Below are 57,671 nucleotides of genomic sequence, written 5' to 3'. Positions count from 1 at the left end.
CATTCCAGACGAAATGCAGACCATTCCTCCAGAATTTCTCGCACGCCCATAACGCGGGGTGCTCCGCCGACCAGAATATTGAAGTTGCAGGAGTAGTTGTCTTGCAGCGGTGTCATGCGGAACAGCTTCTGCATGACCTTTTCCGGATCAGAGCCTCGCTTTAAGTCAATGGCGATCTTCAAGCCGTCAATGTCGGTTTCGTCGCGGACGTAAGAAACTTCCCGTAGTTTGCCCTGTTTGATGCAGTCCACGATCTTGTCTTTGATTGCTTCAATGGTGGTGCTGTACGGGATCTCTGTGACTTCCAGACAGTTGTCCTGTTTGTTGTAGTTCCATTTTGCACGGACAGTTACGCTGCCGCGACCGGTATCATAAATTTTTTGCAGTTCTGTTTCATTGTAGAACAGAAAGCCGCCGCCGGGAAAATCCGGTCCTTTCAGTGTAGACAGAATATCATGCTCCGGATTTTTCAGCACGGCAATGGTTGTTTCGCAGACTTCTGCCAGATTGAACGGGCAGACGCTGCTTGCCATGGAAACGGCAATACCTACATTGGCATTAACCAGTACGGTGGGAAATGTTGCCGGAAACAGTGTCGGCTCCTGCATGGTATTGTCGTAGTTCGGAACAAAGTCTACTGTGTCTTTGTCAATGTCCCGAAACAGTTCGTTACAAATCGGTTCCAGTTTGACTTCCGTATAACGGGAGGCGGCGTATGCCATATCTTTTGAATATGCCTTACCAAAGTTTCCCTTGGATTGCACGTAGGGGTGCAGCAGTGCCTCGTTGCCTCTTGCCAGACGCACCATGGTTTCATAGATAGCACTGTCACCGTGGGGATTCAGCCGCATGGTCTGCCCTACAACGTTTGCCGATTTGGTCAGCCCGCCGGTGAGCAGTCCCATTTTATACATGGTGTACAGCAGTTTCCGGTGAGAAGGCTTGAAGCCGTCGATCTCCGGCAGTGCACGGGAAATGATAACGCTCATGGCGTAGGGCATATAGTTTTTTTCCAGTGTATCTGTAATTTTTTCTTCTTCCACAATGCCGGCACCGGCAATATAGGCATTGGGAATTGCATTTTTCTTTGGTTTTTCAGATTGCTTTTTTCGTGCCATTTTTGCCCTCGCTTTTATGAAATGTCCGCCAGTTCCAGATACTCGCTGCCGTATTCTGCAATGAAGTCTTTTCGACCTTGCAGGTCATCGCCCAGCAGAATGTCGAACATCTTTGCTGTTTCTTCGATGCCTGCCGCAGTCACCTGAATCAGCCGGCGGGTTTCCGGATTCATGGTTGTCAGAGCCATCATGTCTGCTTCGTTTTCGCCCAGACCTTTTGAACGCTGGAGGGTGTACTTCTCCCCTTCCAGTGTTGCCAGAATCTCTGCTTTTTCCTTTTCGGTATAGGCAAAGTATGTCCGCTTTTTGGTTGTGATTTCAAACAGCGGAGATTCTGCGATATACACATAGCCTTTGTCGATCAGTGTCGGTGTCAGACGATACAGCATAGTGAGAATCAGTGTTCGAATCTGGAAACCGTCTACATCGGCATCGGTACAGATGACAATTTTATTCCAACGAAGACCTTCCAGATGGAAAGAGGAAATATCCTTGTTTGCCTTGGTAGTAACTTCTACCCCGCAGCCCAGCAGCTTGACAATATCAGTAATGATCTCGTTTTTGAAGATCTTGTTGTAGTCTGCTTTCAGGCAGTTCAGGATTTTGCCACGAACCGGAATGACTGCCTGAAATTCTGCATCTCGTGCCATTTTTACGGAACCCAATGCAGAGTCACCCTCTACGATGTACAATTCCCGACGGGACAGGTCTTTGCTCCGGCAGTCTACAAATTTCGGGATCATGTTGGTGACGTCAATGCTGCCGGTCAGCTTTTTCTTGAGGTTCAGACGGGTCTTTTCGGCATTTTCACGGCTGCGTTTATTGATCAGCACCTGTGCTGCAATTTTTTCTGCTTCGTCCGGATTTTCAATGAAGTAGATCTCCAGCTGATGCTTGAGGAATTCCGTCATGGCTTCGTAGATAAATTTGTTGGTGATCGCCTTTTTGGTTTGGTTCTCATAGCTGGTTTCTGTGGAAAAACTGGAAGAAATCAGCACCAGGCTGGATTCCACGTCCTCAAATTTCAGTTTGGCTTCACTTTTCAGGTATTTGTTATTCTGCCGCAGATAGGTATCGATCTGGGATACCAGTGCCTGCCGCACAGCTTTATCCGGCGAGCCGCCGTGTTCCAGCCAGCTGGAATTGTGATAGTATTCCAGTCGCTGCACCTGATTGGAAAAGGTCAGAGCCACATTCAGCTTCACCTTATAGGTCGGCTTATCCTCACGGTCACGGCCCTCTCGCTGGCAGCTCCAGTTCTGTACGGAAGTCAGTGTGTTTTCTCCGGCGATTTCCCGCACATAGTCTGCAATACCATTTTCGTAGAGATACTGCCGTTCGGTAAAAGTGCCGTCAGCTTCTTCTTTTCGGTAGAGGAACAACAGGTTCGGGTTGACAACTGCCTGCCGCCGCAGAGTGTCACAGAAATAATCATCTGGTATTTCGATCTCTGTAAAAACGTCCAGATCCGGCAGCCAGTGAGTTCGTGTGCCAGTCTGCTTCTTCTTGGTCGGCTTCTTTTGCAGTCCGCCTACATTGACACCCTTTTCGAAATGCAGGTTGTACTGAAAGCCGTCACGAATGATCTCTACGTCCATGTAAGAGGAAGCGAACTGTGTGGCACAAAGTCCCAGACCGTTCAGTCCCAGAGAATACGCGTAGTTGTCATCATTGGAGTTGTATTTACCGCCTGCATAGAGTTCACAGTAGACCAGTTCCCAGTTATAGCGGTTTTCGTTTTTATTGAAATCTACCGGACAGCCTCTGCCGAAGTCTTCCACTTCAATGGAATTGTCCTGATAGCGTGTCACGACGATCTTGCTGCCGTATCCGGCACGTGCTTCATCGATAGAGTTGGAAATGATTTCAAAAACCGAATGGGCACAGCCGTCCAGTCCGTCAGAGCCAAAAATGACACCGGGGCGTTTTCGTACCTTGTCTGGTCCTTTGAGCATCGTGATACTTTCATTATCATAAGATTGCTTTTTCGCCATGTTCGTTCCTTTCTACCGGAAAAGTTCCGGCTTTTTCAGCGGTTTTTCTGCATGAAAAAGTTTCCGCTTGTAGTGCATTATTCCTATCATACCACAAAACTAACGGAAAATCAAGCTTTTTCTGAAATTTTGAAAGAATCAGCATAAGAGCTCTCACAGAATTGCCGGATTTTTTTGTGGTTCTGCCTAGGAATTTCATTTGGACAGTATTCTGTCAGCTTTATGTGCAGTTGTCATGGGAATTCAAAGAAATGCGTTGATTTTTGCATGGATTTCTGCTATAATAGCAGAGAATAAGAACACTGAAAAAGAGAGGCTATGCAACTATGATATTGTTATCTGCACAAAATATTGCCAAGACATATATGGAACGAAAAGTACTGGACGACGTTTCCTTCTTTTTGAATGAGGGTGATAAGGTGGGGATTATCGGCATCAATGGTACCGGAAAGTCTACACTTTTGCGAATCCTTGCCGGAGCCGAGGAGCCGGACAGCGGTAATGTCATTCGCACTAACGGAATCCGCATCTCATACCTGCCGCAAATTCCGGAGTTTGAACCGCATGGCAGCGTATTGGAACAAGTCATGCTGCATCTGCCGGCAGACCTCAAAGAGGCGAAGACGTTTGAAGCAAAGTCGATTCTGGGAAAACTGGGCATTACAGACGAAACCAGAGATATTAGTACATTGTCCGGCGGCGAAAAGCGGCGTGCCGGCATTGCTGCTGCTCTGATTCAGCCCAGCGATGTTTTGCTGCTGGACGAACCGACCAACCATATTGACAACGAAACGGTTCGATTGCTGGAAGAACAGTTATTGAAATATCGGGGTGCCATTGTTATGGTAACCCACGACCGGTACTTTCTGAACCGCATTACCCGAAAAATTGTTGAAGTAGACAGAGGAAAGATTTTCGAATATGAGGGAAATTACAGTACGTATCTGGAACAGAAAGCACAGCGGGAAGTTGACGCAGAAGCAAAGGAACGAAAAAATCGTTCTTTGTATCGGCAGGAGTTGGAATGGATTCGCCGCGGCGTTCGTGCAAGAGGCACCAAGTCTAAGGATCGGATCGCACGGTTTCACGAATTGGAAAATCGTGAGAAGCCAGCAGAAGCAGAAAAAATGCAGCTGCAATCGGTTTCCTCTCGACTGGGAAAGAAAACTGTGGAAATTCATGCAATCACCAAGGCTGTGAATGGCAGAATGCTGATTCATGATTTTTCCTACCAACTTCCACGCGATGCCAGAATCGGCATTGTTGGGCAAAATGGTGCCGGAAAGTCCACGCTGATCAAGATGCTCTGCGGACAAATCTCGCCGGACAATGGTTCTATTGAACTCGGTGATACAGTACGCATTGGCTATTTTTCTCAAGAGTGTGAAAGCATGGATCCCAACCAGCGAGTCATTGATTACATTCGGGAAACTGCAGAGCGAATTCAAACACCGGACGGCACGGTTACTGCGGCGACAATGCTGGAGCGATTCCTTTTTACTTCAGAATTACAGTGGAATCGAATTGAAAAGTTGTCTGGCGGTGAACGGAAACGGCTTTATCTTTTGAAAGTGCTGATGACTGCCCCAAATGTGTTGCTGCTGGACGAGCCGACCAATGATCTGGACATTGCAACACTTACTATTTTGGAGGACTATCTCCGCAGTTTTCAAGGGGCTGTTCTTGCGATTTCTCATGACCGGTATTTCTTAGACAAAATGGCTTCAGAAATCTGGGAACTGACGGGAAATGGCGAGGTTCGTCGCTATAATGGCAATTATCAGGATTACATGGAAAAGGCTCTGCCGGAAAATGCGACAGAAAAGCCCAAAAAGCAAACGGAAAAGAAAGAACGCGTTTTCAACGGCAGGAAAAAGCTGAAGTTTTCTTTCAAGGAGCAGCGGGAATACGATACCATTGATGATGAAATTGCCGATTTGGAAGAACAGATTCGGCTGACAGAAACGGAGATTACTGCGAGTGTGTCGGATTATGTGAAGCTGCAGGAATTGTCTGACCGGAAAGAAGAACTGGAAGTGCTTCTGGCAGAGAAAATGGAGCGTTGGGTGTATTTGAATGATCTGGCGGAACGGATTGCGAATGGGGAAATGGAGTAAAATGTGATAGAATAAGAGCGTGTTCTGTTTTTCGCAGGGCCGAAGAATTCTGGATTTGTATGTTGTACGTTGGGAGATTGAAGTCTATTTCCGTGATTGCAAGATGAAGCTTGCTGTTGATAAGTATCAGATTCGATCCGCAAATGGAATCAAACACTTCTGGCTCATTGCATCTCTTGCTTACATGATCGCTTGCTTTGAATCAAAACGGTACAATTTCTCGGAAGGATATCATTTGCTGTCCCAAATGATTCGAAGAGAGCAGATCTCTTTCGTTTTTGACTATGCTCAAAACGGTGGGGATAAGTCTGCCCTTTTGGAGAATATTGCTTAACCACTTTTGTGCATTTTCACGAAAACGGTGTTGGGATGCTCATTTATAGTATAGATTATACCTCATCTTCCTTTCCCAGATCACAAATAACACTTACCGCTTCGTTATTTTCCTCTGGCCATCCTGTCGTATTATACACTTTAAACGCTGCTACTAGGGAATTAATCAATTTATGATCTTCTACTATCATGTTTACTGAAATATCAATACGACTGATTTCCCAAATGACATTCTTGCCATTAATTCTTTTTTTAGCTTGAACAGGAATTGGTTGTCCATTATACATAAATATAAATTCTTCAATACATTCTAAAGTTTCTTTGTGTGTATAACAATGAGCTAACCACATATTACTGCTATTGTCTATTGTGATATATGAAGGTGTGATTCCTTCCATTATATCCCTATAGTTTCCGTAGGGATTTTTTATCTTCATATCTGATATCTTTTTCTTCTCAGAAATTGATAACTTTTTGTTTACAAACGCCATAATAAAGACCTCCAATGTACTGAACTCAATCGTACATATATTTTTTCAACTATAAATGAGCATCCCTAAGGCAACACCGCACAATTGCCAAACAAGCAAAAATATGATATAATAGATATATGGAAAGACAAATGACTATATGGAAAGACAAATGACGCTGGCAGAAATCAACGATGAACTTGGTGCAGCCAGAACCAATAAAAAAGAATTTTTAGAAAAGCTTGAAACAATCATACCATGGGAAACATTTTTTGAACTGATACAGCCGAGTTGTTACAAAGGAGAACTTGGCAATAAACCATACCCATTGGAATTGATGCTGAGAATATTCATATTGCAGAATGTCTACAATCTCGCAGACATGGCAGTCATGAACGAAGTGATCGACAGCCGTGCATTCTCCAATTTTTGTGGAATCAACTCACCGAGCGAAGTCCCAAACGGTGATACGAGATGTAGATTTATCAATTTTTTCCTCGTTTGCGTTTTGATATTTTGTTTTACGATATTCGTTCACTTTACTTTTCGCAGTTTCCAGATTTTCAAAATCCTTTCTAATTTCACCTACTGTTGTATTTTTATTATATCCACAAAATGAAATTTTTATATCTTTTTTGTCTTCGGCCATTATTTTCTCTCCTTAAAATTTGTGCAGTATTGCCTTGAATCTCATCTGCCCTCTTGCTTGTTCTTCAAAAAAGCCAGACAGGCATTTGCAGTTCCGTGGGTGAAGCCTTGCTTGTCGATCAACATGGTGAAATCCTGACGGGCAAAATATAGCACGATCCACCGTTTATCGCATCGAATCCATGTCAGGTTCTCATATTCCAGCTGGTATTTTTCCAAGGAGGAAGTGCTCATCATGCGGATACATTCCGGTAAAAAAGTGTATTGGTTGACCGCCTGTAGATCCAGTTTCCCCCTTGTGCGGCGAATGCGGTCTTGTATCTGTTTTTTCGGCAGATGCCATATCCAAAAGGCAGCAGCCAGCAGCAGCAAAAAAAAGAAATCCAAAAATCCAAGGTGAAAATCTGCCGTATCGCCAATTCCCAACAAAATGCCCCGATAGATCAGCCGTTCCAAAAACGGTATTGCCAGCAGAATTCCAATGGCACGGCAGATAATGCAGTGCTGTTTCTTCTGCATCTGTAAAATTGCAGCGTATCCGTCTTCTGTAATGCGTGTTGTGTTCTCAAAGTAGTCCAAAACGGCACCTCCTGTTTCTGCGATATTTTTATTATACCATGCGGGAAACGGTTTGTAAAGTTGTTTCGGAAAAAAGTCGAATTATGTCTTGACGAAACTGGGGCTTCTATGGTACAATAAAATATATACAAAACTGAATTTTTATATCGGAGGAAAACTATATGAAGTTCACAAAAATCATAGCTGCTGCACTGGCACTGCTCTGCGGTTCTGCCATGCTGCCGAAAGCCACTGTCGGTGCGGAAGAAGTACTCTTGGATTCTGGCATTGATTATACGGAATCTACGGAAACACTTGGAAATCCGGGAGCCGGATACAGTTCCGGTGTTGCGGTCAACTGCAAGCCTAACGACACCAAGGTGTACAACCCGACTGCTAGTCTGGTGGTGCTCTTTGTGGACATTGGCGGCTTTTCCAGCGGAGCAAACGGAACGACTGACGACAGCGGCAATTATACCGCTGGTACGGACTATGATCTGGACGAAACGTTCTTTACAAACTTCCGAAAAACATTGGAAAACTGCCGCAAAAACGGCTGTACAATTGGTATTCGTTTTCGGTATGATGCGAATGGTGTCCGCAATCCCGAACCGGCTACTTTTGAGCAGATGTGCAAGCATATCGAACAAATACGGAAAGACGGTTTTCTGGAAGATTACAAGGACGTTATTGCCTATGTAGAAAGCGGCTTTGTGGGTTGCTACGGCGAACAATGGGGCGGAAAATACTGCTCTTTGGAAGACAAGGCGAAGCTGCTGGATCTGTTGTTAGATGTGGTTCCTGACCCGATTCCGGTAACTGTAAGAACACCGAATATCTTTGCCAAATGGGCCGGCATTGAGGAATCGGAACTGGGAGAATATGTGCTGGAACCGAACAGCAAAGCTTCTCGTGTGGGATTGTACAACGACGGTTACATGGGTTCTGATTCCGACCTGGGAACGTTTCACAATCGTGAACGAGATTTGAAGTGGCTGCGGCAGCAGACGTATACCTCCTATTATGGCGGAGAATTTTCCGGAAATCTGGACTTTGCCAAACAGTACGATACATATCTTCCGGAAAATGCGGTGCCGGAAATGTATTATTCGCACTTGAGCTATATCAATTCGAATATTTTTAAACTGTATCAGGATTACACTTTCGGAAAAGAATATGATGTAGAGAACGTAGACAACAGTGCTTACTATGGGGAAACTGTTTTCAAATTCATACGGGATCATATCGGGTATCGTTTTGTGCTGCGGGATTCCGATTTGAGCGAAAGCGTGGAGCAAAACGGTATTCTGAAAGTCTGCACCAAAATTGAGAATACTGGTTTTGCCAATCCGATCATGCAGCAAAAGGCAGAGATCATTCTGGAAAAGGACGGGAATTATATCCGGACAGCTGTTGATGCCAATGCAAACCAATGGTATTCCTGCACAACTGTTTCTCCGGAATTTGACCTGAAGCTTCCCGCAGGCATTGAAGCCGGCAAGTGGAATGTCTATCTGAAACTTTCCACGGGAGAAAACGACATCAGCGAAACTAACGTTCGTTCTATACAGTTTGCCAATCATGATACCTGGAACTCTGCTCTGGGTGCCAATTATCTGGGTAGCTTTTCTGCAACGGAATCTGACAAGCCGCAGACAGACAACGACTTTTATCAGATCAACACAGAACAGGAACTCCCCCATTCTGACGGTTCTGTCTACACTTATCAGAACCTTTCTGTTGTAGACGGTATCTCCAGCAATGACACGGAATATGCGGAGGACAAGTGCACTGTCACAGATGATAACGGCAATCAGCTGTACATCACTAACAACGACCAATATTTATACGTCTTTGCTGATTTGACATATGATGCTGCTTCTCCGGTGTACAACCTTTCATTCCAGAACAAAACAAGTGGCAAACGGTGCTGGATCTACTATCAGGGAAACGGATTTGTGTATTTCAACAATGGTGTTCCCAGTGGCTGTGTCCAGAAGCATGGCGGCAGAAAAGTCGAATTTCGGATTCCTTTGGGAGAACTGGTAGATTTGGAGGCTGGAACTGAAATTTCCAACATCAGTGTGACCATTCAGGATCAGGCAAATTCGTGGGTAAATGCTGGTTCTGCCAAGGCAGACAGCTATATTTTACAGGACAATTTTGATGTGTATTCCGCAAAGCAGACAGTTTACCTTGCAGAAAAGGACACCATGCTGCTGACACCGGAAACCTCTGGAACGGGGCTTTCTTACCAGTGGTACCACAATGGAAAAGCAATTGACGGAGCAACGGAAAAAGCCTATACCGTTACAGCAAATACGCAGGAGGACTGTGGGGTTTATTCTGTTGCAGTTTCCTCTCCGAGTGGCACGTTGAAAACTGTGGAATTGTGTGATGTTAAGGGCATTATTTCTCAGACAATTTCGGGTGATGTGAATCAGGACGGCGTTGTCAACACGGCAGATATAGTGGCTTTGCAGAAATATTTGTTGGGAATCGATATACTGACAGAGGAACAGGCAGAATTGGCTGACACAACGGCAGACGGCACGGTGAATGGTTTAGATCTGGGATTGCTGCGGAGCATGATCGGATAAACAAGAAGTAAGGCGATATATCACAGTTATAGGCAAAAGAAGTCGGAACAGAGTATGGAATATACTCTGTTCCGACTTTCTTCTTCTAGAAACTGTTTAAAAAATTAACCAGGAATCATTTTACTGCTTTTCTTTGCGATTTGCTTATGGTATAATATGAATAAGGATAAATTACCAGATTCGATTCCGCATATTGGGACATCCAGCCAAAACAAGAATTTCGCTTGTCACAAAATCATTGTTTTATGCGTTAAATTCTATGAGAACTGTTTTGGCTTGAAAATATGCGGAATCGATTTGGCTGTCCAAATCAATTACAAGGGAGATCAGAGGCGTTTATGAAAAAGAAGTATCTTCAGAAGCAAATTCTTGCTGCAATGCTGACTGGCGTAATTGTGGTAAACACTTGCCCGATTGTCGCTATGGCGGCAGAAACTATGCCGCCGGAAACGGAAATGGTGCAGGAAGCAACAGAAGAAACGACTGCAACAGAAGCGGCGGAAATCCCAGAAACTCCGGGAGCAGAAGTGCAAACAGAACTTTCCGGTTCGGAAGCTGTGGAAGTTACAACCACAGAAGCGGAAACAGAAATGGCTACGGCAGATGTTGAAACTGGAACGGAAGAAATTCCGCAGACGGATGCACCGGAGGATATCGCAGAAGATTCTGTCACGGCATTTGTCAACCGGCTGTACAACGTGTGCTTGGAACGGGAACCGGATTCTGCTGGCTTAAAAAATTGGCATGACAGGATCAGCAGCGGCAGCATTTCTGCGGTAGATGCTGTTAAGGGATTTTTGAACAGCAAGGAATATCAGAACAGACAGCTCAGTGATGAAGTGTATATCGCTAATTTGTATCAGGTTTTCTTGAATCGAACCGGAAGCAGTTCGGAAATTCAGCACTGGCTGACTATTTATCAGCAGGGCGTTTCTAAAAACTATCTGATGCATGGCTTTTCCAATTCCACTGAATTCACAAATCTGTGTGTTTCTTACGGCGTGACACGCGGCAGTATTGCATTGACAGAAGAACGTGACAAGTATCCGAATGTTGCGAAAATGGTAGTGAACTGTTATGCTGTTCTGGACAGAATGCCAAGTGGCAGCGAGATCAACCAATGGATTTCTAAAACCAGAAACGGCGGTTCCGGAACTGCACTGGTCAAAAATATCCTGCAATCCCGTGAGTATCAGAACAAAAGCAAGAATGCCAGTGATGCAGATTATATTGCAGACCTCTATCAGGCGTTTTTCGGCCGCAGCTGCAATACTTCTGAGGTGCAGTCGTGGAAAAATGTTTTGAGCAACGGTGTTTCCCGCAATTATCTGATGGCACAGTTTGCATCTTCGGCAGAATTCAAAAAGACTTGTTCTGCGGGCGGTATTTCCAGCGGAAATATTACACTGACTGAAGAACGGGACAAGCACCCCGGCGTGGCAAAAATGGTTGCTGGCTGTTATCAGATTCTGGGAAGAACGCCTGCGGGGACAGAAGTGGAAAACTGGGTCAAAAAGACGATCACTACCGGTTCTGGTGCAGAACTGGCAGACGGATTCTTCAAATCGCAGGAATATCACAACAAAAGCACCAGCAATGCACAGTATGTCAATGACCTTTATACGGCAATTTTCGGAAGAACTGCCGACAGCAGAGGCTTTTCTTCGTGGAAAAACGCTTTGGACAATGGTACTTCCCGCGATACAGTTCGAAATTCCTTCTATGAGAGTGCTGAGTTCAAACAGCTTTGCAAAAAGAATGGTATTGTAGACAAGAAAAATCGCTATCCGAAAGCTGCGGCTGTTCTGAATCAGGTAGGCTGGGATCTGAAAGCGGCGTTCCAGTGGTCTGCCGGCATGAAGTATTCCAAGTACACGGCGACAGCTGCTCCGGGAATGGAATATTACGCAAATTATGGATTCACCTGCAAAACCGGAAATTGCTATGTTATGGCAGCTACATTCTGCGAAATGGCACGGGAACTCGGCTATGACGCAAAACAGATTTCCGGCAGCGTTCCGCTGAGAAGCGGCGGATATGGTCCGCACTCTTGGGTGGAAATTGCAATCAACGGAACTACTTATGTATTTGACCCCGACTTTACCAATGAAACCAAACGAAATGGATACCAGATCACATATGGACAGTCTGGTACATGGAGATACAATCGTGGTTCTGTAATGAACTGAGAAAACACAAGGCAATACCACACAAAGAGCGTCTGGCGACTTTGCATGCCATCTGCTTGCAAATTTCCCGTCATATTTCACAAAAATGCTCGTGAATACATCAAGTATTCATTCCGCTTTTTGTTTCATCTGACGAAAAATTTGACGACGCATCTGTCGCACAATCTTTGTATGGTATTGCCACAACTTAGGAATGGAGAAGAAAAATGAAGAAAACTTACATGGCATGGCTTGCCGCATTTTTGGCAGCGGGTGTATTTTTGACTGGGTGCAGTCAGGAGAAGTCGTCTTCCGGTGAATCTGCAACTGAAGGAACTACAGCAGCAACGGTCGCTACTGCTACCACAGAAGAAACTGAACCGGCTACCGAAGCCCCGACAGAACCGGAACTGAAAACGATTGGCGAAAAGGCAGAAGGCGAACACGTTTACAACGTGACGCTGAAAAATGCAACCGGAAAGGAAATCTCCGGCGTGGCGATCAAGGACAGTTCTCAAAGCGAATTCCCCGAAAACATGATGAAAGACAGCGATGTTTTTGCCGCAGATGAAGAACGTGTTCTTTACTATGATGCAACAGAGGCAATCGCTGCCAACTCTTCGGAAGAAACAGATTCCGACAAGATTTTGACTCCGGAATACACGATCCAGCTGACATTCTCTGACGGTACTACAGCAGAGCTGCATCAGTTCCCGTTTGATGATGTAGAATCTGCGGAGATCCACTGGGAAGATGAAATTGCTTATCTGGTATACACTTCTGTTTCCTCTCAAACCGAGGTAAATACAAAGGAAGCAGAACAGATGCAGGTACAGACGAGTGCAGAAACAGAGCCGGCTGCACAAGATGCAGAAGAAGTGGCAGCTGAGGACGGCTATCAGGGACAGCAGCCCGTCTATGTAGAACCGGAAGAATCTTATGACGAAACACCGGCAGCTGCTCCGGTAGAAAACACACCAGCGGAAGAAACACCGGCAAACAATAATGATGCTGCAAATGATACTGCGGATCCGAATAATGGCTGCCTTGGAGATGAGGGATTGTTTAACTAATGGAAATCACAAAACGACGTGAAATTTTCTTTCTCTCGGAATTGCGTGCAATTGCCTGCATTGCCATTGTCATACTGCATACGTTCTATGCCGCCAGTGTTTACGCACCGGATCATACTGCAAGAATTGCCGCTTTGACGACGAGAAATCTCATGATGTGGGCTGTTCCCTGTTTTGTCATGGTCAGCGGTGCACTGCTTCTGGATCCAGCACGGGAAGTGACATATCGGAAAATATTCCGAAAGTATATCCCGCGAGTGCTGGCTGCACTGGTACTGTTCTCCGTAGTCTTTCAGATTTTTGACGATGCTACCGGCGAAAGCGGCATTCAGTTCAAAACGATTCTTTACGGGTTGCAAAATGCAGTGACCGGAAGCGGCTGGAAGCACATGTGGTACTTGTATCTGATTACAGCATTGTATTTGCTGTTGCCGTTTTATCGGAAAATTGCTGCTTCCCTCAACTCAAAAGATACTTACTACTTGTTAAGCGTTTATCTGGTGTTTCTATCGCTGCTGCCAATGTTGCAAACACTGACAGGAAAATCGACAGCATTCTATATTTGTGTTTATAGCGTCTATCCCCTTTATCTTTTCTTGGGTGATGCTTTTATGCAGAAACGCATTTGCAAAAAGCCGTGGCTGATGATTCTTCTGGCTTCTGTGGGAACAATTGCAGTTGCCTGTCTGACAATTCTTAGTGAGAAAAAGTCCATCGCCGCATTGTCAGAACTTCTTACCAGTTATGCATTCCCGTTGATCGTATTGCAGTCTGCCGGAATTTTCGGGCTGATGTCCTACAGAGAAAAGAAAGCACCTAAAGTGCTCTATTGGATTTTACATCAGGTCGATCAGTGTTCGTTCGGTGTTTATTTGATACATATGCTGTTTCTGAAACTGGTGCTTGTGGTCTGGAAATGGAATCCCTATATGCATGGCGGATTTTTTATGATCCTGGCACTTTCCGTTGGAACGTTTCTCTGTTCGTTCCTGTGTATTCGGTTGCTGAAATATGTTCCAATACTGAAAAAAATTCTTTGAGTTTGAAAAAACGATTTGATTATCAAAAAAGAGTATCTCAAATGAGATACTCTTTTTGTTTGTCACTTTCTATTTTGGCAATACTACTTTTGCAAAAACACATTACCGCATTGCACGAATCAGCCGGAACACCTGCTCTGCTGTATCAGTCAGATTTTGCCTTGCAGTTTCTCTGTATAGAGCGTTCTCCAATGTGGTTATTTCTCGCAGTATCGGGAAAAAGGCATCGATTCCGTGAACATTGCAAATCGTCGCTGCATGTTCTGTGCAGCCGCAAAATGCCAGCACTGATTTCTGATATTGCTTGGCAAGAGCAGCAACCCCGATAGGTGCTTTTCCCATGATGCTTTGTGCGTCCAGTTTCCCCTCGCCAGTGATAACAAGGTCTGCATTGACAATTGCCTGTTCCAGTTGAGTTTCCCGCATAACGATCTGAATGCCGGATTCCAGTTCAGCGTGCAGGTAGTTTTTCAACGCAAATCCCAGTCCGCCTGCGGCTCCGCTGCCGGAACAGTTGGGGTCACTTTCCGGAAACAGCATTTTTGTCAGCTTGGCATATCGGGCAAGCCAATTGTCCATTTGGGAAATTGTTGTTGCATCAGCACCTTTTTGCGGTGCAAAAATAGCACTGCACCCTTGTTCTCCGCAGAGTGGATTGGTGACATCACATGCCACTTGAAATGTGCAAGCAGATAATTCCGGCAGTACATTTTCGGCGGTGATTTTTTGTAACTGCGAAAGTCCGACTGCTCCGCAGGGAATCTCGGTGTCATCTGCGTTTCGAAAAGAAAAACCCAATGCCTGCAAACAGCCTACGCCGCCGTCATTGGTCGCACTGCCACCAATACCGATGATGAATTTTCGACAGCCCTTGGCAATGGCATCTGCGATCATTTCTCCCACGCCAAAAGTCGTGGTGTAAAGCGGATTCCTCTCGGATTCGGACAACAGCGGAAGTCCTGCCGCAGCTGCCATTTCCATTACGGCGGTACCAGACGGCAAAATGCCATAGTTTGCTGTTTGCTTTCTGCCCAGCGGGTCGGATACTGTTACTGTTTCCAAATATCCGGACAACCCATTAACCAAGGCTTCTGTAGTCCCCTCTCCGCCGTCTGCAATTGGTGAAACCTGGATCTCAGCTGGCATGCCGGCTCGTCGGATTCCATCGGCAATAGCATTTCCTGCTTCCAGAGAGGATAAACTGCCCTTGAAAGAATCTGTCGCAATCAGAATTTTCATGCTTCTTGTGCTTCCTTTCGGAGTGCCTGCTTCATACTGCACAGATCCAGTCCATTCAGCTGACCGTCTGCATTGTAATCTCCGGCAGCCAAATCAGTCACATTGCCGCTGCCCAACAGCCATTTCTGCACCATAACAACATCTGCAATGGTGAACTGTCCGTCTGCGTTGACATCTCCGATCACTTTATGCGAATTTTCCTCAAGCTGCAATGCATCAACACGCTGTATCATGTCTGATTCCCGATCATAGGTAAACTGTATTGAAATTTTGTCGCCAGCTTCGTAGTGGCTGAGATTTTTGCTTTCGTCCCCGTGATAGTAGGAGTCCCCTTGGAAGAAAAATGTGCCGTATTCTGCAAATGTGACAGAAGTATTCGGTACTATTTCAGAAATGGTGTCTGTGAACGATACGGTTTCATAAGCCGGCTGTGTTTCTGAAACCGTTGTTGTAACCGTAGTTGTTGTGGTTTCTGTTGTTTCTGTAGTAGTTTCTGAAGTTGTGGCAGTTGTGGTTGTAGATGGTGCCGTAAGATTGAATCTACCGTCCTCTTTCGCCAGATATGACCAGAGATACCGGAAAAACCAACCGTCAAAGTTAGTGATCGTTTGAGAAGAACCTGCCATCATGATCGACGTGCCGCCGTCCGGAAATCCTCCCGGCGGAAAGCCGTCGGATTCTCCCTCGCCGCCATAAAAATCAGTCAGTCCGAAGCTATGTCCCATTTCGTGTTCCAGAATATGCATACTGGAAGTGCCGGCGATCAAGCCCAGAACGGCGTTGTCTGAAAACTGCTGTCCCCAGTGGTAGCCGAAGCCGCCCATATCGATCATGCCTTGCGTTGCCTGCAAGTACATATCGTAACGATTTTCGTAGCCGTCTGGATACTGGTATGACTGATCTGCCCAGTGAATATAGCGGTATCGTGTTTCGTCGCCGATTGGTTCCAATGTAGGCAGCTCCGAAACCGCCATGTTTCCGTCTGTGATGTAGCTGGTATCTGCTGGAATTGTGGTGGTATACACGGTTTCGTCCGGCTGCAGATCCAGCAGGCAGTTCTGATCCAGCACTGCCCAGCCGACGATTTGTACATTGACATGGGTGTACGGCCAGTTTTCATAACCTACCAGCCAGTCAGTCCAGTCGTTCACTGCCGTTTCCAGAACGGTTTGCAGCTGCTTCCGCTGCTCCAGTGTGATCGTCTGTTTGCTCTGCCATTTTACAACATACTTGAGTGTTCCGTTTCCGGCGACGATCTGGTCGTAGATCGTTGCCCAGTCTTTTACGGAGTCTTCTGAAATGATACGATTTTGCAGAATCCACTCCGCCGCAGATTGATATGTACTGGGCATATCTGCCAGCGTTGTGCCGGAAGATGCAGCCTGCACTGCAACCGGCGTTACGGTATTCGGAACGGATATGGGTGCAGCCAGAGCACAAACACTAAGTGCGGCTACTACCGCGGCGGAAAGCCATTTCTTTTTCATACAATTCCTCCTGTTCTGATTTCCAATCGAAAATATCTTCTTTTATTATGCCATATGTCGAAATAAATGTCAATATACATAGGGCAATACCGCACAAAGAGCGTCTGACGACTTTGCACGCCATCTGCTTGCAAATTTTCCGTCATATTTCACAAAAATGCTCGTGAATACATCAAGTATTCACTCCGCTTTTTGTTTCATCTGACGAAAAATTTGACGACGCATCTGTCGCACAATCTTTGTGCGGTATTGCCATAGATTATTTTGTGCAGTATTGCTTTTGCAAATATGTTTTTTTGCAGAAGAAAGCATTTTCCATTGTTCCCAAAGGCTTATAGAAAAAATACGAAAAAACTACCTGTCATAGAAACGCCCTTTTGTCCTATACTATTCTTGCAGCGGCGAACACGAAACACAGCGTGTGAGAAAAAGCAGCTGCTGAAAAATGAAAACAAACTTCTGGGATAAGTCGCTTATCCCAGACATGAAAAAGGAGAATGCACTATGAAGGGTGAATTTACGCAGAAGGGCAAGGAAGCTATGGAACATTTTAAGATGGAATCTGCCAGCGAAGTTGGCGTAACTCTGAAGCAGGGTTACAACGGCGATCTGACTGCACGGGAAGCTGGATCCATCGGAGGGCAGATGGTGAAAAAGATGATCGACGCCTATAAGATGCAGTAAAATTCTCATTTTTTATCCAAAAAGGTCTGGTGCCCCAATATGGGTATCAGACCTTTTTCTATACATCATGCAGTATTGCCTTAGTCTATCCAGAGGATCTGGTCATCTTTCCGCGGCTTTGGCTGCGGCAGTTCTCCGGCAGCGTAGCCCAGAATACAGAATCCCACGCCGCGATAAGTTTCCGGAATCCCCCACTGTTTCAGCAGTGCTTTTCCGGCTTCGCTGTCAAATGTTTCTCTTGCACGGTGAATCCAGCAGCTGCCCAGATCGACAGCGTATGCTGCATTCAGCATGGCACCCATGGCAAGGCTGCCGTCTTCTACCCATGTGTGTACTGTGGAATCTACCAGTACCAGAATTGCCACCGGTGCTCCATAAAACGGATCCCGATCTGCTGCACCCATGATCTCTGCGTTTTGCTTGGACAGCTGGTGCAGCATTTCCGGATTTCGTATCACCACAAATTTGGTAGGCATACGGTTCATGCCTGTGGGAGCATACTGTCCGGCAGTCAGAACTGCCTGAATTTTTTCCTGTTCCACCGGCTTGGTACTGTTATAACTCCGCACGCTTCTTCTGGTGCAAAGTGCATGCAGTACTGCATTTTCTTCGTACATGTTCGATTACCTCCGTTCCCATTTGGAGCAGAGTTCGCCCAGCTGGTCTGCCATTTTTGCCAGTTCCTTGTTGGACAATCCCCTGCTGTTTTGTACCAATGCTGTCAGACGGCTCAACGTCTGCGACAGCCGGTCGTATGTCATTGCACTCCGCCGCGGCTTCTGCTGAATCGGCACCGCAGGTGCATCGTAAGTGATTTTTCCGGTGGCAATGTCAAATTCCGCACCGCTGTACGGTGCATAAGCATCAATGCCCAAAGACAGCCACAATTTTTCCCGAAATGCCTCAGCAGATTCTGCCGAACCGTGGTTGACGAACACTTTCTGTACGCCCTGTACTTGTGAGATCCACGACAGCAGCCCTTTTTGGTCTGCATGTCCACTCATACCCTGCAGCTGAACGATCTGAGCACTGACCTGCACGGTTTCGCCAAACAGTGTTACCGTTTTGGCTCCCTCGATAATGCGTCTACCCAAAGAGCCCTCTGCCTGATAGCCAACGAACAAAATGGTGTTTTCCGGCTTCCACAAGTTGTGTTTCAAGTGGTGTTTGATTCGTCCGGCTTCGCACATACCACTGGCGGACAGAATGACTTTCGGGCGTTTGTCTGCGTTGATTGCTTTGGAAGCATCGCTTGTCACTGCCGGAATCAGTCCGGAAACGCCAATGGGGTTAATGCCGCGGCGAACATATGTCAGTGCTTCCTCATCGAAACAGCTTTCCTTATTTCGCATGAAAATTTCAGTTGCTTCAATGGCAAGCGGGCTGTCCATGTATATCGGGAAATCGCTGAATTCCGGCAGCATGTTTTCATCTTTGATCTGCTTGAAATAGTACAGTAGTTCCTGTGTGCGTCCTACAGCAAAAGACGGAATGATGACGCTACCGCCACGGCTGAATGTATCTTTTAACACCTGTACCAAGCCTGGAATATATCCCTTTGGCTTTTCGTGCAGCCGATTCCCGTAGGTGGATTCCATGACCACATAGTCTGCATCTTCCGGCGGCTGCGGATCACGAATTAGCGGCTGGTTCAGGTTACCGATGTCACCGGAAAATACCAGTTTTTTGGAAATACCGTTCTCGGTCAGCCAGATCTCAATGCTGGACGAACCCAGCAAATGCCCCGCATCGAGAAACCGCACATCAATGCCGGATGTCAGCGTGAATCGTTCGCCATATGGGTGTGGCACAAACAGTTCCAATGCTCCCAATGCCTCTTTCATGGTGTACAGCGGCACATAGGGTTCGCCGCCTTTTCGCATTGCCTTGCGGTTTCGCCATTCTGCTTCGAATTCCTGAATGTGTGCACTGTCCCGCAGCATGATCTCACAGAGAGAACACGTGGCTGAGGTAGCGTGGATCTCACCGGAGAAGCCGCCGGCGTACAACAGCGGCAGCAAGCCGGAGTGGTCAATGTGAGCATGCGTCAGCAGCACATAGTCGATTTGTGACGGAGCACAGGGGATTTTTACATTTTCATAGGTATCTCTCCCCTGCTCCATACCGAAATCCACCAGAAGCCGCTTTCCGCAGACTTCCAGATAGGTACAGCTGCCAGTGACTTCATGAGTAGCCCCGATAAATGTCATTTTCATAAACGATTCACTCCTTTCAAATATAAAAAGCACTGTACAGCAGGGCAAAACCGCCCACGGCTGACAGTGCTTTCTTTGGACAAAAGCGGCTTTTTCAGCCGGTTAAGCTTCTTTTTTCGAAAACAAGAGATACTTCCGTGCGAAGAAATTCCACAGGAATGCCACCATAGTGGAAACTACTTTTCCGATCATCTGATAGGCACTGGTGATATTTCCAAGTGTTATCTCGCTGACCTTTGTAATGCCGATCGTCAGCAGAAGTCCCACCACGCCGATTGCGGCGAATGCGAGAAATTCCACCAGACGGGACTGCACTTTCGACGAACGAAAGACCCAGAATGTACTCAGGAAGTAGTTGGCAAGCAGTCCGGCAACAAAGGAACAGCCGTTTGCAAGAATGGCGTAATGCTGGTCAAATACGGCAAAAAACAGCAGTGCGGAAATTCCCCAGTCTACCACAGTTGCAGCTCCGCCTACAAAACAGTAGCGGAAGAATTGAATCAGCGTATTTTCAGTGGCACCGGCAAATAATTTCCCGAATTGTCCGTGCCTGAGAATCTGCCAGAATTCCTGCCAGTTGGAAGTTGGTTTTGTATGTTCTTGCTCCATGAAGAATGATATTCCTTTCTTTCGATTTCAGCAATGCCTTTACTTTGCCTGCGGTCCGAGGTATTGAATGATGTGTACCAAAAATTGCAGAAGCATAACGCTGTCTGCGGTGTCCACTTCTCCGTCAACGTTGCAGTCGCCGGCACGCCGCTGCTGGTCGTTCCCTGTCACTGCACCGGCAGCCATCTTATTCAGCAACACGGCATCAGTCACATCGATTCGACCGTCCAGATTAACATCACCGTACATAACAGATGGTGTGACATCAGAACCGCTTTCCGAGGTTTTTATAGTGGTTGCAGTGGTTTCGGTTGTATCTGTGGAAGGTGCAGCGGATGATGTCTGCTCCGTTGTGGTAGTTTCCGCAGAGGCACTGGTAGCTTTGGTTGTTGCAGTTGTTTTTACTGTTGTTACAGTAGTAGTTTTAGTGGTAGTGATCGTGGTTTCCGCAGGTGTTGTTGTGGTGGTAACTGCCGGCTTGTTGCCGTTCGGTTCAATGCCGCCTACCAGTTCTCCATTGGAGTATACACAAATGTAATCGGTTCTGGTTTCGGAGCCGTCCTGATAAGTATCCTTGCACTTGGTAATGCCCTGATAACTCCAGTCGTTGGTGGGATCCCACTTATCGCCGTAGTACAAGCCCACGGTGAACTGATATTTCTTGTTGGAGTTGGCAATTTTATAGCCGTCCCACTTTACTTCTACATAGTAAATATCCGGATCGTAAGAAGCATCGTACTGGTACGGACCAGAGATCACACCGTCTGCCGGAGCAGCTTCTACGCTTGCCTGATCGTATAACTCATTGCCGGTAACTTTGCTGATATTGGATTTGTTTTCCATTTCTGCGATACTGAAATAATACCGCATGGACAGGTCGGTCTTGGGTGTGATAGAATTGGTACGCATCTGAATGGCAAGCTTTGTCACGCCGGCACCGGAAGTCTGTATGTCGTCTACCGCATAAGCATCTACCCAGAAATCGTTGCCGCCGTTATCACTGCCGCTGTTCTTATCTTCCGGCGGGAAATCCGGTGTGATCTCCATTGCATCTGTGCCGTAGTAATCATACAGACCAGCACACGCTCCTACAAAAGCAGCGTTATAGTCAATGGTAACTTCGTTATAGATCCAGTCTGCGGTAATGTCGTTATGCTTATCCTGTGCATCCGGACCGCCGACCAGTGCACCATAGAGCACATGCTTCTGCTCGTCGGTGTCCTCACACTTTGTCAGACCAGAAGCTGCACGGTGGTGCGGGAATTTCGCTGCGGTTTCATCGTAGCCAACTTCATAGGCACGGTTCATGGGGTTATCCCCCAGCAGATATTCCATCTGTCCCTTTGCCCATTCGCTGTATTCGCCGGGCTTTCCGTTGTTGTTATATTTATCGTATACCAACGCCATCATCTGAGCCGCCGCATTGTATCGTGCGGAGCCCCATGTGTTCAGCCAGAAATAACCAGCCGGTGTAATGGTTCCCACGCCGCCAGTCATGTATTTGTTCAGGGCTTCTGCTACGGAACTCCAGCAGTTCATTTCCTCGTAGGGACTCTTTCCGGCAGCTTTCTTGTATTCGTCAATGAAGTTCGGGTACTGCTCGCTGGTGATCTCGCCCAGAATACACTGCACGCCGCCCCAGACATCGTTCCAGCAGTAGACATAGCAGGGTGCTGCATAGTAGTCGTAGTACGGGAAGATTTGTTCCAGATAGTGGTGATCGCCGGTGATCTTGTACATCCATGCAGAAGCCCAGCAGTAATCGTCTTCCCACTTGGACGAATTGTAATAAGCCTTCGGACCATCGCCGTTATCGCTCAGCTGCTTTTCGTGAGTTTCTGCGAATTTATACAGTGCTGTTGCATAGTCCAGCGACTTCTGTGCATATTCCGGATCGGTGTCCTTGAAGTTCAGGTAGTTGATCGCCAGCGAAGCAGTGGCAGAAGCAACATAGTCTGTCTGTGGCTTATCGCCGGTGAGGAAAAATGCCGGACGATCCATTTCATCCAATTCCGGTGCGTTCCAGTAAGCGTGGTCAATGTCACCGTCGCCTACCTGATAGCAATGTGCGATCACGTCACCGTTGGAATCCAAGAAGGTACACTTCATCAGATAGTCGTTAAAGTACCGCAGAATAGTTTCGATATGGTCGTCCTGACCAGTTTTCTGGTAAGCATCACGGAATTCGTAATAGCCCCAGCCCAGTGTTGCTGCAGAGTAGTTCTCCGGCATACCGAATTTTACATGGTCGCCGGCATCATGGAAACCGCCGGCAACATCGATGTAGCCGTCCCCGTCCGGATCCAGTATATCTTTATACTTGGTGAGGAAATCGGCACTTAAATTGGTGGCGGTGGAGTTCATGGCAACCTGAGCATCATAGGTATGGCAGTTGCCACGCCAAGTGTAGCGGTTGTTGTCCTGTACTTCTGTGCCGCACATATTGCCGTCGTAAAAATAGATGGAATATTGCAGTGCCCGTGCAAAATTCGCTTCTTTTTCGTCCGCAGCTCCCACGGCTACAGAACTGCATGTCCCTGCCAGCATAGCACCGCTGAGCAAGACGGAAAGCAGTCGTTTGCTTCCTTTGGAAAATCGTTTCATTTAATTTAATCCCTTTCCTTTCCGAAATGATTTGATCGGAATGCCTTTATTCGATTATCTTCATTATACGCGATTTTCGAGAAAAAGTCAACAGTTTTTTTCTTGTTTCATTGCACAATTTGTGAAAAATGTAAGTTGCCTTAATGATTTTCCCGCTTTATAAGCTTTATAAATAGATGTTTTATGCAAAATATCAGCACTCGGCCGTAAAATACGAAAATGCGTGCACAATATTGCAAACAAGACTAAAAAAGCCACACAATTTCAAACAAAGTCGAAACTGCGTGGCTTTTTGAAAAACATGGCGGAGAGTGTGGGATTCGAACCCACGTGTCCTTTCGGACAACTGCATTTCGAGTGCAGCTCGTTATGACCACTTCGATAACTCTCCAAATCAGTGCATAAGAATCGTCAAATCCAACGACGATACAACACTTTGTATTATATCACATTTTACAAAGAAAAGCAAGCTTTTTTTTAAAATTGTACTTGTGCACAAATTTCATCTCAATGTTTTGGTGAAAATTATCTCATTTGTTGTATTTTCACTAGTATTGCAGAAAGGCTTGACTTTTCCGGAAAAATCCTTTATAATAAAGTGAAATGTCTTTGCGTAAAAACAGTAAAATTTTCTTTTTCAGAAAGGTTTTGGAATATGAAAAACTTCTTTGCAAATTTGTCACACCCCACCAAAATCACGCTGATCACCTGCTCCAGCTTTGTGATATTGACAATGCTGATCTTGATTTTTTTGATGCTCTGTCCGATTCAGGAAAGCAGTTCCGCCAACAACGTCAATGATTCTCTGGTGGTAACTGTGGCTTCCACAGAAGAAACCCAGATCACCAGCGAAACCACAGCGTCAGCAGTTTCTACTAAATTTGAGCGAAAGACCACCGATGCCAATCGTGTCATTACAGAAACTATTACTACCGCGAAAACCTATGGCACACAGGCAGTCTATGAAGATGATGATACGTATAACAACTACGGTTCATATGATGACGATACAGACAACAGCTATCAGCCGGCAGTGACCACACGGGCATACTACAACAATAATACCAGTAACGCAACAAAACCCCGATACACCACTCCGGCAGCGACACAGCCGCCGGCTCCAAATGCTCCTGTTGTTACACAGGCACCAGTAGTTACTGCGGCACCTTCTGTTCCGGAAGAAACGATTCCGGCTCCAGATGATGGTTTCTATGATTGATTTTCTAGGAACAAAACCATATTGATGAATAAAGAAAAAACCGGACTAGGCAGCACTGCCGGTCCGGTTTTTTGCAATAGGACATGAAAAATGTCTGAACAGAGAGGAATACAGATGAAAAAGAATTCGTTAGGCTTTCGCCTGCTTCGGCTGGTGACATTTTGGGTCACAGGAAATCTGACAGCCATTTTTGCCATATGGCACGCCGCTGTCGGTTGGAAAATTCTTGTCGGCATCTTGTGCGGTATCTTGTTCCTGTTCTTCCAGTTTGCCCATGTGCATACCATAGCAGGAGAAAAGAAGCTGGCTTCATTGGCACACGGCTGTGATCTGCTCCGCACCAGCACTGTCTGGTTTTGTCTGGAACTTCTCACTGCCGGTGCACTTTTTCGGGGCGTGAAATTGTTCTGGGTAATTCTGCTGATCGATCTGGGTGTGTTCTCTCTGCTCTGCTGGTTCACAGTGTTTCAGGGGCTGCTGCATATCGCTCTGCACTCCACACAGGTGAAACTGCCGTGGCATGTTGCCCTCTTTTTTCTCTGGTGGGTGCCGCTGCTAAATTTGTTTCTGGTAGGGCATGTCTATCGTACTGCCAAACGGGAATTGCAGCTGGAGTGTGCCAAAGCCGAATGTAACGTTATGCGAAAAGAATCAGAGATCTGCAAGACCAGATATCCGATTTTGCTGGTGCACGGCATCTTTTTTCGGGACTGGCAATTTTTTAATTACTGGGGACGGATTCCGGTAGAACTGATTCGAAACGGAGCAACTATTTTTTACGGAAAACAGCAGTCAGCACAATCGATTTCCGTCAGTGCCAAGGAACTGGCAGCACAAATTCAGTCTGTTATTGCTGAAACTGGTGCGGAAAAGGTCAACGTCATTGCCCATTCCAAGGGCGGTCTGGACTGCCGCTGTGCCATGCAGGAATATGGTGCGGCAAAGTATGTGGCTTCTCTGACAACGATCAATACGCCGCATCATGGCTGTGCCTTTGTGGACGATCTATTGCAAAAGGTGCCGGCAGGTGTGGCACGATGGATCGCAGCAAAGTATAACCGGCTGTTTACAAAACTGGGAGATCAGAATCCGGATTTTCTGGCTGGTGTGCGGGAATTGACTGCCGAAAACTGTCAAAAATTTCATACAGAACATCCCCCTATTTCCGGTGTCTATTATCAGGCGGTGATGTCCAGGATGCACAGTGCATTTTCCGCCCCGTTCCCGCTGTGGCTGGGATATTTCCTGAACCGGCGAAAAGCTGGAGAGAACGACGGCCTGGTACCGGTTGTATCGGCAAAGCTGGAGTGGGCACCTTTTCTCATGGTGCCTGAAACTAAGCGGCGGGGAGTTTCCCACGGGGATATGATCGACCTGAATCGGGAAAATATTCCGGACTTTGATGTGCGGGAATGGTACAGCCAGCTGGTACAAAAGTTGAAACAAAATGGATTTTGAGGTGACTGCAATGAAAACCACGTATGATGCAAATATCTTTACCTATTGCCAGTGGCGGGATGATCTGACCATGCAACAATCGCCTTTCTGTCACGTGGACAATCTGATTTTCTGCTGCCTGTCTTATCTGAACTGGGACGGCATCGCAGAAGGTTTTACCGCAGCGGAATCGATTTCTCTGCGGGATGCAGCAAGGCTCTGGGAACACCGTCCCACCGCAGAACAGAAAGTGCGGGTAGAAACTGACCGTGACCTGCTTCGGCAGACCGCAGCCAGCCGGCGTTTCGGAGAAGTTCGTTTATTCCGTTATGCAGAACAGTTCAGCGAAACCCAGCAGCAGCAATTTTCCGCCACTGCATTTCTGCTGGACAGTGATACCGTTTATGTGGCATTCCGTGGCACAGACAACACACTGACTGGCTGGCGGGAAGATTTCAACTTGTCTTTTCTGCCCTATGTGCCGTCACAGGCAGCAGCGGCGGCGTATCTGCGGGGGATTTTGTCACTGGGATTTTCCAACGTCTATGTGGGCGGACACTCCAAAGGCGGCAATCTGGCAGTTTATGCAGCTGTTCAGATGCAGCCGGAGGATTTTCCGCGGATTCGTGCAGTCTACAACAATGACGGACCAGGCTTTGTGACAGATCTGTTTGCTGAGCCGCAGTTTCAGCAATTGCAGGAACGAGTGTATACCTTTGTTCCACAAGCTTCTGTAGTAGGCATGCTGCTGGAGCATGACGAGGAATATCAGGTAGTTTACAGCACACAAAAAGGTTTTTTGCAGCACGATCCATACTCGTGGTGTGTGATCCGGAACGACTGGTACTATTCCGAGGATACCACCAACACCAGTAAGCTGCTGGATTCCTCGCTGCGGCAGTGGATCCTGGGCATGAAACCGGAGGAGCGAGAAAAGCTGACCGATGCCATTTTCCACATTCTGCAAAGTGAAACCAATGCCCATACCATACAAGATCTGATCGGTGGCGGTGCAGGAACGCTCTCTGGTGTGCTCCGTGCATGGACAGACATGCAGCCGGAAACCCGCCGATTTATGCAAAAAATGCTGACAGAACTGCTGCACTCCGTAGGACAGACGGCAGCATCTCAGCGACGGCTGGAAATGCGGGACGATTTTCATGGAAAGCATGAGGGAACATGAGTAAGCGAATCTTTTGTCATCGCCGGAAAATTGATATTTTGCTGCATGCCTGTTCGGCAGGTACGAACAGGCATTACTCTGTGCAAAGGAAATACTGCATAAAAGTGTACAGGTAGCTATATCACATTATTTCGCAGCAGGCAAAGATCGAATCCGTTCAGAATTCTATCTGCATTCAGATCCCCTGCCTGCCAGTTGGCAAGTTTTGTTTCAGGAAATCCCAACAACCATTTTTGCAGCAACACCACATCTGCCAGATTCGTTTTGCCGTCTGCATTGATGTCACCGGAAATCACAGGCGGTTCTGTAGAAGTTGCAGTAGTGGTGCTAGTTGCTGCGGCTGTTGTCGTATTTGTGGTTGCTTTGGTCGTTGTCGTTGTTGTTACAGTAGTGGTTTCTGTCTTTGTCTGCCATTTCTGACAACTGCTGCCGGTCGGTTCCCATTGCTGCACATTGGCACCGCTTGCAGTGGATGCATCGGCGACTTCTACATAACAGGAATCACCAGAAGCGTGTGTCAAAATGCTGTAGGATCCGTCCAGATTCTTAGTAAACCGGAACAGCTGAGTGCTATCTTTATTGGACCACGCTGCAATTGCCAGATTTCCGCCGTTTTTGCTGCCCTCTGCCTTCAATGCATAATGACTATCCTGCTGTGAGCGAATCCAATAGTAATTGCCAGAGCCAAAGGCACGAAGTGTCCACTTCTGGCAATTCAACCCGTTGGACGACCACTGCTGTACATTTGTATTGTCTGTCATTTTTCCATCGGTAATATCCATTACCAGACCAGAACCAGCGTTTTCAAAGGTATAGATCACATCGGTGTTCATGGAGCAGCCGGGGTCAGTTGTCGGCTCTAAAATCCAATTCTGACAGTTCGCACCGTTGACTTCCCACTGCTGCACATTGGCACCGGAGGTTTGGGAGGCATTTTCTACTTCTACCACAGAATTTCCATTTGAAATATGGGTTCGAATCTGATAGCTGCCGTCCCCGTTTTTTGTCAGCATAAACTTCTGATTGTCACCGCCGTTATATGTGTAAATATCTATATTGGTTCCATTTGCGGCCTTTTTTCCGGCAACGTCCAGCACATATGTTCCGCCGTCCCCTACTGCAGAAACCAGATAGTAGTACCCTTCACCGGCACTGCACAATTTCCAGATGTCGTGAACTGCGATTCCATCTGATCCCCACTGCTGCACATTGGTGCCATTTTTTGCGGCAACACCTGCTACCTGCAAATACAAGCCGGAGTTGACATTGCGAATACGGTAAGCAGAACCCTCGGCAAAAAGTTCTGCCAATGGTGCACTGGGTGATTCTGTATAGCTTGCACTTGGCACACCAGCAACTGCATATCGCAGATACATCATATGATTTCTGTCATTTTGACAGCCGCTGTAGTTCTCACAATAAAACTTTGCCTCATCTGCAGTGCGAGAAATGGTTTTGTAATTGGAAGTTGGTCGCCATGTACAGTCCTGTGCATATCCCTCGATCGTTGTTCGCTTGCAGTTCACCGATTTTGAACCTGTTTCTGCATAAGAGCCGGGATAGGTTACTGTGTTCCAGTCACAGATAACGTTTCCGCCGTCTTCATAATAACAGTTTTCTGCAAAAATCTTAGATGCTGTGTGCACAGTATATGCCATGCTGAATGTTTTCACATAGTTATTCAGCGAATGAAAATAACCGTAACGCATCAGCCCAGGGCCGCGGGTCAAAGTTTTTTCAAAGCGATTGCTGATAATGGACATGCGGGGATAATTATTATAGGTTTTATAAGAGTTTTCATCATCTGCCGGATACCCCAATATCACACCGTATTCGTGAAGTCCGAAAGAGCAGTCTGAAACTGTTGTGTAGTCAGCATCATAGCAGCATGCCAGAAACTTATCCCAGTCTGGTAGTCCGGTAGATGCTGTATTATAATCGCTATGGCCTACAAAGGTGCAGTGATCTACCCAGATGTTCTGTCCAGAGCCGAGATAGACAACAATGGAATCATTGCCGTTGGACTCCGCATCGTGCTGTAGCTCAAAGTTTTTCAGGATCAGATTGTTTCCGGTTCCGTTATTGGAAGATGTACAGAACTGTACATTATACATAGTATGCGCCGCGTAACTGCCGATGATCGTTTTGTTGCTGTGAACATAAATTCGTCCGTCCGGACAATAGTTGCGTCCGGAGGAATCCTTTTGCAGTGCGGTAACACGAATATTTGCCGTGACAACAATGGTATAGGGTATATCAGCGGTAGCATATTTCTTAAGATCGGCAAAAGTGGAAACCTCTACGATTTCGCCGAACAGACCACCAATGTCCCCTGCCTTGATGTTGCCGGTGTTGTCATCAAAGCAATATCCTGCAAAACCCTGTAATCCGTCAGCATTAAGCAGCCAGAGCTGATTGTCTGTTCCGCTGTATTTGGCTAATGTCATGCCGGAAGTTCCCTGCGTCAAGGCAAGAGAAGTATCAGAATAATTCACAATTTTATAGTATAGATCATTGCCCAAATGATCTTGTTTTACGGGAACAACATACCAATGTTGAGATTGTGCTGATTCACTGCCGTACAAAATCACATCTGTTTTGTCAGATACGTTATAATTTCGCGGCGTCAAAAGCCTTCCGGACTGTGCGTTGACTAATTTGAAAAAAGTACCGTTCCCATCCGAACCGACACGATCGAACCGCCATGATGCAGATAAATCACTGCCCAGCGTTTGCAGAGAAAGTGCCGCTCCATCAGAAGTCCCATTTGCTGTCAGAACTTTGGTGCTGTCCTTGCTGGCAAGATGCATCAGCTGTGCCGGATAATCTGTAGAGATTGCCGCTGCCGACAAAACTGTTCCATTCCATTGAAGCAGCGGCAACAGCCAAGCCATCAGCAAAATTAACGACAGGAGCAATACCTCTTTTACGCGAATCCATTGTTTCATACATTTATACCTCCTTGAAATCGATGCACATCTCAAAAGAGCACATCGTCAATGTAGATGATTCTGTCAACAATATTATACTACATTTTGTGAAACATGTCAACACAAAAATCTGTAAGCAGATTGCGTGCAAAGCTGTTTTTCTCACAAAACACGAGAAGTTTGACCTTGACTACTACAAGAACGAAACAACCCCCCCTCCTCTCCAACTTCCAAAAATTGAACGAAATTTCAAAAGATCCTCCGTTTTTCTTGACAAAGAATACCTGATTGTGTTATAATAAGAGTATCAAGAATATGTAATATATTCGAAAACGAAGGAGGCATATTATGAAGAAATAATGGAAACGGCTGGCGGCCCTTTCGTCGGCAGCAGTCATGGCGGCGGGGACGCTGCTGTACTTCCCGACCGATACCCTGCAAAATATCTCGTGGGGGATCACGGCGAGTGCGGAGGAAACAGGTGCAGTGACATGGACAAAAACAGAAGGTGACAACCTGACTTGGACACTGTATGACAACGGCACACTAACCATCAGTGGCTCAGGGGCGATGAAGGATTACTCTTACGATAGTCCTGCATACGGCAATAGTAAAATAAAAAAAGTTGTGATTGAAAATGGCGTCACAAGCATCGGATATTATGCGTTTGACAGTTGCAGCAATTTAGCAAGCATCGAAATTCCGGAAGGTGTCACAAGCATCGGAAATAGTGCGTTTAAGGATTGCAGACGCTTGACAAACATCACGATTCCAGGTAGTGTCACAAGCATCGGATATCATGCGTTTTCTTACACACTTTGGTTAACAAACAAACAAAATGAAAGCCCTCTTGTGATTGTAAATGGGATCTTGATTGACGGCACAGTTTGTTCAGGAGAAGTAACAATTCCGGACGGTGTCACAAGCATCGGAGATTATGCGTTTTCCGGTTGCAGCCGCATGACAAGCATCAACATTCCAAAAAGTGTCACAAGCATTGGAAATGGTGCGTTTTCCATTTGCACTGGCTTAACCAGCATCAACATTCCGGAAAATGTTACAAGTATTGGAAATGGTGCATTTCAGCGTTGCAGCAATTTAGCAAGCATCAACATTCCAAAGAGTGTCACAAGCATCGGAAGCAATGTGTTTCACGACTGCACTGCTCTGACCGAGGTGCTTCTTGAAGGCGGCTCTAAGCTGACGAGCGAAAACCTCGGCGTAAACGAAAGCATAATCAGAACCCGCTGGAACGAAGACAACTTGACCTGGACACTCACCGCCGACGGCACAATGACCATCAGCGGCTCAGGGGCGATGAAGGATATTCCTGCATACAACAAAAGCAACATAAAAAAAGTTGTGATTCAAAATGGCGTTACAAGCATCGGAAAGTATGCGTTTTCCAATTGCAGCAGCTTAACAGACATCACGATTCCAGATGGTGTCACAAGCATTGGAAATGGTGCGTTTAGGCATTGCAGCGGTTTAACAAGCATCACGATTCCAGAAGGTGTCAAAAGCATCGGAGCGTTTGCGTTTTTCGAATGTGCTGGATTAACCAGCATCACCATTCCAAAAAGTGTCACAAGCATCGGAGTTGGTGCGTTTGACAGTTGCACCGGCTTAACTGGCATCAACATTCCAGAAGGTGTCAAAAGCATCGGAGCTTTTGCGTTTTCCGAGTGCACCAATTTAACAGACATCACGATATCAAATAGTGTCACAAGCATCGGAGAATCTGCGTTTTCTGGTACACCTTGGTTAACAAACAAACGGCAGGAAAACAACTCACTTGTGATCGTAAGTGGGATTTTGATCGATGGAAGAACTTGTTCAGGAGAAGTAACGATTCCGGACGGTGTTATAAGCATCGGAAATAATGCGTTTCAGAATTGCACCGGCTTAACCAGCATCAAAATTCCGAAAAGTGTCACAAACATCGGAGAATTTGCATTTTCCGGCTGCGGCGATTCGCTTGAAATTACGGTTCCCTGCGATTCTACGCTGACAAAAAACGCTTTCGGAGATGCATCTGAAAAGGTAAAACATCGTCATTCTCTCATCAAAACCGATGCCAAGGATGAGACTTACACCGAAGCCGGAAACGTGGAATACTGGACCTGTGAGAACTGCAAAAAGCATTTCCTGTCTGATGAAACCGATGCAGAAGCTGCCAAAGAGGTGGAGCTGTCGGCAACGGTGAAACCTGTTCCGGTTCAGGTTGCCACAGCGACCACGCAGATCAAGTGCGTTTACGGTCAGGACATGGACGAAATTAACTTGCAGGATTACGTGAAAAATGCCGATGCAGTGGGAGAAGTTTCCGTCAAGGTTGCAACTGGTTCCACCATGCTGGACGGCATGCAGCTGGACGGCAGCAAGCTTTCCGGCAAGCCCACAAAGGTGTACACAAACGGCAAGGACGTGACCTTTACATTTACCGCGAAAAACGGCAACACCGCAGACCTGACTTTGCATTTCCTGGTGGCAAAGGCTGACCCGACAGTGAAAGTGACCGTGGACGGTGACAGCCACACCGAGGGTGATCTGGTAGAAAAGCTGGGGCTAAGCATCAGCAAGGACAGCACCAAGGGTGCGGCAAAGATTGTCAGTGAACTCAAAGCACTGGCTGCCGGTAAAAATACTCTGGCATGGGAGTTCACCCCGGAGGACAGCGAGAACTATAATGTTGTGACCGGCACGGTTGTGGTAAATGCACAGACAACAACCACAACAACGACCACCACAACTGCTACGACAACGACGACTACCACAAACGAAACGACTTCCACAACAAAGGAAACAACTGCCACCAGCGGAACGACCGCAACAACCAAGGCAACGACTGCCATCAGCGGAATGACTTCTGCGACCAAGGCAACGACTGCTACCAGCGGAACAACTGCGACAACTGAGGAAACTACTACTACAAACGAAACAACTGCAACAACTGAAGAAACTACTACCATAAACGAAACAAGTGCAACAACCGAAGAAACCACTACAAACGAAACAACTGCAACAACTGAGGGAACTACTACTACAAACGGAACAACTGCAACAGCCGAAGAAACTACTACCACAAGCGAAACAAGTGCAACAACTGGGGAAACTACTACAAACGAAACAACCGCAACAACCGAAGAAACTACCACAAACGAAACAATCGCAACAACTGAGGAAACAACTACCACAAACAAAACAACCGCAGCAACTGAGGCAAGCACTGTTACCACAAACGAAACAACCGCAGCAACAGGGGAAACTACTACAAACGAAACAACTGTAGCAACCAAGGCAACAACTTCTGCAACTCAAACAACCACAATCACCAGTACTTCCAACACAGAATCTACTGCTGCAACATCGGCAACCACGATCACAACGGCAGCAACTACAAGCGTGACCAATATTGCAGACGATGATCTTTGCAGCTGGGCACTCAACGATTATCTGAAAAAAACGGGAGTGATTGCCGTAAATGCAGAAATCACTGCACGCTCGGAGAATGCATATGAGATTACGCTGACCGACTTAAACGGCAATGTGCTGGACGTTTACACCGTTGATCCGAAGACCGGTACTGGTACGGATTCTTCCAACGCAGAAGTTAACCTGCCTCAGACCGGAAACAACTCCATGACAAACTGGCTGCTGTGCGTGGGTGCGGCACTGTTCATGGCATTCGGATTCGGTGCGGTGAAGGCATCGGGTGTCTTCAAACGGAAAGAGGATGAGTAAGACCAAAAAGCAGTGGACGATCTTGTGTTATAAAAATCGATACCAAGATTGCAAAGGGTTAGAAAACAGAATCGACAGACTGTAATAAGAAAGCACCGGATCGTCCTAATCGACAGGAAGATCCGGTGCTTTTTGTATATGAAAAAGTTGCTTTTTCCCTCTGCAGTGGGAGCCTCTGGAATTTTCTGTTCTTATTTTCCGCTTTCTGCAAGTTTTCGCCCGTGATTAGGGCATGAAAAAGCACCTCGTGAGAGATGCTTTGAAAATATTTTTGCTATGCCATTGTTACTTGCTCATACCTTTTCGACAGACACGATGTCCGGCATTTCGATCATAACATAGCGGTCGCCGACATCAAGTTCCAACTCGTCTTTTTTTGATTCAGTGTCAAGTTCATCTTCAAATCCAGTGATGACACCAATAAAAGACTGTGCATCAGCAGTTGTGATTTTCACTTTTGTTTCAAAATCGAAATACGGAGCAAAATCTTTCATTACCATATCATTTCACTCTTTATAGATTTTATTCCCAACCGCATCCCCTGTTACGCCTATTATATCACTGCTGCCCCAATCTGTCAACAAGGGCGTAGAATTCGCCGGACACTTTCACAAGGGTTCTGTGCTGGGTAGTCGCTGTCAGCTCTTTCTGCTCTATCACAGCCGGAACTTCTTGGAAATCTCCGTATACGCCCCGATCTCGTCCTTATGGTGAATCAAGGTCAGATAGATCTCCTGCTGCTTGGTGTCGATGGCATACTGGATATACTTGTCCACGTTTTTCTTGGTGATTAAATCCGTCTTTTCCAGAAGTACCTGAATCAGCTCCAGATTGCCGCTGTCGATCAGTGATTTTACGCCTTTGGTGAGCATTTTTTTCACATACGCTTTGGCATCTGCACTGTCGTACCAGTCAACCAGTTTTACAGCAAGCTGAATTTTCAGATCCAGCGGTATCTTTACTTCTGAATCCAGTTTTCCAGTCTGAAGTATTTTTCTCGCTGCAATAATGTCTTTTCCAGTTCCCTCGTAGCTACCAACCACAAAATACTTTTCATCGGATACAGCTATTTTAATGTTTTGACAGCCATAAAACACATATTTCCCAATCCAGGTCACTCTGTTCGGAATGGTGATGCTGGTCAGGCTTGTACAGTCCTTAAACGCACGGTCTCCAATTTTGGTCACGCTGTCCGGAATCGTGATGCTGGACACTCATAAAACGCATCACATCCAATACTGGTCACGCTATTGGGAATCGTGATGCTAGTCAAACTTGTACAGTAACTAAACGTACTGTCTCCAATCTTGGTTACGCTGTCCGGAATGGTGATGTTAGTCAGGTTTGTACAACCTTCAAACGCCCAATCTCCAATCCTGGTCACGCTGTTCGGAATCGTGATGCTGGTCAGGCTTGTACACCAACAAAACGCATCTTCTTCAATCCTGGTCACGCTGTCCGGAATCGTGATGCTGGTCAGACTTTTACAGTCATAAAACGCATATCCCCCAATACTGGTCACACCGTCCGGAAGCACAGCCTTTTTGCCTGTACCAGTATACTTTATCAGCACACCATCTTTAATCTGAAAATCACTATTATTGCTCATTTTGGAAACGTCTCCTAAAATATTTTTATCATTACAAATTCATTACTACTATTATACACTTTCTTGTGACTAAAATCAAGAATTATTTTGAAATTTGCTGAAAAATGCCGTTGATCGTATGCTGTGAATTGCTTTTCGGTCATACATTGTCAGTTGGTTCTGTTCCAATCAGCGGAACTTCTACCACCGGTTCTTCAAACCAATTCACACCGGTCCGAAAACGTAATGTTGTGAAATCTCCGGTCATTTCATTTCTATAGATCGCATTGTCAAAATCATCGTACATAACATTTACAAAGTGCATCTGGAGCAATGCGTCTTTGTCGAACTGCTGCAGGAATTCCAGAGAATCATAAAAATCTTCCCGCACGAAAGTAATCGTATCTTTTGTGAAATTATACATAGATGCACGAACTTCTATACGAATCTGATCCTCTTCATGATACTCAAACTGGTCGAAAGGAACACAGCGTTTTTGCGGATCCGGCTCACGATCGCCCAAAAATATACCCGAATCCAATATAAAGTACTCTTCTTTCCCTCTTATGTAACACAGTTCTTCGATAAAACTGTCCGGGTTTTTACCTTTGAGGATTTTGATTGTTTTTTCATCAAACACCCATGAACAGCTGTAATATTTTATCATATGTGCAAGCACGTTTTCCTTTTTCTCTTGAAAAAGCTCCATCCAGCCTTTTAGTTTCATGGTAATTTCTGCCGTAAAAGCATCATCGACACCCCATTCTGTTTTTCCGTTGTATTCCGAAAGCGGAAGCTTTTGAGAGCTTACTGCACCACACGACCAGCAGAAACTGCTAAGATCAGCACTGCCGGACATCAGGGCGTAAGAGCCATTGTGAAGTGCTTCGATTTTTCTTAAAATGCCACTGATCTAAAAAGTCAACCATCTGCACAGACAGCTGTATCCCGACTTCAGATGATACTCTGTGTAGTCCGGTTGCACATCCTCAGAAAATTCACTCCACACAACATCTTCCTGTGAAACCGCATTCTTCTCCTCAGCATCTTGAAACAGTTCCCGCAGCTGCCGCAAAATTGCCTGTGCTTCTGGTGTGTTGGTGTAAATTCGAGCAATTGCCCGAAACAATCCTAATTGAGCCATTTGAATTTCCTCCTGTTAAAACGAGCTTTGTTTCTTTTGATATGGATATTATACTATTTCAGCTTTTCAAATTTGATACAACTAGAAATTTTTCTGAAAAATTTTTTCATAGGCAATACCGCACAAAGATTGTGCGACAGATGCGTCGTCAAATTTTTCGTCAGATGAAACAAAAAGCGGAGTGAATACTGGATGTATTCACGAGCATTTTTGTGAAATATGACGGGAAATTTGCAAGCAGATGGCGTGCAAAGTCGCCGGACGCTCTTTGTGTGGCATTGCCTTTGGGTGCATTTTTGCCCACAAAAAAACGTTTACGCAAACAGAAAACCGGTTCAGTGGAAAATCTGAGCCGGCTTTTTTGCTTTTGAACACGTTCCAAAGAACGATTACTTTTTGAAATCCACATTGTTTTGTAACCGCCAACCATTTCCAGCCCTGTCCAAAAGAGATAAAACGAGGTATAATGACTCCAAAAGGGAATAACCCGAAGGAGTTGAGGGAATGGCAACGATCAAGCAGTTAAAAAACGAGCTGAGGCATAAACGATGGGCGGAAGAGATAGCCGAGTGCCAGAACAGCGGAACGAAAATAAGCGAATGGTGTCAGATAAAGGGTATCAGCTGCAATACATATTACAGGCGGCTTCGAATAGTAAGGAATGAATTCCTTGAGCGCTCAGAATCACCGCTGCGGGAAATAGTACCGCTGAGTATAGCGATAACACCGACAACAAAAGAAGAGCCTATTGCAGCAGAAAAATCACTTGATCACAAAAGCGAAAAGATCTTCATTCGTAAAAACGGAATGGAAATAGAACTTCCGCAAAGCACAGAAGAACATACGCTGCTCGCACTGCTGAGAGCATTACAGCAATGCTGAAGGAATTATCTGCTGAAAATATCTACATCGTCTGCGGACATACGGATATGAGAAAGTCCATTGACGGACTTACAGCCATCGTCCAGCAGCAGTACAAGCTTGATCTTTTTTCAAGCAGTGCATTTCTGTTCTGCGGAAGGCGCAGGGACCGTCTTAAGGTGCTGCTGTGGGAAGCAGACGGATTTATTCTGCCGTACAAACGGCTTGAAAACGGAAAATTCAACTGGCCCCGAAGTGAGCAGGAAGTCCGTAACCTGACCCGTGAGCAATACATATGGCTTATGCAGGGCTTGTCAGTAGACCAGCCCAAGGCTATCAAAAAAGTAGAAGGCGGAGTTGACATCTGCTGAGTTTTGCACAGTGGAAACGCACATAAATGTGGAGTATATTTCTCTTTTGAAATATGAAGCGGCAATGCAGAATTAGAATCAGAAAAAACTAAACTTGAAAAGAAAATAGAAAAAAAAGACCTCCGTATCGAACACCTGACTGAGCTTGTGCTGAAACGTAATAAAATGCTGTTCGGACAGAAAAGTGAAAAGGCAAAATTCATAAACGACGGACAGCTTGCATTTGAAGGGATATTCAATGAAGCTGAGGCTGAGGCGGCTGAGCCGGCTGAGCCGACCATAGAAAAGGTCACAAGGAAGTCAAATAAAACAGGACAGCACCGCGGCAGAAAAGAGATAAGAGCAGACCTTGAAACAAAGAAGATAGTATATGAACTGTCCGAAGATCAGCGTATCTGTGAAGAGTGCGGAGATACACTTGTTCCGTATTCCGAAGAATGTATCACAACGAGGATAGCTGTTATCCCCGAAAAGGTCTACAAGATAGAATACTACCGCAAGGTCTACAAGTGCAGGAACTGCGACAAAAGTGGTATCAAGTCAAATATTGTAAAGGCAAAAAACCAAATGCCTGCCTGCATAATCGAAAAGGGACTTCCCGATGCAAGTCTTGTCGCAGATATTATGCAGAGAAAGTATCAGCTTGGTGAGCCGCTGTACCGTCAGGAAAAATACTGGGAGTTTCAGGGAATATATCTTAAGCCGCACTTCAATGGCAAACTGGATCATCAGGGGTGCGGAATGGTTTAGACCTGTTATTGATATGCTCTGGAAGTACGCATATCTTGAGCCTGTACTAAATGCAGACGAGACTTCAACAAGAGTCCTGAAAAAAGACGGGAAGCCCACAAAGAAAAAAGGACAGATGTGGATAGTCTGCACAGGTGCGTCCGCTTCAAAAAAGAACATACCGTGACAGCAGAGGCAAAATAGTCGCAGAGGAGCTTCTGAGCGGCTACACGGGAGTTGTGCAGGCAGACGGACTCCAGTCCTACGGCAGCGGAAATTATGAGAATGCAGGCTGCTGGGCGCATGCACGCCGAAAATTTGTGGATAGTATCCCCGAAGGAGACACTGCCTGTCCTTCGGCACAGATAGTTGCCCTGATTGATAAGGTGGCAGAATTTGAACGGGAGGCTAAAAAGGCTGGATATACTGGAGAGAAGATACTTGAAATGCGGCAGAAAAAGATAATGCCTCTGCTGGATCAGGTATATGAGATAATTGAAAATCTTCGACCGGGTAAAGGCACTCATCTTTACACGGCGGTCACTTATGCCCGAAATCAGAAAGACAAGTTGTATTTGTTCCTGAGCAATGCAGAGGTTGAAATGACCAACAATCTTGCAGAGAGAACGGTCAAGCCCTATGTCATCAACCGCAAGAATTTCCTGTTCAGCGATACAGAAAAAGGTGCAGATGCAAGTGCAGCAGTTATGAGCATCATAGAAACGGCTAAGAGAAACAAACTTGATGTTTACGGCTATTTACTGCATCTTCTGACAGTTCTCCCTGAATGGGGAGATGCACCCACAGACGAACAGATAAAAAGCGTTATGCCATGGAGTATGGCTCTGCCTGCTTATTGCAAACAAACATACAGTGAGATACAGTAAGCGTTACAGTGTGCATACAGTTTGAGTTAAGGGTGACAATTAATGGAACATCACGATCTCGATATTGATCCGATTCCCAAAGAATCCAAACCACTATTCATCAACGAGCCCTGGCTGATTGACAGGTCTCTTCAATGGATCCGGGAAACCGGTTATGATCCAACTCCGTTACCGGACGATGATAATATCCGTGTGTATTTGCCTATGGATATCTGCAAATCTGCAATTCTGCGCCGCTTGGCTGATGTTATTTCGCTCTACGGTCATGCAGCCGAAGCAAACGAAATGGATTTTTCTTATGATGTCAATTCTCTTATCTCACAGATAGATATATGATCAGGTGTGGTTTGTACGACATTGCCCAAAGCATGGCAGGCATAGCACTGAAGCTATTGATCTGGTAAAAGAATTTGTCCGGAGACTGGAGGATATTCCAATAGATGATGCTGTATTGTTCCCGTATGATACAATTGATGAATTGAAGAAAGAGTATCTCAGGATAGACTGCGATTGAGTATTCACATTCAGTTTGATAAATACAGTAACATACAGTTTTTGTTACAAAATGATACATGAGCCGAGCAAAATTCCCTCGGCTCATTTTTGATATGTGGCTTGGTTTGTTTGGCACTTACGTTGTTTTTGCTGGTTTTTGGGCATAAAAAAGCACCTCTAAATTGTATCAAAATAGAGGTGCAAGTATGGTGGAGGCGATGCTTACAGTGGTAAAATCACTTATTTGCAACCTTTCAAAATGGGAAAAGTCCGAAACTGCGTGGATTTCTTGTGCTTTCTACTTAATCGCTTTAACTGGGTTACGATGTTAATGGGTTTCACTTAGTTACGGTCATTCATTAGTTAGGCAAACCGAAAAGATCAATCCAGCAGTCCAACCACAACCTGTCGCTGTGTTCCGTCATCGGTACAGGTGATGACGGTGATTCTGTCATCGCCGAAATCATCAAGCACCCAGACGGCATCCGGATCGACGATTTTGCTTTCGGTCACAGTGTAATGATACACCTGCTTTTGCTTGTCATACAGCGTGATTTCCATGCCGATCTCCACATTTTTCAAGTTGTTGAAATATTCTTTGTACAGTGTGCTGCTGTGCCCGGCAATGCAGTAATTGCCCTTGCCAAAATCGCCGCTGTCCTTGAAATGCCCTGCCGCTTTGGCAAGCGTTTCATTGTCAGTTCCCTCTAAAATGGGGGCTTTGATGTTCAGATCTGCAATTTCCACAACTGGATTGTTTTTCATCAGCATTTGTTTTTGATAAAGTCGGTAGCACTTTCTCACACCGAAAAATCCAAGGATGCTGACACCAATCAAAATTGCAATCAGTCCTGAGAGAAACATCCCCCACTGCTTTTGGGTCTTACTCATCCTCTTTACGCTTGCGGATACCAGATGCCTTCACCGCACCGAATCCGAATGCCATGAACAGTGCTGCACCCATGCACAGCAGCCAGTTTGTCATGGAGTTGTTTCCGGTCTGAGGCAGGTTAACTTCTGCGTTGGAGGAATCCGTACCGGTGCCGGTTTTCGGATCAACGGTGTAAACGTCCAGCACATTGCCGTTTTCGTCGGTCAGCGTGATCTCATATGCATTCTCCGAGCGTGCAGTGATTTCTGCATTTACGGCGATCACTCCCGTTTTTTTCAGATAATCGTTGAGTGCCCAACTGCAAAGATCTTCGTCCGCAATATTGGTCACGCTTGTGGTAGTTGCTGTTGTGATCGTGGTTGCCGATGTTGCGGCGGTGGATTCTGTGCTGGAAGCACTGGTGGTCATAGTTGTTTCACTTGCGGTAGTGCTTTCCTTTGTTGTTGTGGTTGTTTGAGTTGCGGAAGTCGTTCCGTTTGTAGTAGCGGTAGTTGCCTTGGTCGCAGAAGTTGTTCCAGTTGTTGCGATTGTTTCATTTGTAGTAACAGTGCTTGCCTTGGTTGCTACAGTTGTTTCGTTTGTAGTAGTTTCCCCAGTTGTTGCACTTGTTTCGCTTGTGGTAGTAGTTTCTTCGGCTGTTGCAGTTGTTCCGTTTGTAGTAGTAGTTCCCTCAGTTGTTGCAGTTGTTTCGTTTGTGGTAGTAGTTGCCTCAGTTGTTGCAGTTGTTTCGCTTGTGGTAGTAGTTGCCTCGGTTGTGGCAGTCGTTTCGCTTGTTGCAGTAATTGCCTCGGTTGTTGCAGTTGTTTCGTTTGTAGTGGTTTCTTCGGTTGTGACAGTTGTTTCGTTTGTGATAGTTGTTTCCTCAGTTGTTGCAGTTGTTTCGTTTGTGGTAGTAGTTCCCTCGGTTGTTGCGGTTGTTTCGTTTTTGGTAGTAGTTTCTTCAGTCGTTCCGCTGGTGGCAGTTGTTGCCTTGGTCGTGGAAGTCGTTTCGTTTGTAGTTGTTGTCGTAGTAGTTGTGGTGGTCTGTGCATTTACCACAACCGTGCCGGTTACAACGTTATAGTTTTCGCTGTCCTCCGGGGTGAACTCCCACGTCAAGGTGTTTTCACCGGCGATCAGTTTCTTGAGCTTGCTGACGATCTTTGCCGCACCCTTGGTGTTGTTTCCGCTGAGAATCAGCTTCAGCTCGCTCACCAGATCGCCCTCGGTGTGGGTGTCGCCGTCTACGGTCACTTTCACTGTCGGATCAGCCTTTGCCACCAGGAAATTCAAAGTCAGGTCTGCGGTATTGCCGTTTTTCGCGGTAAATGTAAAGGTCACTTCCCTGCTGTCCGTGTACGCCTTTGCAGGCTTGCCGGAAAGCTTATTGCCGTCCAGCTGCATGCCGTCCAGCATGGTGGAACCAGTTGCAACCTTCACGGAAACGCCGCCCACTGCATCGGCATTTTTCACGTAATCCTGCAGGTCGATCTCTTCCATGTCCTGACCGTAAACGCACTTGATCTGCGTGGTTGCTGTGGCAACCTGAACCAGAACAGGTTTCACCGTTGCCGACAGTTCCACCTCTTTGGCAGCTTCTGCATCGGTTTCGTCAGACAGGAAATGCTTTTTGCAGTTCTCGCAGGTCCAGTACTCCACGTTTCCGGCTTCGGTGTAAGTCGCATCCTTGGCATCGGTTTTCACGAGAGAATGACGATACTTTACTTTTTCAGATGCATCTTCGAAAGCGTCTTTTGTCAGCGTAGAATCGCAGGGGACCGTAATTTCGGTCAAATTGCCGCAGCCAGAAAATGTATAAGTTCCAATGCTTGTGACACTCTTTGGAATGCTGATGCTAGTTAAGCCAGTGCAGTTGTAAAACGCAAAATTTCCGATGCTTGTGACACTACCTGGAATCGTGATGCCTGTTAAGCTGCTGCAACCGGAAAACGCACCATTTCCGATGCTTGTGACACTACCTGGAATCGTGATGTCTGTCAAACTTCTGCAATCGGAAAACGCAGAATCTCCGATGCTCGTAACGTCCTCTTCAATCACAACTTTTTTTATGTTGCTATTGTCGCATGCAGGGCTATCGTAAGAGTAATCCTTCATCGCCCCTGAGCCGCTGATGGTCATTGTGCCGTCGGCGGTGAGTGTCCAGGTCAGGTCGCCTTCGTTCCAGTAGGTTCCGATTATGCTTTCGTCTACGCCGAGGTTTCCGCTCGTCAGCTTAGAGCCGTTTTCAAGAAACACCTCGGTCAGCTTGTAGCAACTGAAAAACACAAACTCTCCGATGCTTGTGACACCTTCTGGAATTTCGATACTGGTTAAGCCGGTGCACCACTCAAACGCAGAATCTCCGATGCTTGTGACACTACCTGGAATCGTGATGTCTGTCAAGCTTCTACAACCAGAAAACGCATATTCTCCGATACTTGTAACGCCATCTTCAATCACAACTTTTTTTATGTTCTCATTGTCGTATGCAGGGCTATAATAAGTATTGTAATCCTCCTTCATCGCCCCTTTGCCGCTGATGGTCATTGTGCCGTCGGCGGTGAGTGTCCAGGTCAGATTGTCTTCGTTCCAGTAGGTTGCGATTTTGCTTGCATCTACGCCGAGTTGTCCGCTTGTCAGCGTAGAGCCGTTTTCAAGAAGCACCTCGGTCAAAACAGTACAGCCGCCAAACACATTGCTTCCGATGCTTGTGACACTCTTTGGAATGGTGATGCTGGTTAAGCCAGTGCAATACTTAAACATACCATTTCCGATACTGGTGACACTTTTTGGAATGGTGATGCTGGTTAAGCCGGTGCAATTGTAAAATGCATAATTTCCGATGCTTGTGACACTCTCCGGAATCGTGATGCTTGCTAAACTACTGCAATCAGAAAACGCACTCATTCCGATGCTTGTGACACTACCTGGAATCGTGATGTTGGTCAAGCTGCTGCAATGCTCAAACGTATTATTTCCGATGCTTATGACGCTTTCCGGAATTTCAATGCTTGTTAAACTGCTGCAATACTGAAACGCATTCTTTCCGATGCTTGTGACACCACTCGGAATTTCGATGCTTGTTAAACTGCTGCAATAGAAAAACGCAAAATCTCCGATGCTTGTAACGCCGTCTTCAATCACAACTTTTTTTACGTTGTCTTTCTTTTGGGTTGCAGGGCTATCGTCAGTAATATAATTCTTCATCGCTCCTGAGCCGCTGATGGTCATTGTGCCGTCAGCGGTGAGTGTCCAGGTCAGGTTGTCTTCTTTCCATGTCTGCGATCCCGATTCTGTCCCTTCACCTGTTTCCTCCGCACTCGCCGTGATCCCCCACGAGATATTTTGCAGGGTATCGGTCGGGAAGTACAGCAGCGTTCCCGCCGCCATGACTGCTGCAGACGAAAGAGCAGCCAGCCGTTTCCATTGTTTCTTCATAATACGCCTCCTTTGTTTTCGAATATATTACATATTCTTGATAGATCTATTATAACATGATCAGGTATTCTTTGTCAAGAAAAACGGAGGATTTTTTGCGATTTTGCACAAATTTTGGAAGTTGGAGAGGAGAGAGTTTTTCTGTTGTTTCGTTCTGTGTCTGTTTTTGAAGTGGCTGCCTTGTTGAAAAAAGGAAGCCCGATATACCGCAAAACTGCGATATATCGGGCTTTTCACACTTTTTCAGAGTACGTATTTTCAATGTGTACTGCTGTTTCCGCTTTCCTTGAAATGTCCTGCTGCTTTGAAAAGGGGTTCATTTCAGAACTGCAATCAGTCCTGAGAGAAACATCCCCCACTGCTTTTGGGTCTTACTCATCCTCTTTACGCTTGAAGATACCCGATGCCTTCACCGCACCGAATCCGAATGCCATGAACAGTGCTGCACCCACGCACAGCAGCCAGTTTGTCATGGAATTGTTTCCAGTCTGAGGCAGGTTAACTTCTGCGTTGGAGGAATCTGTTCCAGTACCGGTTTTCGGATCAACGGTGTAAACGTCCAGCACATTGCCGTTTAAGTCGGTCAGCGTGATCTCATATGCATTCTCCGAGCGTGCAGTGATTTCTGCATTTACGGCGATCACTCCCGTTTTTTTCAGATAATCGTTGAGTGCCCAACTGCAAAGATCTTCGTCCGCAATGTTTGTCACGCTTGTGGTGGAAGATGTTGTAGTCAAAGTGGAAGTTTCCGTGCTGAGTGTAGAAGTTTCTGTGCCAGATTCTGTTGCAGAAGTCGTTCCGCTGGTGGTAGTCGTTGTTGCCTTAGTCGCAGAAGTTGTTCCGCTTGTGGTAGTCGTCGTTGCCTTAGTCGCAGAAGTTGTTCCGCTGGTGGTAGTTGTTGTTGCCTTAGTCGCAGAAGTTGTTCCGCTTGTGGTAGTTGTTGTTGCCTTAGTCGCAGAAGTTGTTCCGCTGGTGGTAGTCGTTGTTGCCTTAGTCGCGGAAGTCGTTCCGCTGGTGGTAGTCGTTGTTGCCTTAGTCGCAGAAGTTGTTCCGCTTGTGGTAGTCGTTGTTGCCTTAGTCGCAGAAGTTGTTCCGCTGGTGGTAGTCGTTGTTGCCTTAGTCGCAGAAGTCGTTCCGCTGGTAGTAGTTGTTGTTGCCTTAGTCGCAGAAGTCGTTCCGCTGGTGGTAGTCATTGTTGCCTTAGTCGCAGAAGTTGTTCCGCTGGTGGCGGTTGTTGCCTTTGTTGTGGCAGTCGTTTCGTTTGTAGTAGTCGTCGTTGTCGTAGTAGTTGTAGTGGTCGTTGTTGTGGTAGTTGTTGTCTGTGCATTTACCACGACCGTGCCGGTTACGACATTATAGTTCTCGCCGTCCTCCGGCGTAAACTTCCACGTCAGGGTATTTTCACCGGCAGTCAGTGCTTTGATCTCGCTGATAATTTCCGCCAGACCCTTGGTGTTGTTTCCGCTGAGAATCAGCTTCAGCTCGCTCACAAGGTCACCCTCGGTGTGGGAATCGCCGTCCACGGTAACTTCTACCGTCGGGTCAGCCTTGGCGATCTGGAACGTCAGTTTGATCTTCGCCGTTTCGCCGTTTTTCGCCGTGACAATAACCGTAGTCTTAACGCTGTCTGCTGCCTTTGCCGGTGTGCCGGAAAGTGTTCCGTCTGTGGAAAGTTCCAGACCCTCCGGCAGCTGGCTTGCATCGTCAACCTTGAATGTCAGCTTGCCCAGATCGGCAGCGTTTTCCACATAGCTGTTCAGATCGACCTCGGTCATCGCCTTTTTGTAAGTCAGTTCCAGCTTGTCCACATCAGCAGAAACGGTGATCTTCACTGCCTCTTTTTTCACAGTGAGCACCGCATCGCCGGTCATGAGATAAATATCTTCAGTGAGCTCGGTCTCGCCGTCAAAGTAGCGGTAAGTATACGCCTTATCCGTCGATTTTTCCAGCATTACTTCATCCGCAGCGTTGTAATAGAGTTCCTTGGTATCGGCATCATCGCCAAAAGTTTCGTCATAGGTCAGTGTCAGCCGAACGACTGCCCTTGCCTGCTCGTTGAGGGTCGGGATCTCGTCCTCGCCGATGGTCTGGTGGAAGTTCAGCAAATAAGCGACTTCACCATTTGTGAACTGGTCGGCGGTTTTGCTTATGCCGTCGTCATTTGTGAAAGTCGTACCCTCTGCCGCACAGGTGTCGAGGTAGTAACTGTTTTTGACGATGCCATTGTTACTGCTATCAATATAGTTATCGCCGCACACACCGCCAATATAGTTTCCAGTACCAGAAATTGTTCCGGTGTTGTAGCAGTTTTCGAGCGTGCCGCAATTGTAACCACACACACCGCCAGCAGTATCCACACCAGAAACCGTTCCAGTATTATAACAGTTTTTGATTATTTTTTCATTATCACCGCACACACCACCGACAGTGTTTTCACTCTTAAAATAAGAGTTCACTATGCCAACATTTTGAATGATACCACGGTTATATTCAAACAAACCAGCATAGCTTCTGCTGTTAGCATCGCAATACAGACCGCTGATCGTATGTCCCTGTCCATCGAATGTGCCAGTGTAACGGCCATATGGAAATCTTCCGATCGGCGTCCAAATTCTCCAACTATTTGCACTGACGCCATCATATCCAGAAAGATCGCCCTCATTGATTACGATATCTTTTTTCAGAACAGCACTTGCATTTATATTCGGATAGTCATCAAAAGAACTGCCTGTGGTATTCACAAATGCCGCAAACCAGTACAGCTGACCAGCATTGGAGATCTCGTAGTTTCCAGTTGTCTCGTTCAGCGTTGCAGGCTGGTAGTGGGTGCTGTCCTTTTTGCAGAAACCGTTTTCGTCGAAGTCGTGAATTTTACCTTCTGCAATAGAATCAGCGTTGTTGGTATAGCTTGTACCCCCTGTTTTGCAATCCTCTCCGGTATAGACTACGCCATGAGTGTTGTCCAGAACCGGAAGAGCGTCTGCGTTCTCGCCGCTTAGATTCTGGTAGAAGTGTACCGTGTCGCCCTCGGACTTGCTGCCGTTCAGCAGATATGCGACTTCACCGCTCTTGAACTGTTCTGCGGTTTTGCCGCCATTTTCATCTTCTGTGTCTGCGAGGTAGTAGCAATTTTTGATTGGCCCAAAATTGTATCCACATATACCGCTTATATCAGTATCTGAGTCAGTAGCAGTAACGGTTCCTATGTTATAACAGTTTGAAATTGGTGCATTACTACAACCACACACACCACCCACAGAAGATACTTGGCCGGTAGCGGTAACAGTTCCTGTGTTATAACAGTTTGTGACTGTGCCACCATTATTATATCCACATATACCGCCTATAGCAGCAGATGACTCAATAGCGGTAAGATTCCCTGCATTATAACAGTTTGTGATTGTGCCGTCATTGCGTCCACACACACCGCCCACAAAATCATTCCCTTTGAAATAGGAATCAACAACTCCAACATTTTTTATGTTGCCATCGGCTTCTGAACTTCCGAATAATCCAATACGTGTTGAATTACCATTAAAATACAAACCACTTACGGTTTTATTATTTCCGTCAAACGTTCCTGAATACCCTGTTATATTATTTCCCATACAATCTGCAATCGGTGTCCAGCTTATAAAATCACTTCCATTGGAAACGTTGTTCTTTGCATCGTATTGTAAGGAATCAAGAAGATTTTCATTTACTGTGATGTTGGCTGTCAGAATTGCATTGGCTAATGTATTTTGTTTAACTCCATCAAGAGTGCCGTTTACAAGTCCTGCAAACCAGTAAAGCTGACCTGCGTTTGAAATTTCATAATAGCCATTTGAATTTTGCTTTGCTTCTTCTTTTGTTCCGCATTTTGTGCAAATACCGTTTTCAAACGAATGTTCAACTACTATGTTTTCATTTGTGTTACTGTACACTTCTTCTGTATCTGTTACACCGCAACCCGTTTTTTCAACTTTGTAAACTTTCTGTCCGCCTAAAACAGGTATTTCATCTGTGCCAATTTTCTGTCCAAAAGCATCTCCAAGAAGAAAAGCAACTTCACCGCTTGCAAATTGTTCTGTTGTTTTGCCTTCAACTTTTTCAATAGTATTAGTATCAGATGTATTCCCAATTGCATCACCTGTAAAAACTGTTTTGTCATAATAACAATTTTCAACAGATGAATTACGAATACTTCCGCAAATTCCGCCAACTTCACTTCCTGCACTTATTTTTCCGCTATTGAAACAATTTATAACATTTAAACTATCAAATATTCCACAAATACCACCAGCTGCATTAATTCCAATTACTGTTGCAGTACTATAACATTCTGATATTGTTCCTCCAAATCCCACGCCACATATTCCGCCGACATTTTCACTACCTTCGAAGTATGAATTTACGACACCAACTTTTTTGATAGTTGCACCTTCAGTAATTTCAAATAAACCGATAAATACTTTATTATCATCATTAAAATAAAGACCGCTAATTTTATGATTCTGTCCGTCAAAAGTTCCGCTGTAACTATTTATAGGTGTCCATTTTCTCCAGCTGTTTTCAGAAATTCCATCATAACCCGAAAGGTCACCCTCATTAACAACAATATCAGCTGTTAAAATCGCATTCGCAGATTTTTCGCCCGCATTTACTTTTGCCGCAAACCAGTAAAGCTGACCTGCGTTTTCGATCTCGTAGTTTCCGGTTTCGCTGTTCAGCGTTGCCGGCTGGTAGTGGGTGCTGTTTTTCTTGCAGAAACCGTTTTCGTCGAAGTCGTGCGGTATATCTGCTGTTTCGGTGTTGGTGTAATACGTCTTGTCGGTGCAGCCAGCATAGGAATAGACCACACCGTGGGTGTTGTCAAAAGTCGGAAAAGCGTCATCGCCGATCGTCTGATAAAAATGAATGTCGGATTGATCGCCGTTCAGCAGATATGCGACTTCACCGCTGGCGAATTGGTCGGCGGTTTTGCCGCCATTTTCATCTTCTGTGTTTGCAAGGTAATAGCAATTTTTGATTGACCCAAAATAGTATCCACATATACCGCTTATATTAGTATCTGAGCTAGTAGCAGTAACAGTTCCTATGTTATAACAGTTTGAAATTGGTGCAGTACTACAACCACACACACCACCCACAGAAAATACTTGGCCGGTAGCAGTAACAGTTCCTGTGTTATAACAGTTTGCGATTGTGCCACTATTATTATATCCACATATACCGCCTATATGAGCAGATGACTCAATAGCGGTAAGATTCCCTGCATTATAACAGTTTGTGATTGTGCCAGCATTTTTTCCGCACACACCGCCCACAGAATCATTCCCTTTGAAATAGGAATCAACGACTCCAACATTTTTTATGTTGCCATCGGATTCTGAACTTCCGAATAATCCAATACATGTTGAATCACCATTAAAGTACAAACCACTTACGGTTTTATTATTTCCGTCAAACGTTCCTGAATACTGTGTTGTACGATTTCCCATCCAATCTGCAATCGGAGTCCAGCTTATAAAATCACTTCCATTGGAAACGTTGTTCTTTGCATCGTATTGTAAGGAATCAAGAAGATTTTCATTTACTGTGATGTTGGTTGTCAGAATTGCATTGGCTAATGTGTTTTGTTTAACTCCATCAAGAGTGCCGTTTACAATTCCTGCAAACCAGTAAAGCTGACCTGCATTGCTGATTTCGTAAACAGTCTCTTTCATGCCGTCATCGTCAATGTCATATTTGTCAGTTGTTTCAGTGGCAGGCTGATATACGGTTGCATTGCATTTCGGGCAGTTTCCGAAACCGTTGGTGTTCCCTGTATCGTAGCTGTGTTCATGGGTGGACGTGTCCTCCTCCGCACTCGCCAACAGCACGCTGCCGGAAAATGAACCGATGCCCACAGACGAGATGCCCGTCACAAGTGCCGCCGCAAGGCTCAGCACTCGCCGGGATAGTTTCTTTTGAAATCGCATAAACTTCCTCCTTTTTGTTTTCGAATATATTACATATTCTTGATAGATCTATTATAACATGATCAGGTATTCTTTGTCAAGAAAAAAGGAGGTTTTTTTGAGATTTCGTTCATTTTTTGGGAAGTTGGAGAGGAGGTGTTGTTTCGTTCTGTGTCTGTTTTGAAGTGGCTCTATTGCAAGGTCATTCTTACACCATCTATTTCAGACTAAAAAAATCTCAGCCATAAAAAATGACTGAGATTTTTTATCAAGTGTAGTTTAACAGAATCATAAACCTTATTCCGAGCAATTTTTCTCGTAGGTTTCCTGATCAATATCTGCAATCGCAAGTGCTTCTTCCAATGAAAAACCTTTTGCAAGCAGATTCTTGACAACTTTAATGGCATTTGAAATTTTGCCTTCTGCTTTACCTTCTGCTTTACCTTCTGACACACCTTTTGCAAAGCCATCATCATAAACGCCCTGGCTCAAATTGCACATATTCTCAACCTCCTTACGAACGCTTCTCAATGGAATGTGATAATCACTTTCCAGAATATCCAATGCAGCTTGACTCCTTCCAATCTCTGAATACAGATTCAAAAGAATATCCAGCATCCGAATCAGCCCATCATAGTTCTTATCTTTTGCACCTAAATTGATCATGATCAATGACATCAAATCATAGTGCTTCGGAATATCCGGCATTTCTCCAACCAAGTTTTCCGGCTTGAATCGATATTCTGTAATCGTATTTGCAAATTCAAGCGGTGCATGGGTACAAATCCAGATAGAGTATACTTTCTTCAATTGATCAAAATTCGAATTCTTGAATTCTACGTTATACTGCGAAGAAATCAATCTGCTGAGGTAGTAAATACCCCGTTTTTCCAGCGTGTATCCCGGACGATATTTGTTCTGAGATTCCAGATTGATAATCAATTCTGCTTCTTCCTGTGTAGGCAGTTTTACTTTGAATTTAATGTCATAGCTGCGAACGCCTTCTTTTTCAGAAATCGTTTCAGAACCTGCCACATCCATTTTAGGTAAGAAATCATCATCAACTGGAACTGTCCCGATCTCTGGCTTTCCTTCTAAACAGGCAACAATTTCCGGAATCGAACAGCCTTTGAATTCCCGGACAGTATACTTCAAAATATTCGCAATGACTTCCTTGTAAGACAGCAGTCGCTTTGCCGCTGTATCATAGGATTTCCGTAATTCATGAATATCTAGTTTCTGTTCCATCGGTGTCACCTGCCTTGTTCATTTTGCTCTGCCTTTATTATATCATATAATAGTGCATTTGTCTACTCTATTATATGAATTCCTTAGTAACGATTCTCTGCTTTATCCGAATTGACTGGATTTCAGAAAGTTGTTGGTAGATAATATAAACGTGAATCACATTATTTTTCTACCATTTTTTCTACCAGAATCACACGTTTTTTGATTTCTTTTTCTTGATTCCACTTTCGCATATTATATTCTATAATGTTGACCTTTGCGATTCTCCCTTGCCTTCGGGATTATCGCTTTTCTTTTTCCTACCGTCACTCTTTTGGGACGGCTTTTTGCTTGTTGCCTTTGACGTTCTGCCTGTGGTCTTTCTGGCAGAATTATCTGCATCAGAATTATCCTCAGACTTGCCACCGAGAACCCTTGCAATAGTTTCAGCCGAGCTGACTTTAGCGTTGTATTCCAAATGACTATAAAGGTTTGCTGTGATTGCAAAATTGCTATGACCAAGCCACTCCTGAATCGCCTTCATCGGAATATCATTCGCCAGTAACAAGCTCGCACAAGAATGACGAAGATCCTGGAAACGTAGATGTTTCAAACCGCTTTTAGTAACGATATAATGGAAGTGCTGCGTTACATAGCTTGGTGAGATCATATTACCAAGACTATCACGGCAAATAAATCCGTCAAACTCCTTGTTGTAGCTCTTGCCGCAAGTCTTTTTAAACTGAGCATCAGCTTTTTTCTTTTCAAGGAGCATTTCCTCAATGTGCGGTATCAGCGGAAGTGTACGCCTTGTAGAATTGGTTTTCAGCCTGGTTTCCACATAGAGTTTCATCTCACCGCTGTCATCGTAGTCGCTGACGATTTTCCTCTGGACAGTGATTGTCTTGTTCTTGAAGTCGATAGCATCCCACCTCAGACCAAGTATCTCACATCTTCTCAGGCCATAGTAAGCTGCAATATTGACAACAAGCTCAAGCTTATCGTCCTTGAATACTTCAAGCAGCTCCAGAAGTTCATCGCCATTATAAAAGGTAGCTTCATGTCTGTCAGCTCTCGGTACAACCAACTTGTCCATAGGGTGTTTCGGGATCAGCTCCATTTTAGCAGCATACGCAAATGCAGAGTGCAATGCGAGATAATACTGTTTCACAGAACTGCCTTTGCAGCCGTTGTCTAGTTTGTAGTTGAGAAAATTCTGAACGTGGTTGTGATTTACCTGTCCAAGCGTAAGTTCCGGATAGTTTTCGTTTATGTACTCCATGTATCTGTTGCTGATCTTGCGATAGCAAAGATGTGTTGTACGAGCCACGTTCGGTTTGATGTGTGTCAGCCACTCGGAAAAGAAATCTCCAAGCGACATCTCAGAAGCACCCTCATCGCTCATAACAGCATTCGGTACGGCACTTGCGGATTTCACAGCAATCTCACCCTCAGCGATGCTCTTGTCAAACTCTGCTTTGATAGCTTCCTCAGCTTCTTTCAGAGCTTTCTTTGAACACGTTTCAGGCAATTTTGTGTTAACCCATTTGCGCTTACGGTTTCCGCTGTGATCCTTGTAGTCAAATACTATATACCATTTCCCGTTTTTACGGGTTTTGATTGATTTGTAAGGCAGACTTGCTTTCATTCATATTCCTCCTTTGAGTTGAAAGCGGTAGAAGTCTGCTGTTGACTATTATATTATAGCGCAAAACCAAATATAATGCAATACAAACCAACCGCATTTCTGTATTTTCGGCATTTTACACCGGGAAATCCTCCGTGGGGCGTTGGCTTTTTTCGTGAAGCTCAACCACTGAGGCTTTCGTCACTCTGATGATGCGTCCAAGATCAAGCCGTGCAATCTTTCCCTGTTTTACCAAAGCGTAAGCATAATTACGGCTGATACCGAGCATTTCACACACCTGGGTAATCGTGACAATATCAGGATATTTCCTGAACGGTTTCCTTACGGATTTGCTTGCCATAACTTCACTCCTCTCTCAGGAAGAAGAAAAAGAAAACAAAATAGCGTTGATGTTTCATATTCAGTTTTCAAGATGCTGTAAGCACATCTGTCTGTCGGTTATTTTTATGCCCAAAGATTGATGTACTGTTGGCAGCTCCTACTCCAAGGGGTAGAAGCTCCCGACGGCACATCAGCCGTCGAAATAATATATAGGAGGCACGATACATGAAACACCGTGGGCAGTATTCGCCCTGTCGAAGAACGGATACTCCCGACAGCGTTTCCGCTGTCCTGCAAAAAAGAAGGAATATATTATCAGTAATTCTGCTCCATAAGAGGAAGAATGCCGTGAGCTTTCAGAAGCTCGTAGATGAACAGCCGTCCCTTCTACGTCCAACAAGTATGCAGCTTCGCATTAGGGTCGCCGTTTTCGTCTGATACAGTAAAAGTCTTGGACTTTACATATCCCATTCCTGCGTACTTCTGATACAGCAGCCACACCTGCCCCTGCTTATACTGAACTCCCTGTTCATGAAGCCATTTGTTCAGCCATACCGCCGACTTACCATAGTCCTTTGCGATAGTGCTGATCGGCATCAGACCCTCGGCACTCAGAACATAGTCGTAATAAGATGCTTTCGGGAGCATCTTTTTTATTCTCTCTGCCTGTTCGCTGTTTTCTTCGATGAGCTGAGTGTTTTCATGCTTGACAAGCTGCAACTGATGATTGGCAATAAGCAATGCTCTTGCGATGATCGCATCGGGACTGTTCCACTTCTTCTCGATTTCGAGGAAGTATTCACGGCATTTCTTACCGATTTCGGAGCGCTGAATCATGCACAACTCTTTTGCCATATCAATGGTGAGCTGATGGTCTTTTCTCTGCTTACCTGCACGTCCGTCAACCCTATTACTCAGAAACGAGTAATAGTCTCTGCCCTCTACAAATCCGTACTTGCACATTCTTTTGAACCAGTCGTTGTAGCGAGTGTCGATCATAAGTGCTGCATGAAGTTCCCGACCGCTTACGGTTGGCTTTTCATTGTCAAAGTTTACAGTTATCATTGTTTCCATTTATAACACCTCATTTTTATCACGAGCGTATGGGGAACGACGCAGCCGGAAAATGGACAAAACAGCTTTGTCGCTCCCTTAGCTCTCCTGAGAACACTATTGCGCCCTCTATAAGTCATTACCAAATTTTTTATGCCCATCGTTAAGTATCAAGCCTGATTTTGTAGCCATGCACAGTTTTCAAGTATGAACTTGCACTATGCCAGGTCATTTTGCCATTTTCTCGATCAGGAACTCAACTCCGAGTGTTACCCGACGGAATACCTCTACCTTTGAAACGTTATATTTTCTTGCAAGCACACCGTAACTTGCGTTCTCACATCTGATATAGTAGTCCATGACTGCTTCGTACCAGCTCTCATTCTTGATCCGCAGCTCGTCCAATGCCTGAGCAAGCCGAGGATTCTGAATGCCGCCCTGAGTCATAGTAGTGCTGTCAGTGGAAAGCAGATACTCAATATCATCAACGTGACCGTAGGTAAATGCTTCGTTCTGTTTCCGTTTCTTTTCCTCATACATCTCATGGCGGATAAGACTACGATATGCTTTTACTGTCTCATCGGTAACGCCTTCGACCTTTTCGATGTCATAGTATTCTTTCGGGAATTTCGGCTTGGATTTCATGTTTTTCTCCTTTCTGTCAGAGAAAAACGCATACCAATTAAACCAAGCGGTTGTCGAGTGTTTCTCTCTGACAATCCCAACTCAGCCTGGTGATCGTATTTTTGAGGTTACGGAACTGAGTAGCCGCGCGCAAGCATTCGTATCCTCATTTTATATTGTAAACCTTCTCAGCGAAAAAAGATATATCGCGCCGAGAAATGTTGCAATATCCAAAAGTAACAGGGTTTAATGTAAAAATAGCCTAAAGCACGTCAATATGCCTATGAAGGATACTCAAATCTCGCTGATTTCATCTTCTTACTGAGGTCTGATTATTTCTCGACAAGAAATGACCTATATAAATTTCGTTACTATTTACCATAGGCATTTGTTCCTAAAGCTGTCAGCGAGTCAAAACCGAATATAACCAGTGTCTGATTGCATTTAGCAACTGCATTTTCATCGCTCCTGCCGAGTTGCATATATCGGTTGATAATGTTGTTTTCTGTACAGCGCCTGTCAATACGCAATTCAGCAAGGCTAAATACTGCGTCGATCTGCGAGGGTTCAAGTCCGAATGCTATCATCAGAGCCAGCGTATACGGCTTTGAACGTCCATAGTCTGACAGGTATTTGTAAATGGTGTTGTAGCTTATTCCTGTCCTCTCTGCAAGAACTGTTGGTGTCAACCCCTTGAAATTCATCAAGTTGGTCAGATAACTGCCGAAGGTATCTTCGTCACCGGGAAGAAAGTTGCCAATGTTCAGGTCGATGAACATTCTGATCATGTTCTCATCGTTCTCCCATTCTTTGAGGAACTCATGACGGACATCTATGATCCTGACCATATTGATCAAATCACTATGTTCAATTTTGTGGATCACAGATATTCCTCCCTTCATAACAAAAAAGAACGGAGATGAAAACAGTTCATGCTGCTCTCATACTCCGTTCTATGAAGTGACAATGTCCTTCGGTGCGGTCAGTATCATGTTTATTATCCTTTGGATTTATTTGTGCGTGTAGCTTTAAGAGTGTTCCAGTCAACGATAAACGCTCTGGTACATTTAGGACAGATACATGAGTTGCGAAGATCGCCTTTATTATCTGCCCGTATTTCGCCCTTGTTGCACCACGGACATTTTACAATGTATCTCATTTTCATGAAAGCTCTCCTTCTGTACACAGATATTGTGTACGATGTTATTAAAATAATAATGGATGTCTCCACCCATTATTATGATTTCAAACACCTTAGTCTTTGGAGAGCAAGCCGTAAGCATAAAGATTATTCCTGACCGCATAATCCGGAACAAGGAATGTTTCAGCAAGATCGCTGATCAATGCTGCTTCTGCTTCTGGATGTTCACCAATAGTGATTCTTTCGTCCTTAAAGCCGTAAGCATCCATAAGTCTGATAGACTGAGTCAGGAATGCACTTGTGGGCATCAGTATAGCATTTGCTATACAGTCAGCCTTTATCTCTGACCATGCATCGGCATCGGTATCAATGTAGTGACTTATCTTTTCAGCATCCATATAGTCGGTACGCATTTCAAAAGTTTTACAACAGGAGTAATTGGGACGAACCGGGTCTGCAAGCTCCCTGTTGATGATCCAGTGTCCAGCCTCATGCGCCAGAACGAAGCGCCATTCAGGTGAATCAACCTGTATGTCCTGATTCAGAATGACTGTACCAGGGTCAACTGAAATCGGACGATCACTTTTAATATGAAAGTATACACCCGGAGAATAGTATATGAAAGCCTTGATATAAGGTAAATCCACAATGTCACTCAGAATCTCAAGGTGCAAAAAATTGTCTACAAAATCCTTGATGTCAACCGAACCGGGAGGAATCTGCAATCCTCCAAAGTATTCAAGAAGATACTTCATAGTAATGGGGCAGCTATTAAGGCCGCCCCACATGACGGCGCTTCGAGGTTTCCCAGTGTCTGGCTTTGTCATAAAAAACAATCCTTTCATATTTTCTTTTCTGCTTGAACAGGGTCAAAAAAACACCTGACACTTTATCAATGGTATCATTGACGGTGTACAGGTGCTACATCGTCGGCAATTTAGCCGAGAAGTATATGAGTAGAATTTTGACAAATGTATCAGAGGGTAGATGATTTCAAAGCCTGAAGATGAATTATAAACTTTTGCCATTCTTCATCAGGAATATTTTTTTCATCTGCGAGCCTAAGAGCTAATCGTGCTGATGGAGTCTTTGATAAGTAGGCTTGAATATCTATGTACTGTCCTTTTGATACCTCAGCCATAGCCCTAAACGCAAGAATCTCATCTTCCTTGACACTTAGTTCTCTTATCAGATTTTCCATGTAGTCGATTCCTTTAGTATTACTTGTTGGTGCAACTCTTAGTCCGCGCTCGATATCGCTCAAGTAAATTGGTGACATTTGAACTGCCTTTGCCAGATCACGAACCGATCTCCCAAGTTCCTCTCGTCTTGCTCGGATGCATTTGCCGAAAGTATACTTATCATACTCGTTCGACTTAATTTCATTAAATTTCATAGTGATATCCGATTTTCCTTTCTAATTAATGGCTCAGCGACGTAATAGAGGTAAAGCAAAACTGCCCGTCGCTTCTCGCAAAGCTAATATAACTTTGTAGCGTCTCCCTCAGCACATATCCGTTTGAAAATAGTAGTAAACACCTCGCCGCATGGTGGGATATCCTAATAACCATGAAAGCAGAGATAGCTAAGTTCTGATAAAGCATTATTCATGCTGTACACAAATCTTGTTTACGGGTTTATTGTACTCCGAGAACTTGAAAAAGTCAAGACTTTTCCTGATTTTTCTTTCTATAATTCTGAATTTCGGCAGGTTGGCTAAAATAAAAGCTCGATTTTGTGGCACTTCGACGATAAAAAATATTGATTAAGCCGATGCATAACGCATAGGCAAATTTTTTGAGCAAACACTTAAGGCAACACCGCACAATTGCCAAACGAGCAAAAATATGATATAATAGA

Annotated in this window: 46 protein-coding genes, 1 tRNA gene and 1 pseudogene (1 of these 48 running past the window's edge); 17 read left to right on the top strand and 31 right to left on the bottom strand. The window is 45.3% G+C overall.

Translation table 11 applies throughout. The features are described from left to right. On the bottom strand, window positions 1-1,118 hold the 5' end (the start) of the coding sequence (locus tag DXB92_RS07140; RefSeq protein ID WP_117733344.1) for a DNA topoisomerase (ATP-hydrolyzing) subunit A. It extends 1,129 nt beyond the left edge of the window; the window shows 1,118 of its 2,247 coding nt (coding positions 1-1,118); its start codon is at window positions 1,116-1,118; the stop codon falls past the left edge of the window. Between the two features lie 14 nt (window positions 1,119-1,132). Continuing rightward, a complete protein-coding gene (locus DXB92_RS07135) occupies window positions 1,133-3,112 on the bottom strand; it encodes a toprim domain-containing protein (protein WP_117733343.1) in 1,980 nt (659 codons plus the stop codon). Window positions 3,113-3,438: 326 nt separating this feature from the next. Between DXB92_RS07135 and DXB92_RS07130 the strand changes: the two genes are divergently transcribed. Next, entirely contained in the window at window positions 3,439-5,229 is a 1,791-nt protein-coding gene (locus tag DXB92_RS07130) for an ABC-F family ATP-binding cassette domain-containing protein (RefSeq protein WP_117733342.1), read from the top strand. 389 nt (window positions 5,230-5,618) lie between these two features. Here DXB92_RS07130 and DXB92_RS07120 read toward each other — a convergent pair whose 3' ends face one another. Further along, on the bottom strand, window positions 5,619-6,053 hold the full coding sequence (locus DXB92_RS07120) for a hypothetical protein (protein ID WP_117733340.1): 435 nt from the start codon (window positions 6,051-6,053) through the stop codon (window positions 5,619-5,621). A gap of 139 nt (window positions 6,054-6,192) precedes the next feature. On the opposite strand from DXB92_RS07120, the pseudogene DXB92_RS14325 reads away from it, so the two are divergent. Further along, a pseudogene (locus tag DXB92_RS14325) lies at window positions 6,193-6,462 on the top strand (transposase); the annotation flags it as partial. 12 nt (window positions 6,463-6,474) lie between these two features. On the opposite strand, the gene DXB92_RS14120 reads toward DXB92_RS14325, so the two are convergent. Then, window positions 6,475-6,681, bottom strand: coding sequence for a hypothetical protein (locus DXB92_RS14120; RefSeq protein ID WP_040647323.1), 207 nt, complete (start codon window positions 6,679-6,681; stop codon window positions 6,475-6,477). Between the two features lie 41 nt (window positions 6,682-6,722). Then, window positions 6,723-7,259, bottom strand: coding sequence for a hypothetical protein (locus DXB92_RS07110; RefSeq protein WP_117733339.1), 537 nt, complete (start codon window positions 7,257-7,259; stop codon window positions 6,723-6,725). 161 nt (window positions 7,260-7,420) lie between these two features. Between DXB92_RS07110 and DXB92_RS07105 the strand changes: the two genes are divergently transcribed. From DXB92_RS07105 to DXB92_RS07090, 4 genes are all read left to right on the top strand, one after another. Next, window positions 7,421-9,838 (top strand): DUF4832 domain-containing protein, encoded by a 2,418-nt coding sequence (locus DXB92_RS07105; RefSeq protein ID WP_117733338.1) that lies wholly within the window; start codon window positions 7,421-7,423, stop codon window positions 9,836-9,838. Between the two features lie 338 nt (window positions 9,839-10,176). Beyond that, a complete protein-coding gene (locus DXB92_RS07100; RefSeq protein ID WP_181976958.1) occupies window positions 10,177-12,027 on the top strand; it encodes a DUF4214 domain-containing protein in 1,851 nt (616 codons plus the stop codon). A gap of 206 nt (window positions 12,028-12,233) precedes the next feature. Then, window positions 12,234-13,079, top strand: a complete 846-nt coding sequence (locus tag DXB92_RS07095; protein WP_117733336.1) for a hypothetical protein — start codon at window positions 12,234-12,236, stop codon at window positions 13,077-13,079. Then, window positions 13,079-14,119, top strand: coding sequence for an acyltransferase (locus tag DXB92_RS07090; protein ID WP_117733335.1), 1,041 nt, complete (start codon window positions 13,079-13,081; stop codon window positions 14,117-14,119). Before DXB92_RS07095 ends, DXB92_RS07090 begins: the two co-directional genes overlap by 1 nt. A 102-nt stretch (window positions 14,120-14,221) precedes the next feature. Here DXB92_RS07090 and DXB92_RS07085 read toward each other — a convergent pair whose 3' ends face one another. Next, window positions 14,222-15,358, bottom strand: a complete 1,137-nt coding sequence (locus DXB92_RS07085; RefSeq protein ID WP_117733334.1) for a glycerate kinase — start codon at window positions 15,356-15,358, stop codon at window positions 14,222-14,224. Further along, window positions 15,355-16,845, bottom strand: a complete 1,491-nt coding sequence (locus DXB92_RS07080; RefSeq protein WP_117733333.1) for a dockerin type I domain-containing protein — start codon at window positions 16,843-16,845, stop codon at window positions 15,355-15,357. Before DXB92_RS07080 ends, DXB92_RS07085 begins: the two co-directional genes overlap by 4 nt. Before the next feature lie 504 nt (window positions 16,846-17,349). On the opposite strand from DXB92_RS07080, the gene DXB92_RS07075 reads away from it, so the two are divergent. Then, window positions 17,350-17,529, top strand: coding sequence for an alpha/beta-type small acid-soluble spore protein (locus DXB92_RS07075; RefSeq protein WP_117733332.1), 180 nt, complete (start codon window positions 17,350-17,352; stop codon window positions 17,527-17,529). Between the two features lie 80 nt (window positions 17,530-17,609). Here DXB92_RS07075 and DXB92_RS07070 read toward each other — a convergent pair whose 3' ends face one another. From DXB92_RS07070 to DXB92_RS07050, 5 genes are all read right to left on the bottom strand, one after another. Next, a complete protein-coding gene (locus DXB92_RS07070) occupies window positions 17,610-18,146 on the bottom strand; it encodes a nitroreductase family protein (protein ID WP_117733331.1) in 537 nt (178 codons plus the stop codon). Between the two features lie 6 nt (window positions 18,147-18,152). Further along, window positions 18,153-19,745, bottom strand: a complete 1,593-nt coding sequence (locus DXB92_RS07065; protein ID WP_117733330.1) for an MBL fold metallo-hydrolase — start codon at window positions 19,743-19,745, stop codon at window positions 18,153-18,155. A 102-nt stretch (window positions 19,746-19,847) separates the two neighbouring features. Next, a complete protein-coding gene (locus DXB92_RS07060) occupies window positions 19,848-20,354 on the bottom strand; it encodes a GtrA family protein (protein ID WP_021680681.1) in 507 nt (168 codons plus the stop codon). A gap of 39 nt (window positions 20,355-20,393) precedes the next feature. Then, a complete protein-coding gene (locus tag DXB92_RS07055) occupies window positions 20,394-22,958 on the bottom strand; it encodes a glycoside hydrolase family 9 protein (RefSeq protein ID WP_117733329.1) in 2,565 nt (854 codons plus the stop codon). Window positions 22,959-23,260: 302 nt separating this feature from the next. Continuing rightward, window positions 23,261-23,349 (bottom strand) — tRNA-Ser (locus DXB92_RS07050). Window positions 23,350-23,613: 264 nt separating this feature from the next. On the opposite strand from DXB92_RS07050, the gene DXB92_RS07045 reads away from it, so the two are divergent. The 3 genes from DXB92_RS07045 to DXB92_RS07035 all read left to right on the top strand — a co-directional run bounded on the left by DXB92_RS07045 (window position 23,614) and on the right by DXB92_RS07035 (window position 26,797). Next, window positions 23,614-24,177, top strand: coding sequence for a hypothetical protein (locus tag DXB92_RS07045; protein ID WP_021680679.1), 564 nt, complete (start codon window positions 23,614-23,616; stop codon window positions 24,175-24,177). Window positions 24,178-24,291: 114 nt separating this feature from the next. Then, entirely contained in the window at window positions 24,292-25,635 is a 1,344-nt protein-coding gene (locus DXB92_RS07040; RefSeq protein WP_117733328.1) for an alpha/beta fold hydrolase, read from the top strand. 10 nt (window positions 25,636-25,645) lie between these two features. After that, complete coding sequence (locus DXB92_RS07035; RefSeq protein ID WP_181976956.1) at window positions 25,646-26,797, top strand: Mbeg1-like protein; 1,152 nt, start codon at window positions 25,646-25,648, stop codon at window positions 26,795-26,797. A 116-nt stretch (window positions 26,798-26,913) separates the two neighbouring features. On the opposite strand, the gene DXB92_RS07030 is transcribed toward DXB92_RS07035, so the two are convergent. Then, entirely contained in the window at window positions 26,914-29,745 is a 2,832-nt protein-coding gene (locus DXB92_RS07030) for an RICIN domain-containing protein (protein WP_117733326.1), read from the bottom strand. Between the two features lie 378 nt (window positions 29,746-30,123). On the opposite strand from DXB92_RS07030, the gene DXB92_RS07020 reads away from it, so the two are divergent. Beyond that, the gene (locus tag DXB92_RS07020) at window positions 30,124-33,471 is read left to right on the top strand and encodes a leucine-rich repeat domain-containing protein (protein WP_117733324.1); all 3,348 of its coding nucleotides are present in this window, start codon (window positions 30,124-30,126) and stop codon (window positions 33,469-33,471) included. Window positions 33,472-33,764: 293 nt separating this feature from the next. On the opposite strand, the gene DXB92_RS07015 is transcribed toward DXB92_RS07020, so the two are convergent. From DXB92_RS07015 to DXB92_RS07000, 5 genes are all read right to left on the bottom strand, one after another. After that, entirely contained in the window at window positions 33,765-33,971 is a 207-nt protein-coding gene (locus tag DXB92_RS07015; protein WP_117733323.1) for a hypothetical protein, read from the bottom strand. Window positions 33,972-34,127: 156 nt separating this feature from the next. Then, window positions 34,128-34,658, bottom strand: coding sequence for a leucine-rich repeat protein (locus tag DXB92_RS14115; RefSeq protein WP_242986620.1), 531 nt, complete (start codon window positions 34,656-34,658; stop codon window positions 34,128-34,130). Beyond that, window positions 34,655-35,080 (bottom strand): leucine-rich repeat domain-containing protein, encoded by a 426-nt coding sequence (locus DXB92_RS14110; RefSeq protein WP_242986619.1) that lies wholly within the window; start codon window positions 35,078-35,080, stop codon window positions 34,655-34,657. The genes DXB92_RS14115 and DXB92_RS14110 overlap by 4 nt, the downstream gene beginning before the upstream one ends. A 139-nt stretch (window positions 35,081-35,219) precedes the next feature. Continuing rightward, window positions 35,220-35,918: a hypothetical protein gene (locus DXB92_RS07005; RefSeq protein ID WP_117733322.1), complete on the bottom strand. Its 699-nt coding sequence runs from the start codon at window positions 35,916-35,918 to the stop codon at window positions 35,220-35,222. Between the two features lie 54 nt (window positions 35,919-35,972). Continuing rightward, window positions 35,973-36,203, bottom strand: a complete 231-nt coding sequence (locus tag DXB92_RS07000; protein ID WP_117733321.1) for a hypothetical protein — start codon at window positions 36,201-36,203, stop codon at window positions 35,973-35,975. 504 nt (window positions 36,204-36,707) lie between these two features. Between DXB92_RS07000 and DXB92_RS06990 the strand changes: the two genes are divergently transcribed. The 5 genes from DXB92_RS06990 (at window position 36,708) to DXB92_RS06965 (ending at window position 39,387) form a co-directional block, all read left to right on the top strand. Further along, complete coding sequence (locus tag DXB92_RS06990) at window positions 36,708-37,085, top strand: hypothetical protein (protein ID WP_117733319.1); 378 nt, start codon at window positions 36,708-36,710, stop codon at window positions 37,083-37,085. After that, a complete protein-coding gene (gene tnpB / locus DXB92_RS06985) occupies window positions 37,079-37,435 on the top strand; it encodes an IS66 family insertion sequence element accessory protein TnpB (protein ID WP_117733318.1) in 357 nt (118 codons plus the stop codon). Before DXB92_RS06990 ends, tnpB begins: the two co-directional genes overlap by 7 nt. Window positions 37,436-37,540: 105 nt before the next feature. Beyond that, window positions 37,541-38,185: an IS66 family transposase zinc-finger binding domain-containing protein gene (locus DXB92_RS06980; RefSeq protein WP_338095205.1), complete on the top strand. Its 645-nt coding sequence runs from the start codon at window positions 37,541-37,543 to the stop codon at window positions 38,183-38,185. Window positions 38,186-38,319: 134 nt separating this feature from the next. Beyond that, the gene (locus DXB92_RS06970; RefSeq protein WP_117733315.1) at window positions 38,320-39,051 is read left to right on the top strand and encodes an IS66 family transposase; all 732 of its coding nucleotides are present in this window, start codon (window positions 38,320-38,322) and stop codon (window positions 39,049-39,051) included. 42 nt (window positions 39,052-39,093) lie between these two features. Beyond that, window positions 39,094-39,387, top strand: coding sequence for a hypothetical protein (locus DXB92_RS06965; RefSeq protein WP_117733314.1), 294 nt, complete (start codon window positions 39,094-39,096; stop codon window positions 39,385-39,387). Between the two features lie 540 nt (window positions 39,388-39,927). On the opposite strand, the gene DXB92_RS06960 is transcribed toward DXB92_RS06965, so the two are convergent. From DXB92_RS06960 to DXB92_RS14105, 3 genes are all read right to left on the bottom strand, one after another. Then, entirely contained in the window at window positions 39,928-40,311 is a 384-nt protein-coding gene (locus DXB92_RS06960) for a class D sortase (RefSeq protein WP_181976953.1), read from the bottom strand. A 118-nt stretch (window positions 40,312-40,429) separates the two neighbouring features. Further along, window positions 40,430-43,855: a leucine-rich repeat protein gene (locus DXB92_RS06955; RefSeq protein WP_117733312.1), complete on the bottom strand. Its 3,426-nt coding sequence runs from the start codon at window positions 43,853-43,855 to the stop codon at window positions 40,430-40,432. A 371-nt stretch (window positions 43,856-44,226) separates the two neighbouring features. Further along, window positions 44,227-47,103 (bottom strand): hypothetical protein, encoded by a 2,877-nt coding sequence (locus DXB92_RS14105; protein WP_242986618.1) that lies wholly within the window; start codon window positions 47,101-47,103, stop codon window positions 44,227-44,229. 1,596 nt (window positions 47,104-48,699) lie between these two features. On the opposite strand from DXB92_RS14105, the gene DXB92_RS14100 reads away from it, so the two are divergent. Next, complete coding sequence (locus DXB92_RS14100) at window positions 48,700-48,870, top strand: hypothetical protein (RefSeq protein WP_242986617.1); 171 nt, start codon at window positions 48,700-48,702, stop codon at window positions 48,868-48,870. A 689-nt stretch (window positions 48,871-49,559) separates the two neighbouring features. Here the strand turns inward: DXB92_RS14100 and DXB92_RS14280 are convergent. The 10 genes from DXB92_RS14280 to DXB92_RS13955 form a co-directional block, all read right to left on the bottom strand. Further along, complete coding sequence (locus tag DXB92_RS14280) at window positions 49,560-49,682, bottom strand: hypothetical protein (protein ID WP_278277768.1); 123 nt, start codon at window positions 49,680-49,682, stop codon at window positions 49,560-49,562. A 412-nt stretch (window positions 49,683-50,094) separates the two neighbouring features. Then, window positions 50,095-51,045 carry a hypothetical protein gene (locus tag DXB92_RS06945; RefSeq protein ID WP_117733310.1) on the bottom strand — a complete coding sequence of 317 codons (951 nt, stop codon included), beginning with the start codon at window positions 51,043-51,045 and terminating at the stop codon, window positions 50,095-50,097. A 241-nt stretch (window positions 51,046-51,286) separates the two neighbouring features. Beyond that, window positions 51,287-52,672, bottom strand: a complete 1,386-nt coding sequence (locus DXB92_RS06940; protein WP_117733309.1) for a site-specific integrase — start codon at window positions 52,670-52,672, stop codon at window positions 51,287-51,289. A 115-nt stretch (window positions 52,673-52,787) separates the two neighbouring features. Continuing rightward, a complete protein-coding gene (locus DXB92_RS06935; RefSeq protein WP_117733308.1) occupies window positions 52,788-53,012 on the bottom strand; it encodes a helix-turn-helix domain-containing protein in 225 nt (74 codons plus the stop codon). Between the two features lie 368 nt (window positions 53,013-53,380). Next, the gene (locus DXB92_RS06930; RefSeq protein ID WP_242986616.1) at window positions 53,381-54,067 is read right to left on the bottom strand and encodes a phage antirepressor KilAC domain-containing protein; all 687 of its coding nucleotides are present in this window, start codon (window positions 54,065-54,067) and stop codon (window positions 53,381-53,383) included. A 207-nt stretch (window positions 54,068-54,274) separates the two neighbouring features. Beyond that, window positions 54,275-54,691 carry a hypothetical protein gene (locus DXB92_RS06925; RefSeq protein WP_022494527.1) on the bottom strand — a complete coding sequence of 139 codons (417 nt, stop codon included), beginning with the start codon at window positions 54,689-54,691 and terminating at the stop codon, window positions 54,275-54,277. A 350-nt stretch (window positions 54,692-55,041) separates the two neighbouring features. Continuing rightward, entirely contained in the window at window positions 55,042-55,554 is a 513-nt protein-coding gene (locus DXB92_RS06920) for a helix-turn-helix transcriptional regulator (RefSeq protein ID WP_117733307.1), read from the bottom strand. A gap of 370 nt (window positions 55,555-55,924) precedes the next feature. Next, window positions 55,925-56,656 (bottom strand): ImmA/IrrE family metallo-endopeptidase, encoded by a 732-nt coding sequence (locus DXB92_RS06915; RefSeq protein WP_117733306.1) that lies wholly within the window; start codon window positions 56,654-56,656, stop codon window positions 55,925-55,927. A 131-nt stretch (window positions 56,657-56,787) separates the two neighbouring features. Next, complete coding sequence (locus DXB92_RS06910; RefSeq protein ID WP_022494524.1) at window positions 56,788-57,207, bottom strand: transcriptional regulator; 420 nt, start codon at window positions 57,205-57,207, stop codon at window positions 56,788-56,790. Between the two features lie 268 nt (window positions 57,208-57,475). After that, window positions 57,476-57,671 (bottom strand): hypothetical protein (locus DXB92_RS13955; protein ID WP_207658590.1); only part of this gene is annotated, 196 nt, incomplete at its 5' end.

It is taken from the genome of Ruminococcus sp. OM06-36AC, assembly GCF_003438725.1.
GTDB lineage: Bacteria > Bacillota > Clostridia > Oscillospirales > Ruminococcaceae > Ruminococcus_C > Ruminococcus_C callidus.
The sequence above is the reverse complement of the archived record's forward strand: the minus strand, read 5'-3'. Positions and strand labels throughout refer to the sequence as shown.

Bases quoted from the DNA above. Each gene is read 5' to 3' on its own strand.
- DXB92_RS07135 (WP_117733343.1), bottom strand. From the start codon at position 3,112: ATGGCGAAAAAGCAATCTTATGATAATGAAAGTATCACGATGCTCAAA.
- DXB92_RS07130 (WP_117733342.1), top strand. From the start codon at position 3,439: ATGATATTGTTATCTGCACAAAATATTGCCAAGACATATATGGAACGA.
- DXB92_RS07120 (WP_117733340.1), bottom strand. From the start codon at position 6,053: ATGGCGTTTGTAAACAAAAAGTTATCAATTTCTGAGAAGAAAAAGATA.
- DXB92_RS14120 (WP_040647323.1), bottom strand. From the start codon at position 6,681: ATGGCCGAAGACAAAAAAGATATAAAAATTTCATTTTGTGGATATAAT.
- DXB92_RS07105 (WP_117733338.1), top strand. From the start codon at position 7,421: ATGAAGTTCACAAAAATCATAGCTGCTGCACTGGCACTGCTCTGCGGT.
- DXB92_RS07100 (WP_181976958.1), top strand. From the start codon at position 10,177: ATGAAAAAGAAGTATCTTCAGAAGCAAATTCTTGCTGCAATGCTGACT.
- DXB92_RS07095 (WP_117733336.1), top strand. From the start codon at position 12,234: ATGAAGAAAACTTACATGGCATGGCTTGCCGCATTTTTGGCAGCGGGT.
- DXB92_RS07090 (WP_117733335.1), top strand. From the start codon at position 13,079: ATGGAAATCACAAAACGACGTGAAATTTTCTTTCTCTCGGAATTGCGT.
- DXB92_RS07085 (WP_117733334.1), bottom strand. From the start codon at position 15,358: ATGAAAATTCTGATTGCGACAGATTCTTTCAAGGGCAGTTTATCCTCT.
- DXB92_RS07080 (WP_117733333.1), bottom strand. From the start codon at position 16,845: ATGAAAAAGAAATGGCTTTCCGCCGCGGTAGTAGCCGCACTTAGTGTT.
- DXB92_RS07075 (WP_117733332.1), top strand. From the start codon at position 17,350: ATGAAGGGTGAATTTACGCAGAAGGGCAAGGAAGCTATGGAACATTTT.
- DXB92_RS07070 (WP_117733331.1), bottom strand. From the start codon at position 18,146: ATGTACGAAGAAAATGCAGTACTGCATGCACTTTGCACCAGAAGAAGC.
- DXB92_RS07065 (WP_117733330.1), bottom strand. From the start codon at position 19,745: ATGAAAATGACATTTATCGGGGCTACTCATGAAGTCACTGGCAGCTGT.
- DXB92_RS07060 (WP_021680681.1), bottom strand. From the start codon at position 20,354: ATGGAGCAAGAACATACAAAACCAACTTCCAACTGGCAGGAATTCTGG.
- DXB92_RS07055 (WP_117733329.1), bottom strand. From the start codon at position 22,958: ATGAAACGATTTTCCAAAGGAAGCAAACGACTGCTTTCCGTCTTGCTC.
- DXB92_RS07045 (WP_021680679.1), top strand. From the start codon at position 23,614: ATGAAAAACTTCTTTGCAAATTTGTCACACCCCACCAAAATCACGCTG.
- DXB92_RS07040 (WP_117733328.1), top strand. From the start codon at position 24,292: ATGAAAAAGAATTCGTTAGGCTTTCGCCTGCTTCGGCTGGTGACATTT.
- DXB92_RS07035 (WP_181976956.1), top strand. From the start codon at position 25,646: ATGAAAACCACGTATGATGCAAATATCTTTACCTATTGCCAGTGGCGG.
- DXB92_RS07030 (WP_117733326.1), bottom strand. From the start codon at position 29,745: ATGAAACAATGGATTCGCGTAAAAGAGGTATTGCTCCTGTCGTTAATT.
- DXB92_RS07020 (WP_117733324.1), top strand. From the start codon at position 30,124: ATGGCGGCGGGGACGCTGCTGTACTTCCCGACCGATACCCTGCAAAAT.
- DXB92_RS07015 (WP_117733323.1), bottom strand. From the start codon at position 33,971: ATGGTAATGAAAGATTTTGCTCCGTATTTCGATTTTGAAACAAAAGTG.
- DXB92_RS14110 (WP_242986619.1), bottom strand. From the start codon at position 35,080: ATGAGCAATAATAGTGATTTTCAGATTAAAGATGGTGTGCTGATAAAG.
- DXB92_RS07005 (WP_117733322.1), bottom strand. From the start codon at position 35,918: ATGTCCGGCAGTGCTGATCTTAGCAGTTTCTGCTGGTCGTGTGGTGCA.
- DXB92_RS07000 (WP_117733321.1), bottom strand. From the start codon at position 36,203: ATGGCTCAATTAGGATTGTTTCGGGCAATTGCTCGAATTTACACCAAC.
- DXB92_RS06990 (WP_117733319.1), top strand. From the start codon at position 36,708: ATGGCAACGATCAAGCAGTTAAAAAACGAGCTGAGGCATAAACGATGG.
- tnpB (WP_117733318.1), top strand. From the start codon at position 37,079: ATGCTGAAGGAATTATCTGCTGAAAATATCTACATCGTCTGCGGACAT.
- DXB92_RS06965 (WP_117733314.1), top strand. From the start codon at position 39,094: ATGGAACATCACGATCTCGATATTGATCCGATTCCCAAAGAATCCAAA.
- DXB92_RS06960 (WP_181976953.1), bottom strand. From the start codon at position 40,311: ATGAAAAACAATCCAGTTGTGGAAATTGCAGATCTGAACATCAAAGCC.
- DXB92_RS06955 (WP_117733312.1), bottom strand. From the start codon at position 43,855: ATGAAGAAACAATGGAAACGGCTGGCTGCTCTTTCGTCTGCAGCAGTC.
- DXB92_RS14280 (WP_278277768.1), bottom strand. From the start codon at position 49,682: ATGAACACAGCTACGATACAGGGAACACCAACGGTTTCGGAAACTGCC.
- DXB92_RS06945 (WP_117733310.1), bottom strand. From the start codon at position 51,045: ATGGAACAGAAACTAGATATTCATGAATTACGGAAATCCTATGATACA.
- DXB92_RS06940 (WP_117733309.1), bottom strand. From the start codon at position 52,672: ATGAAAGCAAGTCTGCCTTACAAATCAATCAAAACCCGTAAAAACGGG.
- DXB92_RS06935 (WP_117733308.1), bottom strand. From the start codon at position 53,012: ATGGCAAGCAAATCCGTAAGGAAACCGTTCAGGAAATATCCTGATATT.
- DXB92_RS06930 (WP_242986616.1), bottom strand. From the start codon at position 54,067: ATGGAAACAATGATAACTGTAAACTTTGACAATGAAAAGCCAACCGTA.
- DXB92_RS06925 (WP_022494527.1), bottom strand. From the start codon at position 54,691: ATGAAATCCAAGCCGAAATTCCCGAAAGAATACTATGACATCGAAAAG.
- DXB92_RS06915 (WP_117733306.1), bottom strand. From the start codon at position 56,656: ATGAAAGGATTGTTTTTTATGACAAAGCCAGACACTGGGAAACCTCGA.
- DXB92_RS06910 (WP_022494524.1), bottom strand. From the start codon at position 57,207: ATGAAATTTAATGAAATTAAGTCGAACGAGTATGATAAGTATACTTTC.